The 57,671-nt window shown below is 52.7% G+C and carries 58 protein-coding genes and 2 rRNA genes (2 of these 60 only partly in view); 27 read left to right on the top strand and 33 right to left on the bottom strand.

From position 1 onward, the window contains the following. On the top strand, window positions 1-490 hold the 3' portion of the coding sequence (locus AC2IBB_RS11020; protein ID WP_486332904.1) for a 2-dehydropantoate 2-reductase. 449 nt of this gene lie to the left of the window's left edge; 490 of the gene's 939 nt are visible here — the last part of the coding sequence; the start codon falls outside the window, past its left edge; its stop codon occupies window positions 488-490. 29 nt (window positions 491-519) lie between these two features. Continuing rightward, window positions 520-1,077: a cob(I)yrinic acid a,c-diamide adenosyltransferase gene (locus AC2IBB_RS11015; protein ID WP_486332903.1), complete on the top strand. Its 558-nt coding sequence runs from the start codon at window positions 520-522 to the stop codon at window positions 1,075-1,077. 201 nt (window positions 1,078-1,278) lie between these two features. Here the strand turns inward: AC2IBB_RS11015 and AC2IBB_RS11010 are convergent, their stop codons facing one another. Continuing rightward, on the bottom strand, window positions 1,279-1,449 hold the full coding sequence (locus AC2IBB_RS11010) for a hypothetical protein (RefSeq protein WP_486332902.1): 171 nt from the start codon (window positions 1,447-1,449) through the stop codon (window positions 1,279-1,281). 525 nt (window positions 1,450-1,974) lie between these two features. On the opposite strand from AC2IBB_RS11010, the gene AC2IBB_RS11005 reads away from it, so the two are divergent. Next, window positions 1,975-2,355: a VOC family protein gene (locus AC2IBB_RS11005; RefSeq protein ID WP_486332901.1), complete on the top strand. Its 381-nt coding sequence runs from the start codon at window positions 1,975-1,977 to the stop codon at window positions 2,353-2,355. A 651-nt stretch (window positions 2,356-3,006) separates the two neighbouring features. Here the strand turns inward: AC2IBB_RS11005 and AC2IBB_RS11000 are convergent. Then, window positions 3,007-3,348, bottom strand: a complete 342-nt coding sequence (locus AC2IBB_RS11000; protein WP_486332900.1) for a hypothetical protein — start codon at window positions 3,346-3,348, stop codon at window positions 3,007-3,009. Then, a complete protein-coding gene (locus AC2IBB_RS10995; RefSeq protein ID WP_486332899.1) occupies window positions 3,329-3,949 on the bottom strand; it encodes a hypothetical protein in 621 nt (206 codons plus the stop codon). The genes AC2IBB_RS11000 and AC2IBB_RS10995 overlap by 20 nt, the downstream gene beginning before the upstream one ends. A 339-nt stretch (window positions 3,950-4,288) precedes the next feature. Between AC2IBB_RS10995 and AC2IBB_RS10990 the strand changes: the two genes are divergently transcribed. Then, window positions 4,289-5,614, top strand: coding sequence for an HD-GYP domain-containing protein (locus tag AC2IBB_RS10990; RefSeq protein WP_486332898.1), 1,326 nt, complete (start codon window positions 4,289-4,291; stop codon window positions 5,612-5,614). On the opposite strand, the gene AC2IBB_RS10985 is transcribed toward AC2IBB_RS10990, so the two are convergent. From AC2IBB_RS10985 to AC2IBB_RS10975, 3 genes are all read right to left on the bottom strand, one after another. Beyond that, the gene (locus AC2IBB_RS10985) at window positions 5,611-6,192 is read right to left on the bottom strand and encodes an Hpt domain-containing protein (protein WP_486332897.1); all 582 of its coding nucleotides are present in this window, start codon (window positions 6,190-6,192) and stop codon (window positions 5,611-5,613) included. The genes AC2IBB_RS10990 and AC2IBB_RS10985 overlap by 4 nt on opposite strands. A 10-nt stretch (window positions 6,193-6,202) precedes the next feature. Beyond that, window positions 6,203-7,120 carry a diguanylate cyclase gene (locus AC2IBB_RS10980; protein ID WP_486332896.1) on the bottom strand — a complete coding sequence of 306 codons (918 nt, stop codon included), beginning with the start codon at window positions 7,118-7,120 and terminating at the stop codon, window positions 6,203-6,205. A 75-nt stretch (window positions 7,121-7,195) separates the two neighbouring features. After that, a complete protein-coding gene (locus tag AC2IBB_RS10975) occupies window positions 7,196-7,546 on the bottom strand; it encodes a hypothetical protein (RefSeq protein ID WP_486332895.1) in 351 nt (116 codons plus the stop codon). A gap of 780 nt (window positions 7,547-8,326) precedes the next feature. Between AC2IBB_RS10975 and syd the strand changes: the two genes are divergently transcribed. Continuing rightward, window positions 8,327-8,905 (top strand): SecY-interacting protein, encoded by a 579-nt coding sequence (syd, locus tag AC2IBB_RS10970; RefSeq protein ID WP_486332894.1) that lies wholly within the window; start codon window positions 8,327-8,329, stop codon window positions 8,903-8,905. A 20-nt stretch (window positions 8,906-8,925) separates the two neighbouring features. On the opposite strand, the gene ampE is transcribed toward syd, so the two are convergent. The 3 genes from ampE to AC2IBB_RS10955 form a co-directional block, all read right to left on the bottom strand. Further along, window positions 8,926-9,807, bottom strand: coding sequence for a regulatory signaling modulator protein AmpE (gene ampE, locus AC2IBB_RS10965; protein ID WP_486332893.1), 882 nt, complete (start codon window positions 9,805-9,807; stop codon window positions 8,926-8,928). Between the two features lie 4 nt (window positions 9,808-9,811). Next, window positions 9,812-10,327 carry a 1,6-anhydro-N-acetylmuramyl-L-alanine amidase AmpD gene (gene ampD / locus AC2IBB_RS10960; protein WP_486332892.1) on the bottom strand — a complete coding sequence of 172 codons (516 nt, stop codon included), beginning with the start codon at window positions 10,325-10,327 and terminating at the stop codon, window positions 9,812-9,814. A 235-nt stretch (window positions 10,328-10,562) separates the two neighbouring features. After that, window positions 10,563-12,905 carry a DUF1631 domain-containing protein gene (locus tag AC2IBB_RS10955; protein WP_486332891.1) on the bottom strand — a complete coding sequence of 781 codons (2,343 nt, stop codon included), beginning with the start codon at window positions 12,903-12,905 and terminating at the stop codon, window positions 10,563-10,565. 382 nt (window positions 12,906-13,287) lie between these two features. On the opposite strand from AC2IBB_RS10955, the gene AC2IBB_RS10950 reads away from it, so the two are divergent. The 7 genes from AC2IBB_RS10950 to AC2IBB_RS10920 all read left to right on the top strand — a co-directional run bounded on the left by AC2IBB_RS10950 (window position 13,288) and on the right by AC2IBB_RS10920 (window position 19,744). Further along, window positions 13,288-13,785, top strand: a complete 498-nt coding sequence (locus tag AC2IBB_RS10950) for a retropepsin-like aspartic protease family protein (RefSeq protein WP_486332890.1) — start codon at window positions 13,288-13,290, stop codon at window positions 13,783-13,785. A gap of 10 nt (window positions 13,786-13,795) precedes the next feature. Next, entirely contained in the window at window positions 13,796-14,632 is an 837-nt protein-coding gene (gene nadC, locus AC2IBB_RS10945) for a carboxylating nicotinate-nucleotide diphosphorylase (RefSeq protein WP_486332889.1), read from the top strand. 190 nt (window positions 14,633-14,822) lie between these two features. Beyond that, window positions 14,823-17,561 (top strand): bifunctional diguanylate cyclase/phosphodiesterase, encoded by a 2,739-nt coding sequence (locus AC2IBB_RS10940; protein WP_486332888.1) that lies wholly within the window; start codon window positions 14,823-14,825, stop codon window positions 17,559-17,561. A 25-nt stretch (window positions 17,562-17,586) separates the two neighbouring features. Further along, window positions 17,587-17,826 carry a DUF1289 domain-containing protein gene (locus tag AC2IBB_RS10935; protein WP_486332887.1) on the top strand — a complete coding sequence of 80 codons (240 nt, stop codon included), beginning with the start codon at window positions 17,587-17,589 and terminating at the stop codon, window positions 17,824-17,826. A gap of 13 nt (window positions 17,827-17,839) precedes the next feature. Continuing rightward, complete coding sequence (gene thpR, locus AC2IBB_RS10930; RefSeq protein ID WP_486332886.1) at window positions 17,840-18,418, top strand: RNA 2',3'-cyclic phosphodiesterase; 579 nt, start codon at window positions 17,840-17,842, stop codon at window positions 18,416-18,418. Window positions 18,419-18,477: 59 nt separating this feature from the next. After that, a complete protein-coding gene (locus AC2IBB_RS10925) occupies window positions 18,478-19,032 on the top strand; it encodes a 1-acyl-sn-glycerol-3-phosphate acyltransferase (RefSeq protein ID WP_486332885.1) in 555 nt (184 codons plus the stop codon). 100 nt (window positions 19,033-19,132) lie between these two features. Beyond that, window positions 19,133-19,744, top strand: a complete 612-nt coding sequence (locus AC2IBB_RS10920) for a uracil-DNA glycosylase family protein (RefSeq protein ID WP_486333949.1) — start codon at window positions 19,133-19,135, stop codon at window positions 19,742-19,744. Here AC2IBB_RS10920 and AC2IBB_RS10915 read toward each other — a convergent pair. From AC2IBB_RS10915 to AC2IBB_RS10895, 5 genes are all read right to left on the bottom strand, one after another. Then, window positions 19,731-20,102, bottom strand: a complete 372-nt coding sequence (locus AC2IBB_RS10915) for a YqcC family protein (protein WP_486332884.1) — start codon at window positions 20,100-20,102, stop codon at window positions 19,731-19,733. The two genes, AC2IBB_RS10920 and AC2IBB_RS10915, sit on opposite strands and share 14 nt — an antisense overlap. Before the next feature lie 60 nt (window positions 20,103-20,162). Further along, entirely contained in the window at window positions 20,163-20,951 is a 789-nt protein-coding gene (locus tag AC2IBB_RS10910) for a ParA family protein (protein WP_486332883.1), read from the bottom strand. Between the two features lie 99 nt (window positions 20,952-21,050). Next, on the bottom strand, window positions 21,051-21,725 hold the full coding sequence (gene hda / locus AC2IBB_RS10905; protein ID WP_486332882.1) for a DnaA regulatory inactivator Hda: 675 nt from the start codon (window positions 21,723-21,725) through the stop codon (window positions 21,051-21,053). Between the two features lie 60 nt (window positions 21,726-21,785). Continuing rightward, a complete protein-coding gene (locus AC2IBB_RS10900) occupies window positions 21,786-22,373 on the bottom strand; it encodes a CDP-alcohol phosphatidyltransferase family protein (RefSeq protein WP_486332881.1) in 588 nt (195 codons plus the stop codon). A gap of 134 nt (window positions 22,374-22,507) precedes the next feature. After that, window positions 22,508-23,623 carry a DUF2066 domain-containing protein gene (locus tag AC2IBB_RS10895; RefSeq protein WP_486332879.1) on the bottom strand — a complete coding sequence of 372 codons (1,116 nt, stop codon included), beginning with the start codon at window positions 23,621-23,623 and terminating at the stop codon, window positions 22,508-22,510. A 296-nt stretch (window positions 23,624-23,919) separates the two neighbouring features. Here AC2IBB_RS10895 and purM point away from each other — a divergent pair, with 296 nt between their 5' ends. The 3 genes from purM (at window position 23,920) to AC2IBB_RS10880 (ending at window position 26,489) form a co-directional block, all read left to right on the top strand. After that, entirely contained in the window at window positions 23,920-24,978 is a 1,059-nt protein-coding gene (gene purM, locus AC2IBB_RS10890; RefSeq protein ID WP_486332877.1) for a phosphoribosylformylglycinamidine cyclo-ligase, read from the top strand. A gap of 2 nt (window positions 24,979-24,980) precedes the next feature. Further along, window positions 24,981-25,667, top strand: coding sequence for a phosphoribosylglycinamide formyltransferase (gene purN / locus AC2IBB_RS10885; RefSeq protein WP_486332876.1), 687 nt, complete (start codon window positions 24,981-24,983; stop codon window positions 25,665-25,667). A gap of 174 nt (window positions 25,668-25,841) precedes the next feature. Beyond that, window positions 25,842-26,489, top strand: a complete 648-nt coding sequence (locus AC2IBB_RS10880) for a DUF3108 domain-containing protein (RefSeq protein ID WP_486332875.1) — start codon at window positions 25,842-25,844, stop codon at window positions 26,487-26,489. Window positions 26,490-26,550: 61 nt separating this feature from the next. Here the strand turns inward: AC2IBB_RS10880 and AC2IBB_RS10875 are convergent, their stop codons facing one another. From AC2IBB_RS10875 to apbC, 5 genes are all read right to left on the bottom strand, one after another. After that, the gene (locus AC2IBB_RS10875; protein WP_486332874.1) at window positions 26,551-27,807 is read right to left on the bottom strand and encodes a valine--pyruvate transaminase; all 1,257 of its coding nucleotides are present in this window, start codon (window positions 27,805-27,807) and stop codon (window positions 26,551-26,553) included. 179 nt (window positions 27,808-27,986) lie between these two features. Continuing rightward, window positions 27,987-28,583: a YjaG family protein gene (locus AC2IBB_RS10870; RefSeq protein WP_486332873.1), complete on the bottom strand. Its 597-nt coding sequence runs from the start codon at window positions 28,581-28,583 to the stop codon at window positions 27,987-27,989. A 77-nt stretch (window positions 28,584-28,660) separates the two neighbouring features. Continuing rightward, window positions 28,661-29,317, bottom strand: coding sequence for a class II aldolase/adducin family protein (locus AC2IBB_RS10865; RefSeq protein ID WP_486332872.1), 657 nt, complete (start codon window positions 29,315-29,317; stop codon window positions 28,661-28,663). A 92-nt stretch (window positions 29,318-29,409) separates the two neighbouring features. After that, window positions 29,410-29,976, bottom strand: a complete 567-nt coding sequence (dcd, locus tag AC2IBB_RS10860; RefSeq protein WP_011395806.1) for a dCTP deaminase — start codon at window positions 29,974-29,976, stop codon at window positions 29,410-29,412. 116 nt (window positions 29,977-30,092) lie between these two features. After that, window positions 30,093-31,190: an iron-sulfur cluster carrier protein ApbC gene (gene apbC / locus AC2IBB_RS10855; RefSeq protein ID WP_486332871.1), complete on the bottom strand. Its 1,098-nt coding sequence runs from the start codon at window positions 31,188-31,190 to the stop codon at window positions 30,093-30,095. A gap of 256 nt (window positions 31,191-31,446) precedes the next feature. Between apbC and metG the strand changes: the two genes are divergently transcribed. The 9 genes from metG (at window position 31,447) to AC2IBB_RS10810 (ending at window position 40,755) form a co-directional block, all read left to right on the top strand. After that, window positions 31,447-33,492, top strand: a complete 2,046-nt coding sequence (metG, locus tag AC2IBB_RS10850; RefSeq protein WP_486332870.1) for a methionine--tRNA ligase — start codon at window positions 31,447-31,449, stop codon at window positions 33,490-33,492. Window positions 33,493-33,724: 232 nt separating this feature from the next. Next, window positions 33,725-34,306: an electron transport complex subunit RsxA gene (gene rsxA, locus AC2IBB_RS10845; RefSeq protein ID WP_486332869.1), complete on the top strand. Its 582-nt coding sequence runs from the start codon at window positions 33,725-33,727 to the stop codon at window positions 34,304-34,306. A 13-nt stretch (window positions 34,307-34,319) separates the two neighbouring features. Then, window positions 34,320-34,913 (top strand): electron transport complex subunit RsxB, encoded by a 594-nt coding sequence (rsxB, locus tag AC2IBB_RS10840; RefSeq protein WP_486332868.1) that lies wholly within the window; start codon window positions 34,320-34,322, stop codon window positions 34,911-34,913. 17 nt (window positions 34,914-34,930) lie between these two features. Continuing rightward, window positions 34,931-37,393: an electron transport complex subunit RsxC gene (gene rsxC / locus AC2IBB_RS10835; protein WP_486332867.1), complete on the top strand. Its 2,463-nt coding sequence runs from the start codon at window positions 34,931-34,933 to the stop codon at window positions 37,391-37,393. Window positions 37,394-37,396: 3 nt separating this feature from the next. Continuing rightward, on the top strand, window positions 37,397-38,437 hold the full coding sequence (gene rsxD, locus AC2IBB_RS10830) for an electron transport complex subunit RsxD (RefSeq protein WP_486332866.1): 1,041 nt from the start codon (window positions 37,397-37,399) through the stop codon (window positions 38,435-38,437). 9 nt (window positions 38,438-38,446) lie between these two features. Continuing rightward, on the top strand, window positions 38,447-39,103 hold the full coding sequence (rsxG, locus tag AC2IBB_RS10825; RefSeq protein ID WP_486332865.1) for an electron transport complex subunit RsxG: 657 nt from the start codon (window positions 38,447-38,449) through the stop codon (window positions 39,101-39,103). Window positions 39,104-39,157: 54 nt separating this feature from the next. Further along, a complete protein-coding gene (locus tag AC2IBB_RS10820) occupies window positions 39,158-39,868 on the top strand; it encodes an electron transport complex subunit E (protein ID WP_486332864.1) in 711 nt (236 codons plus the stop codon). Window positions 39,869-39,955: 87 nt separating this feature from the next. After that, the gene (gene nth / locus AC2IBB_RS10815; RefSeq protein WP_486332863.1) at window positions 39,956-40,591 is read left to right on the top strand and encodes an endonuclease III; all 636 of its coding nucleotides are present in this window, start codon (window positions 39,956-39,958) and stop codon (window positions 40,589-40,591) included. After that, window positions 40,591-40,755 carry a hypothetical protein gene (locus AC2IBB_RS10810; RefSeq protein ID WP_486332862.1) on the top strand — a complete coding sequence of 55 codons (165 nt, stop codon included), beginning with the start codon at window positions 40,591-40,593 and terminating at the stop codon, window positions 40,753-40,755. Before nth ends, AC2IBB_RS10810 begins: the two co-directional genes overlap by 1 nt. Before the next feature lie 3 nt (window positions 40,756-40,758). Here AC2IBB_RS10810 and AC2IBB_RS10805 read toward each other — a convergent pair whose 3' ends face one another. Further along, complete coding sequence (locus tag AC2IBB_RS10805; protein ID WP_486332861.1) at window positions 40,759-41,424, bottom strand: pyridoxamine 5'-phosphate oxidase family protein; 666 nt, start codon at window positions 41,422-41,424, stop codon at window positions 40,759-40,761. 116 nt (window positions 41,425-41,540) lie between these two features. Between AC2IBB_RS10805 and pdxR the strand changes: the two genes are divergently transcribed. The 3 genes from pdxR (at window position 41,541) to AC2IBB_RS10790 (ending at window position 44,875) form a co-directional block, all read left to right on the top strand. Further along, entirely contained in the window at window positions 41,541-42,989 is a 1,449-nt protein-coding gene (gene pdxR, locus AC2IBB_RS10800) for a MocR-like pyridoxine biosynthesis transcription factor PdxR (RefSeq protein ID WP_486332860.1), read from the top strand. Between the two features lie 112 nt (window positions 42,990-43,101). Beyond that, on the top strand, window positions 43,102-43,800 hold the full coding sequence (locus AC2IBB_RS10795) for a hypothetical protein (protein ID WP_486332859.1): 699 nt from the start codon (window positions 43,102-43,104) through the stop codon (window positions 43,798-43,800). Between the two features lie 148 nt (window positions 43,801-43,948). Beyond that, complete coding sequence (locus tag AC2IBB_RS10790; protein ID WP_486332858.1) at window positions 43,949-44,875, top strand: alpha/beta fold hydrolase; 927 nt, start codon at window positions 43,949-43,951, stop codon at window positions 44,873-44,875. Between the two features lie 127 nt (window positions 44,876-45,002). Here the strand turns inward: AC2IBB_RS10790 and AC2IBB_RS10785 are convergent, their stop codons facing one another. From AC2IBB_RS10785 to AC2IBB_RS10725, 13 genes are all read right to left on the bottom strand, one after another. After that, on the bottom strand, window positions 45,003-46,412 hold the full coding sequence (locus AC2IBB_RS10785; protein WP_486332857.1) for a tetratricopeptide repeat protein: 1,410 nt from the start codon (window positions 46,410-46,412) through the stop codon (window positions 45,003-45,005). Between the two features lie 260 nt (window positions 46,413-46,672). Further along, window positions 46,673-47,239 (bottom strand): chalcone isomerase family protein, encoded by a 567-nt coding sequence (locus tag AC2IBB_RS10780; protein ID WP_486332856.1) that lies wholly within the window; start codon window positions 47,237-47,239, stop codon window positions 46,673-46,675. A 367-nt stretch (window positions 47,240-47,606) separates the two neighbouring features. Beyond that, a complete protein-coding gene (gene rpoS, locus AC2IBB_RS10775) occupies window positions 47,607-48,605 on the bottom strand; it encodes an RNA polymerase sigma factor RpoS (RefSeq protein WP_011395785.1) in 999 nt (332 codons plus the stop codon). A 70-nt stretch (window positions 48,606-48,675) separates the two neighbouring features. After that, window positions 48,676-49,380, bottom strand: a complete 705-nt coding sequence (locus AC2IBB_RS10770; RefSeq protein ID WP_486332855.1) for a peptidoglycan DD-metalloendopeptidase family protein — start codon at window positions 49,378-49,380, stop codon at window positions 48,676-48,678. 383 nt (window positions 49,381-49,763) lie between these two features. After that, on the bottom strand, window positions 49,764-50,678 hold the full coding sequence (locus AC2IBB_RS10765; RefSeq protein WP_486332854.1) for a polyprenyl-phosphate transporter: 915 nt from the start codon (window positions 50,676-50,678) through the stop codon (window positions 49,764-49,766). Window position 50,679: 1 nt separating this feature from the next. Further along, a complete protein-coding gene (locus AC2IBB_RS10760) occupies window positions 50,680-51,342 on the bottom strand; it encodes a protein-L-isoaspartate(D-aspartate) O-methyltransferase (protein WP_486332853.1) in 663 nt (220 codons plus the stop codon). Further along, window positions 51,339-52,088: a 5'/3'-nucleotidase SurE gene (gene surE, locus AC2IBB_RS10755; protein WP_486332852.1), complete on the bottom strand. Its 750-nt coding sequence runs from the start codon at window positions 52,086-52,088 to the stop codon at window positions 51,339-51,341. Before surE ends, AC2IBB_RS10760 begins: the two co-directional genes overlap by 4 nt. Window positions 52,089-52,196: 108 nt before the next feature. After that, window positions 52,197-53,165 (bottom strand): tRNA pseudouridine(13) synthase TruD, encoded by a 969-nt coding sequence (gene truD, locus AC2IBB_RS10750; RefSeq protein WP_486332851.1) that lies wholly within the window; start codon window positions 53,163-53,165, stop codon window positions 52,197-52,199. A gap of 1 nt (window position 53,166) precedes the next feature. Beyond that, window positions 53,167-53,658: a 2-C-methyl-D-erythritol 2,4-cyclodiphosphate synthase gene (ispF, locus tag AC2IBB_RS10745; RefSeq protein ID WP_486332850.1), complete on the bottom strand. Its 492-nt coding sequence runs from the start codon at window positions 53,656-53,658 to the stop codon at window positions 53,167-53,169. Beyond that, window positions 53,655-54,365: a 2-C-methyl-D-erythritol 4-phosphate cytidylyltransferase gene (gene ispD / locus AC2IBB_RS10740; RefSeq protein WP_486332849.1), complete on the bottom strand. Its 711-nt coding sequence runs from the start codon at window positions 54,363-54,365 to the stop codon at window positions 53,655-53,657. Before ispD ends, ispF begins: the two co-directional genes overlap by 4 nt. Before the next feature lie 84 nt (window positions 54,366-54,449). Next, window positions 54,450-54,632 carry a septum formation initiator family protein gene (locus AC2IBB_RS10735; protein WP_486332848.1) on the bottom strand — a complete coding sequence of 61 codons (183 nt, stop codon included), beginning with the start codon at window positions 54,630-54,632 and terminating at the stop codon, window positions 54,450-54,452. Between the two features lie 479 nt (window positions 54,633-55,111). Beyond that, window positions 55,112-55,224, bottom strand: a 5S ribosomal RNA gene (gene rrf / locus AC2IBB_RS10730). 117 nt (window positions 55,225-55,341) lie between these two features. Continuing rightward, a 23S ribosomal RNA gene (locus tag AC2IBB_RS10725) occupies window positions 55,342-57,671 on the bottom strand; it runs 561 nt beyond the window's last position.

Here is a 57,671-nt window from a genome sequence, read left to right as displayed (position 1 = left end):
TGGCCCCCTCACCGCCAGCGCCTTGACACAAGATGCTAAGCATCTGGTCGACCTGTTGCATAAAGCCGGGTTTCAGAGCGAGACGACGGCGGATATTGGCGAGCAGCTGTGGCGTAAACTCAGCGTGAATTGCGGCGTAAACGCCTTTACTGCCCTCTTGAACTGCCGCAACGGAGACATTCTCAAACACAGCTACTTCCAGGAGCGCATTGATGCGCTTTGCGAAGAGCTGTCGACAGCGCTATTCGCGGCGGGATACGGCGAACCCGCCGCCAGCATTAAAGCGCGAATTATCGCAGTCGCTCAGGGTACCGCGAACAATATCTCATCCATGCTACAGGACGTTCGCGCCGGAAGACCGACGGAAATCAACGCCATCAACGGATTCATATGCGAATTTGCGGACGCACACGGACAGCCTCACCCCGTCAATAGCGAGCTGACCGCAGGCGTCCTTGCTCTGAGCAATCATTCAGGCCGGAGCGCGTAGACCACAGAAACATCATCCAAGGGGGATATATGGGCCACAGGCTTTCCAAGATTTACACCCGCACCGGGGACAAAGGGACAACTGGACTGGGTAACGGAGAACGCATCGCCAAGAATGCGTTACGGGTAGAGGCGATGGGCGCCGTCGACGAAACCAACAGCGTCCTGGGCGTGGTCATCTGCGAACTGGCGCAGGAGGACCCGCTTCACACCCAACTGCAAAGTATTCAGAATGATTTGTTTGACTTGGGTGGAGAGCTGTCCATTCCCGGCCATCTCATTATCATTGATAAGCACATTTCACGGCTGGAGGAGTGGCTGGACAAGCTGAACGAAGAACTGCCGCCCCTGAAGAATTTCATCCTGCCGGGAGGCGACCGCGCCGCCAGCCACTGCCACATGGCGCGCAGTATTTGCCGTCGCGCGGAGCGCACAGTAGTCAGTCTGGCGCAACTAGAGCAGCTGAACCCCTGCCTGCAAGGCTACCTGAACCGTCTCTCCGACTATCTCTTTGTCGCTGCGCGAACGCTGGCGCGACGCAAGGGCGGCGAAGAGATCCTGTGGGTCCAGACCAAATGGGATGCGTAGCGCGCTGCGCGCTATATTTTAAACCCACTCAGAAGATCGTGGAGGGCGCCGGTAAGCGCAGACAACTCACGACTGGACGCCAAGGTCTCCTTGGCTGACTGGAGAGCGTCACCGAGTGGATCACGTTCGACAGGTTCTTGCGCTGGACCAGTTGATCGTAAACAAGGATTTGTCCCGGTCTGACGTGTTCCTGTTCTCGGATCAGGCAATCATGCCCGGCGGTAAAGGGTCCATAGTTCGCCCCTCGACCGTTGGCGTAAAAGTCATGGACGCCAAGCCTTTATCGGGTTGGATTTTTTGCGATATGCCAGACAAGGCGCGGGCGTTCAGCACGCCAGACAAGCCAGCGACGGAACCGCTGGTCAGATACACCACGTCCTCGTTGGCGCGTTCGAACGACAGCTCGATACATAGACAGGCGACACGCTCTCGCCGCTCCAGGCGGAGACAAAAAAGCTTTAGACTACTTGTTCTCGCCTGTCTTTTCCTGCTCAGTGCTGGTTTCTGGGCCTCCGCATGGGTAATGCATAAGAAAAGAAAACACGGCCCTAATGTTAATGATGTTTCTTGGCGCCATATAAACGGAGACTAACTCCATAAAGGTCAGCCTTAAACTATCCTCAACTTCAAGGTATACCTGAAATAGTCTGTCGTGCCGTAGCGTTCCTCTTTCCAAGTAATCGGGCTCAGCATTGCAGACTGTAACGGGCTCGCTTGGTCGCCATGCAGGTTAACCATGAAGCTTTCCCCGCTACTGACAGCGCGTCAGTTTCAGGTCGATCCAGTAATTGCCGACAGCGACATGGCCGGGCGCGATAAAGCGTCTCGCGGTATACTCGATAGGCATTAATACCCTCGAATAGGTGAATCACAACAAGTCATAACAAGGAGCGTAAGATGGCCCCCAATAACACACGCCCTTCCGTCAGTGTTGGGCATGTCACAATGGAAACAAACCAAATGGAAGCCACCGCACAATTTATGCTTACTATCGGTATGCGACCAATATTCAGGGGGGATGACGTGTCCGTTTTCGAGTTACGCGGCGGCACTCACCTTATTTTGATGAATAAGGCGACCATCACCCCAGGCGACGCCTCGTTTGATCTCATGGTTGACAACCTTCACGCCACACATGAATACTTTACATCGCTTGGCTTTAGCCCCTCTCCTATTGAGGATCGCCCGCACATCGACCATCAGGTTTTCCATGTGAAAGAGCCAGCAGGCCATACCATTACCTTCTACTCAAGCCACGCATCCAATCAGCCTGTATAGACGCCTGACTTCCATACGTTTCTCACCTCTGTCAGCGTGGCTTGATGCTACGCCGACGGCTCGCCCAGCACTTCCATGTGCTGGGCTTGATTAGCAGGTTTTCACCCATCGCCCGAATGACGGCGCTACCGCCCTTCATCGTCTGCAATAGTGCAACACCCTCAGAGCCCAACAGCTTCATACCAAGACGACCACGGTCAGACTAAAGCGATACTTTCGCTAACGCATCCGCCAGCACTTCAAAATTGCTGATCCGGACGTAATTGCTGTAGTCACTGTACGGATACCCCCAACCGCACACTAAGGTCGCCCAGATGTCAGCTCTGGCTGCGGTTTTATTCGTAGCGTTTATCTGAAATCGTTTAATTTCGCGGGTATAAAAAAGACTCAGGGGTGCGGTGTCAGGCGCTCAGATATCAGAAATTTGACCCGCCCCTTCCTTTTTCGTTGCTTGGCCACTTTTCAACCATCTGGCGGTCCGATAGGCCAGCTGCACTGTTGGCCTACTATCAAGAACGATCTGTATAAACGTAACAGGAGCACCAATGGTTAAAGGGAAGTACGGACCGACAGAATGACTATTGTCTTGGTCATTCGGGATTTCTATGGGCGAACAGTTTCAGCTTTATAGCCTACTGACTCCATTCTCGATCATTGCCTTCTCTCACCGTCAAGATTGACACACTCCCTATCTATCCTTTGCTGCGCGTCTACCAGGCATTTGGTTGCCAGAGCATACAGTATCCTAAATTGGTCTGAGGCAACCTCAGAATTTGATGTTTCAAGAATAGCTTTACATTGCTTCAATATGTAAATCAGACAGCTGTAATTCATCAGGCGCTCCAGCCGCCCATTCCCTTCTTTATACCGAAGGATGTTCGACGTTTTGTTAACCTGCCTAATTTTGTCACTAATAACCGAGAGGACCTCTTCTTTAGTGTAGCGGCCATCAGCAAGAGCCCTCCACTCAGAGTCAATGAATAGGGTTTTCATGCCATCGACTCCCCATGTAGTTGGCTGCAATCTGAGCAGGCGTCATACTGGAGTGGTAACAATGATACTTCTCGTCCCACCGTAAACATAACCCAACAGGCGCGGCATTAAGTTCAAGGGCTTGATACTCATTAATTAAGAATAAAACTCTCACCAGAGCGCCCCCTATTAGCCTGCCTTTCTTCGTTTCAAATAAAACCAGCTCATATGTGCCAGCTTTAAAATTGACGCCCGCTGAGTCTGGAGACAAAAAGTGCTGCTCGACGGTAATGCCCTCCCTAGGCACAACCAGCTCGCCATTCACTCTTTGGCAGTCTGCATTCAAGTAGAGCCACTGGGGAAACTCAGTCACCTGGTCACTACTTATTAACCAGGCTACCTGCTCTCTGATAGAAACGCCTTTTTTTGATTTACATCGTAGCGTCGTCAGCAAACGAACCTCGCACTGACGTCTACCTGTAGCATTAAGGCTTTGATCCAGAAGTATATAGCGGGGCTTAGTCATTGTGTAACGGACTTGTCCACGACTCATGATAAAGAGCAGTAAACCAAAAAGGGCGACCGCAGTCACAACTATCAACACCTCCAATTTAGCCACCATAACCTCCCTGGTATTGCGTCGCTGATAAGGAATTTATCAAGGTCTAGTTTAGTCTCTTTTCTCCGTTTTTTGGCAATGGCGCTCAGCTCAAATTGCCTGTAGATTTCCTTCCCAGTCCCCCACTGAATCGCCCCGGGTTTGATCATAGACTAATTCTCTCAAGAAGATTAGCCTCCGACAAACCCGGGACGATTCAACCCTGTAGCCACTCAATCCCAAACTTAGGAGGTAAGCCTATTGCCTCCTTTTTTCAACCATAATGGACACTTGGTCTATAATTACTAACAGTTCGACTACTCAGTTGCTTGGACGGTTGCCTCCTGCAAGGATATGAAAGAAATGGAGAAAGCGGTTACCGATACATATCCCGTTGATACATATGCCGACTCCTTATCACATGCTGGGGGGAATTCTGGCTGTGTAGCCACAGAGGACATTTATAATGAGTTTGGGGTACTGCTCATTCCCAAAGGAACGCCTATACACTCAGCCACCGCTTCTCGACTGTATGGCCACAAGCTTAAATCCCCTCTAGACCAGTCAGTCAGATTAGAGAAGCGCCTTACAAGCAGAAGTCTCGTAGTGGCATTTGGAGAGCAAATAGAAAGACATCCATTGTTGAAGCCTATCTGCCAATACCTGGAACTAAGTGAATTAATACAGCACTTATGCCTAAAGCATGAACTACCAAATGCTCCCATGCAAAAACTCTCTGTCATGGCCCAAGTGTTTCCAGAGGTATTTAGCCGCACTCTCGGCGGCTGTGTATTGGTTACTGCAATAGGCAGAACACTAAGATGGGACTCGAAAGACATCCAAAACCTATTTTACGCTTCCCTATTTAGAGATATAGGAATTCTTCATCTATCCTCAAAAGATGAGCTTTCCCCTCCGCAGTACAGTGATAGGAATATGTGGCATAGCCACCTAAGTGCAACAATACTGACTGAGCTAAAAGTTTTCGATCAACAAGTAATAGAGTTAGTCCGAAATCACCATGAGAGACCAGATGGAACAGGCTACCCTATGGGTTTCTTTGGCGACCAGGCGCCTATTCAGGCTTGGTGTATATGCCTAAGCGATCAAATTATTGGCCTTCCCGCAGCCAGCTTAGAGTTTTCTAGATTAGTCCCTTTTCTTATGGTCAACTCTGTTGGTCAAGGTGGAACCATAGCCAATACATTACTTAGAGTTTGTCTCAGGTGTAACCTCTCCCGCGGGAAACAAAGCCTACAATGTGATCGTGATATATTATGCGAAAAATTAGTAAGCAGAACAGTAGAGATAAACCAAATATACGCCCTGCTAATAAGCCTTTCTGAACACCTTTCCGCAGATGGGGAACCTATAGAACAAACACTAATAGCAATTACCCAAAGCAATATCAGCTTCTTGAGATCAACTGGTTTAGAAGACACATCAATACTTGAAATGCTAGCAGGAATGAAAGACGACTTCAAAGCATCCGATGAGGAGCTATCTGAGTTCGACCTTATTCAAGTAGAGTTCCTTTGGAGAGTAAAACGATTTTTAATATTAATATCAAACTGGAAAAATAGTGGCGCAAAAATATCAAGCCGCCTGACCGAAATAACAAATGAAATTAGATCCATTTGGAAAAACAGTAGCAAAGATAGTATAGTAAGCAGCCTTGAGAAGAGCTAGCTTATAATTTCAGCTGCCTTGCGAAAATCAAGCTCATTAATTGCTTTATCTAAACTATCAAGCTCAGCACTTGAAAGCCTTTCTTCAAAGAAAGAGCGCCCATTATTATATAGGTCATAAGCTTCCATATTATTTTCGGAAAGAAAAGCTAAAAGCTTCACTTTAAAGTCGGCGGGAACTACAAACTTCTCTTGACTTTCAATATACCCTTTTTGTTTTTCCAGCCAGTCTTTTGCCTCTAGCACTAGATTATCCATTTCGGAGTCCAGCTCGTCAAAAAGAGAGCCAAGCTCAGCAACTCCCTTCGCCCCCAATTCACGCTCAATGGCTAAAGCGATCTCGCCTAGCTTCTCACCTCCCACTGCACCACAGCTTCCACGTAAAGTATGAAGCTCTCTTGCAACATGGTCAGTATTTCCAGCGACAGCCATATCTTTAACTACCTGTACTCTATTTGGCCACTTACTGATAAAGTCTTCAACTAAAGCTAATACATTTGAAGTGCGCCCAGGTGCAGCCGCTATGATTTTCATCAGGCTGTTCGGGTTAAATGACTTATAATTAGATGTATCAGCCATGCTTTCCACTCTATATCTGATGCACTACGACTTGGTTTCTGCCTTGCTTCTTTGCCTTGTAAAGCGCCTCATCTGCAGCCTTTATTATATCCCCCCTACTTAAGCATAAGTTTGATACCTTAGCAGACACTCCGACACTAACAGTAACATAACTAGCAGTTTCAGACTTATCATGAGGTATGTTCAGCCCGGCTATCCTTTTTCGAGCATTCTCAGCGTATACACGCCCATCTTCCACATTAGTATTAGGAAGAATAACAGCTAACTCTTCTCCTCCGTATCTTGCTACAACCTCTCCAGCTCGCTGAAAAGAACGCATAACCTCTTCGACAACAGATACCAGACATTCATCACCCTTTAAATGCCCGTAAGTATCGTTATAACGTTTAAAATAATCCACATCAATCAAGATAAGCGACAAAGGATGACCGCTTCTTTGATGACGTCGAATTTCATTTTCTAAAGTCTCATCAAAATGGCGTCGATTATATGCGCCTGTAAGCCCATCAACGACGGCTAGCGCACGCAACATCTCTGCATGCAGCCTTGCTGTAAGATGAGCGTTTATTCGCGCCTTAGCGAGTCTTGTGTTAATAGGTTTTGTTATATAATCGACAGCCCCGGCTTCAATGGCTTCTATTTCATGGCTTACACTTAAGTGGGCAGTCACAAAAACAACAGGTATGAGTTCAGTTTGTGGGTCAGCCTTTAGGGCGCGACATACGTCATAGCCACTCATTTTAGGCATATTTACGTCCAAGATGACTATATGGGGCTGACGATCTTTAGCAGCCTTTAAGCCCTCCTCCCCATTCAAGGCGAAGATAATTTTAACATCTCCTTTAAGCGTCTCATAAAGAAGCTTAATAACTTCCGGCGAGTCATCAATCACAAGAATAGTCACTTCTGAGCTATAGTGGACATTCATGGCCGACAATACCTCACGCTAACACAAAATACATTCAAGTAATTCACATAGCAAAACTGTGCAGAGAGTCGTCATTTATAATAATCCACCTATTATCTTTCCCCCCTCAAACTGATCACATTTCCTCAATACACCTTCCATCTCACTTATGCTTGGAAGCGAACTTAGCTTTTCAAAGCCAATTAGAAACCGACTATTAATAAAAGCAACCTTATCAATCGCACAAAAGTTAGGTCCTACCTTTGAAAGGGGGTTTAGAAGGACTGTAGGGTTATAAAAGAGCTGGTCAATTACTTCCCTATCAAGGCTTTTAACACGCTCAAGAACCGACTTATTTGATGAGTCAGTCATTACATTATCAAGAAAGACCTCACACAATTCCCTGTCCCAGGCCAGTCCATCATGGCAGATTATCAGGTTATACATCGCGCTTATCCTTTTTAAGCGATTCTATGACTCTAGCCTATGATCACAAAGTGTACAACGTGATTATCATTCACTAATGAAAATGATTCTAAAAAGTCACCAGTTTGCGGATAGCTCTGAATCTTAATAACTTTTTAGCGCGCTTCTACCCGACGATCTGCCTAAACGTTATGAGGCCGGACCTACACCCGATAAGGCCTGACTATACTTGACTATGGACTGATAGCGGTCCGCCATTAGAATGCGTTAACGATTATGCAGAGGCGCCAGCCTCTGCTTTTTCTTTCTGCCAAAGTCGAACCTTCCCAAGGTTCTTAGAGAGGATATGACGGGATGGATACCGCTATTTGAAGGACGGGGTAATGCTGTTGACGTACCTACTCATGGAGTTTGTCAGCGTCATTTATTTGAAGAGGGTGAACGATGGCCCGGTAGCGTGGAGCTTATGGAGACACTGGATAAGCCTGACGCTGCTGAGAAAGTATCGTGCGCCGCTCAACTTGCTCCGTATTTTTATATTTGTCTCCCTTCAGCCAAGTTTAGCTTAAATAGAGAGTGGAACTTGCAGGACCACCACAAGTCCTGCATTCTTCTGCATGTTTTTTGTAGTTTATTAACATGGCAATGATATTGGCGAGTTAATAACCAGGCGCAGGGATGCGCCTGCGCGGCGGCCAGCCGTGAGAGACAGGGGCTGACAGGCGCAGTCCCTGTCGTTGCGGATAAATAGAAGGAAGCTATTTGTCCGCCTGATTAATAACGCATCAGTAGAAAGGTTTTATGGGCCAACATGAAGTCACTGCGCGCCTTGGCGAGCTGACCAATACGTTTATCGAACGCCACCACTGTTCGTCGCAACAGCAACCTTCCATCCCACTCAACGAAGACACTCGCTACATGTTGGACTCCCCCTGCGTGGAGCAAGTCGATGAAGAAGCCGGCGTGTTTTATTGGACGCCTAAACCGCACATGGACTTCACCCTGTTCGACGGATTGGAGCAAGGTCTGGAAGTCGCCATCCACCCGTCCATCACGGCGTTTTACGGCAGTTATTGGAGCGATGGCCTCTGGTGCTCAAGCCCATTTGGCGATATCAGTCTGATTCAACTCTGGAATGAGGATGATCTGGAAACTCTGCGGGAAAATCTGTTGGGGCACGCCTTCCAGAAAAGCAAGCGCCGCCAGGGGCTGACCCTGTTTATCGGGCTCACCGCTGACGACCGGATCGTCACTGTGGACAACCACTCTGGGGAAGTATACCTGGAAGAAGCGGGTAAACCGCCGCAACGCACTCTCGCCGCCAGCCTTGGCGAACTACTCAAAGAGCTGGAGCCAACGCTCACGCCTTATACGGCGTAAGCCTGCGCTCCGCAGAACATTTACCCCATATGTCCCGCCACCGTGAGCAGCGCGATGAGGATGAACCAGATGATCATGGCGCGATTCAACAAGTCCCGAATCGCGCACATTTGCTTCACTTCCAGCGCGACATCCTGGACTGCGCCATCCCGGGGAGCCGCCAAGGGGTATATCTCCACCGCCCCGCCAGCCGCCTTGCGCAGAACTGAGAAAGCGTCGGCGTGCGGATCAATCATGTCATTGGCGGAATGTTTGATAGCGCCGCCGAAGTTGCCCGCCAGGGCGAAACTCAACGCCAATAACCGAGAAGGAATCCATTCCAGCGCCTTGTACACCGTCGTCATCTGCTGCGGCACATAGACGGAAGGATCACGCCCTGCGACATGCGCCAGCCTCACCAGCAAAGCTCCGACTGGCCCTATCGCCATATACCAGAAAATCACCATGAAGTAGCGTACGAAGGTTTGGTACAGATACTGTGAGCAAGCGGCGTAATGGAGCTGCGCAGGGCTCATATCCTGGGCATGCTCAAGGTGAATCTCCGCTTCCTCCAGGGTTCGAAAAGCCGACTGGAAACGGCCGTCACGCCACTGCTGCAGATAAATATCCACCGACTGCTTGAGGAATCCGCAGCCGAGACAGAGAAACAGCATGACAATATGCACCAGCAAGGTCAGAAAACCGAAGAACACATCATCCGTCAGCCGCAACACGATGAATAACGCCAACGCCGGCGCCGCCAGCGCGATCAGCAGATAGAAAAACGCACTGTTGCGAATCACTGGCAGACGCAACTCAAAAAAGGTCAGAAAGCTTTTCGCCCATTGGTCATGCCGCCTGCTCAGAGTCAGGTTCAGCCTCTTCTGCATGATGTACGTCAGCAGCAAAACCAGAAATTTCATGCGATTATCCTTCTTCGTTCAACATCAGTTTTCTAAGTTTAGGCCAATCAAACGCAGGTCCGGGATCCGTTTTGCGACCCGGCGCAATATCATTGTGTCCCACCACTCTATCCATCGTTATCAACGGAAAAGCCTTGCGCAAAGCCTTGGTTACCCTGCCCAGCTGCTGATATTGAACCGCCTCGTAGGGGATATCATCCGCGCCTTCCAACTCAACTCCAATAGAGTAATCGTTGCAGTTTTCGCGACCAAGCCAGGACGACTGGCCAGCATGCCACGCCCGTTCGTGCAATGATACGAACTGAACAACTTCCCCATCACGCCGGATGAAGAGGTGGGAGGAAACCTGCAAGTGGCCAATCTCCCTGAAATAAGGATGGGCCTCACAGTCCAGGCGATTCAAAAAGAAATCACAGACAAACTCACCACGGAACTGAGCGGGAGGCAAACTGATATTGTGCACCACCAACAGACTGATCTCCGCGCCCGTCGGTCTTTGATTGAAGTTAGGCGAAGGCATTCGCTTCACCGGACTCAACCATCCCTGAGAGTCTATTGTAAATTCAGAATTTTCCACAGGTTTTGGCCCAGCTAAAGAAGCGCAGCGAAATCAGAACTTTAGATAGAGTTTAGGCGTGGATCAAGCCTGTCGAAAGAATTAGGCTGAGTAGAGAGAGTATGGGAGGGAACACAATGAAAACAAATTATCACCTTTCATGCCAGCGCCAGCCCTTCCATTGGGACTGGCGCGCATATCAGGCTTTCTTGGGAGTTTCCTTACGCAGAGTGCCGATAACGGACTCCAGAGCGCGGTCAAACAGCAGACCGTCATCCAACAGCGACATACCGCCGCTCTTGAGGGCGATAGCCAATCCCATACGGCTTTTCTCCGCCACTTTGACGCCCATGCGATTGACGAAAATATACTTGCCAGTCGTCTGAATAATCGCCACCAGCTTGCAACGATACTTCTTGTCTTCGCCTTCGTTGATTTCCACCCAGGTACCGATCTTCAGACGGTCAACCAGCTTCAGGCTGTCTTCATCCGCCTCCACTTCCACCGCTGACTCTTCATGGTCTTCTTCAATCAGAACGATGCGAGCAGGCGCTTGCGCCACCACCTCAACCGGTTCAGCTTCAACAACGACGCCAGCCTCCTCCGGCGCGGAGACAACCTGTTCTACATCAGGTTGAGGCGCTTCTACTTTGCGTGCAACGACGGGAGGCTCCTGCGTTTTCAGGACACGCTTTGCGGCCTGAATGTAAGCGTCCTCATTCTTAACCATCGACGCGGACGCTACATCCAGCACCTCTGCATTCAGGACATCTTCCTCATCCAGCGTCATCTCTTTCGTCAGACGTTGCTGGACAGTATCTGTCAGCACCTTTTGCAACTGACGCAAAGTCTTGTCCAGTTCAAACGGCTTGTAGGCGGTTTGCTGCAGACCCGTGCGCAGCTCTTCCATTAACCTGTCCACCGCGGCGACTTCCGGGGCGTCCGCGCTCACATCGTCAGGATCGCACCCTTGAATAAGCCGGGCCGCCACAGATTGCGCCTGCAGCCAGTCAGGATGCTCTCTGCCGCTTTTCAATTGCAGCAGCACCATGTAGTTGCTCCATCCTTCTTTTAGCACCTCCATGACCAGAGAAGAAATGTTCTTGCCAGCCAGCATGTCATTCAGGACATCCTGCACTACTTTCTTGGCGGCGTCGGATTTGGCGCGCCCTACTTCCGCATCGCGCGTGCGCTGTTCAAGCAGGTGGCGACGCTTTTTATCGCTCTCGCGGAAACGAATAAAGTCTTCCAACACTTCGTCAAAAATGGTGATGTCGTTGTCAAACTCCGTCACCAGACGCTGCACCACTTCCTCCAGCTTGGCGAGGAACGCATCAGGCTCGCCCGGCGCTTTCTCTGTCCAGCCGATAGAGGCGGTCGCCATTTCATTTAGCAATCTACGGGCAGAATGGCCACCCTGGTTAAAGAAGGTGCGGTCTAACAACGCCACTTTCAGAATCGGAATCTGCAGTCGCGCAATCACTGCACGAATCGCCGCCGGCAACTGGCGGTCATCCAGAATGAACTCAAACAGCATAGTGACCAGATTCATGACATCCTGGTCCAAGCGACCCACAGAAGCGCGAGGCTGCCCTTCTTTATTCAGAACGGCGCGCTCCATTAACCCCATAAAGTTAATCAGGCCGTTGTCGGACAGAGCCGCCGTTGGCGTCTTATTGGTTGTCTGAAGACGAGACAATAAGTTTAGTAACGCTGTTTGCTGCACAGTGGGAAGATTTACTGACGGTCCCGCCGCACTCGCCAACTGAGCGTCAGAAAATTGACGCATATATTGCAGTGGATCGATTTGCGGGTCCCATCCCCCTTCACTGTATTCATCCACAGCGCCGGTATTCTGATCAATCACTGAACCGCCGCGCGCATGAGGCAGATTAACGCCGGTGCGTCGCACGCTGCGGCTGGCGCTAAGATCTGGCATTACCCCCTGCTCCGCAAGGAACTTATTGGCGGCTTCCAATACAGCCTTGTTCTGCGTCAGCACGTATTTTTCAAACAGCTTGAAGAACACCAGCTTGGCGCGAATGCCCATTTCCAGTTCGGCGCAGGCGGTCACAAAGTTATTCACCATGCGATGGGGACCAAGCGGGTTGTTCTCTTCTTCTACACTGATCTCAAACAGCACCGAGTCCAGACGAATAGTCAAATGTTCAAGGTCGCGGCCGATTTCACTTTTAAAGCGGTTCACCATGTTATCGATGGCGACCTGCTCTTCCAGCTTATCTTCCTGCACCAGGGTCAGGTTTTGGGGATCAAAGCTGGCCTTCGCCACCCCACTGTTTTGTGTGTCGGGAAACTGGAAATCGCGGTTGTAATACTGCAGGAAGAGCGCAGCGATACGCTCTTTTTTCAGGCGAATTTCGCGCATGGCGTCAAAGAATAACGCCTGCTCGGAGTTAGTGGCGGATTTGTCCGCCAAGTCAAAAAACGAGTCGTCAACTTGTTCAAATAACCGGTCCAGGAGCTTACGGTTGTGCTCGCCACAACGGTCGCGTAATTTGATTAACAGTGCCGGTAACTTCACACCCTTGACAGCCTCTTGCTGACTCCTTGAAACGTCAAGACGGACAACTTTTGAACTCGTTGACATACTTTCTCCCAACTAGCACTTCCTGACAACAGCTAACCACATGCATTGCTTGACAAAATACGTCACAAAGCGACGTAATATTGTCCACGGTGCAAGTATATACCGTCACTATATCGTCTTTTGTCACAAATTGTTGCCGGGTGACGTTGATCACACATTAACCTATACCGCTTTGAAACCCTTGAATTAATTGCCTCTTGTGAGACTCTGTTTATAGGTTATTATGACCTGTCTTGAAGAATTATCCGGTATCCAAATCAAGCCCGCAGTTATGAGCCAAAATAATCCCCCTCAGGTCCGCGGAATCGGAAAAGGAATGTTCATCGCCGCCTGGATCGTCGGTATTCTCCTGTTAACCCAGTTTTTCGACTTTTGGGAAAAGAAGAAGCTGAATCCCAACCAATCCCCCGTAATCATCCAATCAGCCTCCGGGGCGCAGGAATTGGTCTTACAATCCAATTACCAGGGACACTATTTGACCTCAGGTCTTATCAACGGAGTGGAAGTGGACTTTCTGCTTGATACAGGAGCCACGACCGTGGCGGTGTCAGGCGAACTGGCGGAACGCCTGCAATTACCAAAGCTGAGTCGAGGCTACGTACAGACCGCCAACGGCGCCGTCGAAGCCACTCGCACTTATCTTAAAACGCTGACCATCGGCCCGTTTGAGCTGCATAACGTTGAGGCCAGCATTCTCTCTTCAATGACGGAAGATGATGAAATTCTACTTGGCATGAGCGCCTTGCAACGATTGTCCTTCACCCAACGCAACGGCACGCTGATTCTTTCGCCGAATTCACACACCACACTTTGAGCTTTTATATATGTTGGAACAACTCATTCAACCCGCCATTCAACAAGACGTAGAAAAAGCCCTCGCGGAAGACGTCGGCTCCGGCGATATCACCGCCATGTTGATTCCTGCGGAGCAAAATGCGAATGCCAGAGTTATTACCCGGGAAGACGCCATCGTCTGTGGCGTGGAGTGGGTTAACGCCGTTTTCGCCCAAGTCGATCCTGAATGCAAGGTTGAGTGGAAATTCGAAGATGGCGATAGAGCCCACGCGGACGATGTGCTGTTCACTGTCAGTGGCCGCGCTCGCTCACTGTTGACCGCCGAGCGCACAGCGCTGAACTTCCTGCAAACGTTATCCGGGGTAGCTACGCAAGCGCGCCAATATGCAGACATGGTGAGCCACACTAACGCTAAAGTGCTGGATACTCGTAAAACATTACCAGGCCTGCGCGTGGCTCAGAAATATGCAGTTTCCTGCGGCGGCTGCCGCAACCATCGCATCGGCCTGTGGGACGCCTTCCTGATAAAGGAAAATCACATCATGGCCTGCGGCTCCATTCATAACGCCATCGAAGAAGCTCACCGCATCGCCCCGGGGAAACCCGTAGAGGTGGAAGTGGAGACCATGGAGCAACTGCAGGAAGCTCTGAAAGCTGGAGCCGATATCGTCATGCTGGATAATTTCAGCATTGAACAAATGGCGCATGCTGTCGCCGTTAATCAGGGGCGCGCAAAACTGGAGGCGTCCGGAGGCGTCACCGCTGAGACTCTTGTAGCGATCGCCGAGACTGGCGTGGACTTTATCTCCATCGGCGGCGTCACTAAGCACTGCCGCGCGATCGATCTGTCCATGCGTCTGGTCTGACAAGGCTGCGCCGGCTTGCTTTCGCCGACAAACCCGTTTACGTACAGTTACATGCAGATACATATCGTTGCAGTCATGATGTCGTCGGAAGCAGTCTGATTACACTATAGTTTCTTAATACGGTCGCAAATTCGCATTCAATACTGACTCAGGGACACAGGGAACAGCTGCATCCGGTTCCTAACAAAACATGCCAGATGACAACGGCCTGATAAGCAACGACCCCCCTTCATCGTCGGGACGCGGCGATTGGCGAGCTTTGCTTCTCGCTGGCGCAATCGCTGTCGTCTGCGCCCTTTCAGCAACGCTGTTCACTTCCATCGAAGCGCTTCCCTGGATCTGGCCCAGCGCCGCTGTATGCGCCATTGTCTATTTCCGTTACGGCTTGCGGTCATTGCCGGTCATCATCATCGCCACAGTCACCGGCGTATTAACGTTATCGCGCCAGGAAACCGCTTACTCTCTACCTGGAGCCTTACTCCTTGCTTTCATCGGCAGCGCTCTGCTCTGCATTCACCCTGTCTTGTTAAAGCGCCTTTACCAACTGCTGCAATCGAACGCCACCCCGCTCCACTCGGAAACCCGGTTATGGAACTTGCTGGCCAGCCTTTTTCTGAGCTCACTGGCCGCAAGCCTGCCTATTGCTCTGATACTGGATAGCGCCGCGCCGGGCGAAATCCTGCTGCAAACGACCCTTTACATTCTGTATAGCATCGGCATGCCGGTTTTACTGTCCGCCCCTGTCTATACACAGTGGCGTCGCAGGAAAGAGTTTTACGCGCTGGCCATTACGCGAGTCTGGGAAATCCTGGCCTGGACAGTTCTACTGATTATCGCGGGAGGCCTGTTGATCAAAAACGGCGGTATGGCCCTGTTTTTACTGCTGCCGCTGTACGCATGGTCAAGCCTTCGCTTTGGCCGTTTCGGCGGCGTGCTCGCTGTCTGTCTCTCCGGGTGGGCGGCGCTGTTGGCTTATGGCTATGGCGATACCGGATACAGCTCTCTCGCCCGTCTAAACCTGTTTCACAGCGAAGTGGCGGTGATGACTATTTTCAGCCTTTACCTGTCCGCACTCGCCGCAGACCGAGCTCGCGTGGAGGAAGCCATTGAGCAGTTGGTGCACCGGCGCACTCGCGAGCTTGAGGCCGTCAATCAGGAGCTGCAGGACGAAGTGCATATTCGCAAACAGGCCGAGCGTTCATTCCGTACATCTACTCGACGCTACCGGGCCATCATTGAGACGGCGGGAAGCCCCATCATTGTAATGGACAAGAACTTCCGCATCGTGCAGTGGAATGGCGCCGCCAGTCGTCTGTTCGGGTACCACCGGGAAGACATTTACGGTAAAAATTACATTACCTGCTTCGTCCCAAAGGCGTTTCAGGATGAAACCGCCTGGAAAATCACCAAGGTGCTGGAAACCGGCGTCCCAGTGGAAAACCTGGAAAGTGAAATGACCGCCGCGGATGGCGGTTCTCATGTCATGTTGTGGAACATCAATCGCGTAGTCGATGTAGATGAAGAACTGACCCAGGCGATCATTATTGGACAGGACATCTCCACTATCCGCGAAACCCAGAACCAATTGCATTTCCTGGCGCACTACGACGTGCTAACAGGAGCTGCGAACCGCCGACTGTTTGAAGATCGCTGCCGTCAGGCCCTGAAACAAGCTTCCCGCCGCCAACATGACGTAGGCCTGATCAGCTTGGATATCGACCACTTCAAGCGCATCAACGACACACTGGGCCACGACGCCGGCGACGCCCTTCTGCAGGAAATCTGCCGCCGTCTGGCTTCTTGTGTGCGGGAGGAAGACACCATCGCCCGCCTCGGCGGCGACGAATTCGCCATCCTTCTGAACCGGGTCAACGGAGCGGAAGACTGCGAACTGGTGGGCCGCAACTTGTTAGAAGCCATCACCAAACCAGTGGAGCTGCCAGGGCAGCAACTGGTCATCACCACCAGTATCGGCGTCACCGTATCGCCACGCGATGGAGTGGAATATTCCGTATTGCTTAAAAACGCCGACATGGCTATGTATCGCGCCAAGAAAGCCGGTCGCAACAACCTTCAGATGTACCAGAAGGAAATGAACGACGAGTTGACGCATCAGATCAACACCGAACAAGAGTTACGCGCCGCCATTTCCGGACACCAGTTCGATATCTATTATCAGCCGCAAATTGACTTGGAGAATCAGCACATCGTAGGACTGGAAGCCTTGCTGCGCTGGCGTCATCCCAAACGGGGCGTGCTGGCCCCGCATGAATTCATCACCGTGGCGGAGCAGACCGGTTTATTACCCGCCCTGGGCGAATGGATCTTCTATAACGCCTGCCTGCAATGCCGGGCGATACAAGCGATGAGCCGCTCTCACGTGCAGGTCGCGATCAACATCTCCGCACGCCAGTTGCATCACCCACAATTAGTGGACACTTTAAAACGCGTCATTGCCGAAATCCGCGTAAACCCCGCTTTTCTCAACCTGGAAATTGGCGAGCAAGTGCTAGTAAGCAATCCAACCGAAGCCGCGGATATTTTGGGAAGGCTCAAGGAAATTGGCGTCAACATCACCATCGACAGCTTTGGCTCGGGTTTGTCCTCACTGTCAAATTTAGCGCGCCTTCCCGTGGACTCGGTGAAAATCGATCGCGCGCTCACACGTAACGTACCGGGAGACGATTACGACGCAGCCATCCTTGAAACTCTGCTCAGCATCGCCAGCCGCATGCATATGCGGGTCATCGTAGAAGGCATAGAACGAACCGAGCAGGAAACCTTCTTCCGTAAACACAACGTTCGCTATGTGCAGGGACACCTATATTCTCTGCCGATGCCTTCAGACCAACTGCCTGAGTTCTTTAATGCGCTGAAACAAGGCGTGCTTAATCCGGAAGGGGGCCAGATCGGCCTTCCGCTAAACTGAGCATAACTCCCAAAGCGAGTCGCCTATGTCCAAACGCTGGCCTCCTTCCCCGCCTCCACAAAACTGGTGGAGCGGGGCAAGCTCTCCCTCACCGGCGACAAACGCCGATGGAGAACCCGCCAACCCCTGCGTGCGCAACTGTTGCCTGGATGAACACGACGTCTGTTGCGGCTGCAAGCGGACATTGCAGGAAATTCTGGACTGGAGCAGTTATTCCTCATCGCAGAAGTGGGACCTGCTAAAGCAGCTACAGCAACGCAAGTAACCGCTTACTCATCATGAGATGCTTCTTCACACTGGTCCCTCCCGCTAAAGTCAAAAACAGCCTGCTCCTGGAAATTGAGCGCCTGAAAATGACTCATCCGGAGCTGTCGCATCTGTATCGATGGCAAACACGAGAGCAGCTACATATCACAATGCACTTTTTCTCCGACCTTCCTCTGGAGGCTGCGCAGCACCTTACCCTGAACATCCGTGAGAGCCTGACTGATTTTCCATCATTTCCTATACAACTCGACGCAATCATTCCCTTCCCCAGTTCAGGTCGCGCCGGATATCTTGCTGCGCGAGTAGCGGACAACGACTGTTTACACGCGCTGCATGAACGCCTTAAGTTACTCATCCGTCGCGCAGGATATCCCGTGGACAAACGAGGTTTCCGCCCCCACTTGACCTTGGGCAGAGGCCGCTCCCGACGCCAACGCCTGGATTTACATGTCGACTTGTCGACTACACTTTATTTTGACGTCACTGCGGTCGAGCTGTACCAAAGCACCCCCGGTGAGCACGGCTCCATTTATCGCAGCCTGGCGACAATGGACTTTGTTACCCGCTCCGACGGTTGTGGGGTACAATAGCGCCCTGAAACCTTACCAGTGGTCTCGATCCACGCCATTTTTACCCGGAAACTACGGCAATGTTGTACCTGCTTTCAAAACTTCTTTTCAAATTCAGCGGCTGGACTTACGACGAGAAACCAGAGCTGTGGGAAGATAAGCAAGTGGTGATCGGCTTTCCCCATACCACCAACATGGATGGGGTGCGCATTCTGGCGCTGTTTTGCATTTACCGCCGCAAGCTGCACACTCTGGTCAAAAAAGACCTGTTTGTCTGGCCATTCTCCTGGTTCCTGTCCAAGTTCGGCTGCATCCCCGTAGACAGAAGTTCAAAAACCAATCTTGTCGATCAGATGCGCCAGGAGTTCGCCAAACGCGCCACCTTTACGCTGGCCATTGCGCCGGAAGCCACCCGCAATAAAATGAACGACGAACGTAAGCCCATACGTACGGGATTCTGGCATATCGCCAAGGCGGCCGGGGCGCCCATCATCCTGATGATGTCAGACAGCAAGCGTAAGCGCGGCCGTATTCTGGCTAAAATTTTTCCATCGGAATCCCTGCGGGACGACCTTTTAAAAATCAAGCAGATATACGCAGATCAGGGCGTAGATGTTCTAATAGGGACAAGCTGAACCGCCCAGCGAGCAAGTACGCGCCCCACTATCCAGGAAAAGTCTTCGTTGTATGGATGAATGGGGTTCGCCGTCAACAGAGCCATATTTACCCGAGACGATGACACAAAGACGGATAGACACAACGGATAACGAAGACGAATTAAGCCGACTGTTGCAGAATGTTCGCGCATGCCGCCTGTGTGAGCAGCATTTAGATCCTAATCCAGTGGTGAAAGTAGGTCCCTCCGCCCGCCTGATGATAATAGGCCAGGCGCCAGGGACCCGCGTGCACGCCACAGGCATTCCCTGGAACGACCCCAGTGGCGACAGACTGCGAACATGGCTGGGCCTGGACAAAGAGACTTTTTACGATACAAGCCAAATCGCCATTATGCCAATGGGGTTTTGCTATCCCGGCAAAGGCCGCAACGGAGATCTACCGCCGCGAAAGGAGTGTTACGAGCACTGGCACCACAAAATTCTGGCGCGCCTGCCTCGTCTGGAGATGTTTCTACTGGTGGGGTTATATGCGCAACAAGCTTACCTGCCAAACGCCTACAAGAGCCTGTCGGAAAACGTTAAGCACTGGCGCGACTGGTATCCCCGATTGATCCCGCTGCCGCACCCCTCGCCCCGCAACACCTTGTGGCTTAAGCAGCGCCCCTGGTTTGAAGAAGAGGTGATTCCCCAGGTGCGGAATCACGTGCACGACTTGCTTAGTTCCGACTGAATCCCTGGCCGCCCGCTAATGCGTCCCGCGCATTATTGATTGCTTCATCCACCTGACGCAGTGAAGCCAACAGCCCGGTCACCTGACCAAGCCTCCCCTGATAGGCCATTTCCGCCGCCGGCTCAATCCCACTGCGCATCGGCGGCATGGGCGCCCGGTATTCCACAATCACCTTCATTCGCTCAATGAATATGAATTGCAGCCACTCATGGAATTCCAGCGTATCCGCGCAAAATGGCGTCACACTGGCGAGCGCTTCCTCGTGAGGCTGATCTTCTCGCCATAACCCCATACGTCGAAGCTCCGACTCAAGACCCAACAGGACATCCGCCAATTCTGCGTATATTCGATCTGTCACAACTACATACTCTTACAACGATTAATCACTTAATAAATCAATACCGCCACGCAAGGCTGATCAGGCCTCCGACAGAACGGAAGCGCCCTGCAGCATCGTGTGCAACTCCTGAAACTGCTGCGTCAACGGGTGCTTGGGCGCGAAATGTACCAGAGGCTCATGCGCCTGATGAGACTCTTTCATCTTCACCGAAGCGTTCAGACGCACTGGCAATACCGGCAACCCTTCTTCCTTCATGGACGCAATAATCTGCGTCGGCAGATTCGCGCGCGGTTGAAACTGGTTGGCGACAATTCCCTCTACTTTCAAGTCCTTGTTGTGATCTTCCTGTAAATCCTGAATTTCTCCAAGAATGGAGTACAGGGCCTGCCGGGAAAAGTCATCACAATCAAACGGAATCAAACACCGTTGGGCGGCGATTAACGCCGATCGGGTGTAAAAATTCAAGGCGGGTGCAGTATCAATGTAAATCCGGTCGAAAACATCGCCCAACTTCACCAGCGCATCCCGCAGCTTATAGATCTTATGCCGCGCTTCCAGCTTACGCTCCAAAAACTCAAGTTCAGGACTGGCGGGCATAACGAAAAGATTCGGATAACGGGTGGCGTGAATAAAGTCATCCACCTTTTTATTGAATAAATTGAAAGCCATGGTCTGCTCAAAGAAATCCGCCACTGTATCTTTCAATTCCATGACGTTGCGGCTCAGCAGATAAAGACTTGAATTGCCTTGCGGGTCCAGATCCACAACCAACGTCTTGGAGCCCTGTGCGGCGCTGATGGCGGCCAGATTACAGACAATGCTGGATTTACCCACTCCGCCTTTTTGATTAAAGACCACTCTGCGCATAATCCCCCCGCTTATTTTTATATCCTGAAAATTCTTACTGATAAGGGGGGATTTTGCCAGCCAAACAGGCAAAAAGTTAGACCTAAAGGATTAGAAGGATCACCAATTCATCACAGATTTGACGAAAGGCACGGTTATGGGACGCTTTTCCACCAGTGACGCTTTATCCAGGCGTTCAAGTATCAGAGAAAGCGAGCTTAAATCCCGCGGGGCGCGGCGCATGATGTACTGTTTAACTTCATCTGAAAGACGAAAGCCAATATTCGCCGCCTTGATGTCCAGGACATTGATACGCTGCACTTCATCAAGCTCATGAAGCCGCACACACTCCCCCCACGCCAGGCGGGTCTTCAGATCCGGCAGCGTAAAAGGCGTCTGTGAAGGAGCTTCAGCCGAAGTGATCAACCACTTGCAACCACGGTCGCGACAGCGATTGAACAAGTGAAACAACGCCTCTTCCCACTCGGGCTGTCCAGCGATAGCGTCAATGTCATCGAAGCACAGCACATCGAAAGACTCCAGTCCAGCCAGCACATCCACACCAAAATCAGCGTGCTCACGCAAGGATAGATAAAAGCATTTCTCACTGCGGAAATCATTGCAGGCCGCCATGAGAAGATGGGTTTTACCTTGAGCGGAAGCGCCGCAAATAGAAAATACAGTATCTTCAGACGCGCTCAGAAAGCGCTGAATGGACTGCACCACAACGCCGGAGGGAGGCTCGAAAAAGTTTTCCAGCGTAGCGCTTTCGCCATTCGACAGCCTTAGCGCCATTTGTGTGTTTTCTGATTTCCGCATCTTCTACGCAAAGTCTATTAAGCAGTTACAACGCCTTCACTTGGCCAGTCCGTTGCGAGCGCGATAAAATCTGCCTCCCCACAGAATCACGTAGTGCGCGCCGCTGATGCAACTGGTCAGCGCGACCACCCAGACTCCGCCTTCAAGCGCCCATGGAGGCATGGCTATTCCCGCCAGGTTGAGAATCACCGCCAGTAAAAAAGTAATCTGACTCAGTGTACTGAGCTTGCCCCACAGCGAGGGCTGCATTCTATAGGCGCCAAGCAGTTTGTGGTAGGTCAAAGCGCCAGCCACTATAATCACATCCCGCGCAAAGACCAGCAAGGTCAACCAAAGTGGTAGAACCTGATTGTAAGTCAATACGATAAATACGGTGACCAATAATGCTTTATCCGCCAACGGGTCGGTGATGGCGCCGAAACGGCTTGACCACTTGCATGCGCGCGCCAGAAATCCATCCAAAGCATCCGAGACGCCAGCGACAAAAAATAGCCACATGGCTTCCCGATACAGCTCACGGGCCAGACAATATGCGATTGGCCCAACCAGGAAAATGCGTAACACAGTTATGACATTAGGAATATGTCGCCACTCTAATCGCAAACCCTGTTTTCCTCCGGCCATGAAATAAAGTCTTCTGAAGTTATCCGGAAACCTGTTGCGTCGTCATTCCGTGTGACGGCCCGGCATACGGGCATTGTTCTCATTACAGATTGTCAACAGGGGCTGAGGCTGAAGCCCCTGTCGTTACTATGCTCCTAGCGATCGCCCGCCCATGAGTAATAGAGCCTGCGCCCGACCTCCTCTTGAGTGGAAGAGCGCAACTCCGGGCGCAGCCTGGGTTGTAAGGCGAGATGCTCCGCCAGCTGCTCAGGATAACCGTTCAACTTCAACTGAAAACGCACAATGTTCTCGCCAACGTAGACAGGCTCCACTTTTTTTACTGGGGCCAACTGCCGCAGATACTTGAGGATATCCGCATAGGAACGAAAATTCGTGACATTCGACACTTCCACAGAGACTTCGTCGCCCTGGGCGTCCGCGCCCAGGTTCACCGCATATTTATGGGCCAGAGACAACGCCACGGACTCCATCATTTTATTCGCCATAGCGCTGACGGTATCCGCTTCAACGCTCTCTTCCGCAATTTTTTGTCCGCTGACGCGCAACTGCCAAAGTCCAGTCCAACGACCGCTTCGCGGATAAGCTCGCACCATCAGGATAGAATCATGACTGTAACGCGTGGAGGAAGCTTCCACTGGCTCAGCAAAAAAGCCCCACAAATCCGACGTGTTCAAACTGGACGCATCCTGCAGGTCCATCAGAGGAAGCATTAGAGGCACCCCCCAGCGTTGCGCGGAGTATTTCACCGCAGCAACCAAATTGTGGGGCGCGCCTTCGCCCAGGATTTCACGACCGCGGTCGCCTTCCACCGCCATCCAGACCAGCACCTGCGGCCGGTTACGCCCCCATACGGGCACTTTGTACTGACTAAGAAGGCTCTCAAACCCCTGAGCGGAATAATGCGCTTTCAGTACAAGCAGACGACGCGGGCCAGACCCTGAGTCCACCACCGCGTAACCGTAACTGTATTCCTCCAACAGCCGCGGAGCCTGCTCGTCCAAAACCTTCGCATCCAGTACGTTGCGCCACCCGCTGTTACCTGCGACGCGATCCATGACCATGCCTGCGCCTTTCTCGACGGCTTCGGCGCGTTCTTTCGGGTCCTGTCCGGAGACCGGCACTTCCACGTCGTAAATATCGCTGATCGCTACGGCGTGAGCATACCCGCACAACAAGAATAAAGATAAAAACGACAGTATCCGGCGTTTCAGGACGATCGCCCGGAACAACAATCTAGCGGCCTGTTTCAAGCCATCCTCCCGTATTATTCAAACTACGGACGACCCGATGCAATCACCCCGGAACGCCCTATTCGCCCCTTCCGCCAAAGTATCGCCAGACGGTTGATTTACGGAGCCTAAGCACGACAGGCAAGGATACACCATTTAACTTTTCTCCACTATTAAAGCCGATTAACTTCAACACACCCGCAGCCAGCCGCAACCAAGTCACTACAACTATTGTTTACTGCATTGGCGCTGGGGTGACTGGGCTGTTAAAATACGCCTCCTTTCCGTGGACCTACGCTATAGGGCAGACACCTATTATGACCGCTTCCAATGACAAGCCTTCTTTAAGTTATCGTGACGCTGGAGTTGATATCGACGCCGGCAATGCGCTGGTGCAGCGTATCAAGGGCGCCGCGCAGGCGACTCGCCGTCCGGAAGTGATGGCCGGACTCGGCGGCTTTGGCGCCCTGTTCGAACTGCCGAAAGGCTATCAGGAACCCGTTCTGGTTTCCGGCACCGACGGCGTGGGCACCAAACTGCGCTTGGCCATGCAAATGAACAAACACGACACCATCGGTATCGACCTGGTGGCCATGTGCGTTAACGACCTGATCGTACAAGGCGCGGAGCCTTTGTTTTTCCTGGATTACTACGCCACCGGAAAACTGTCCGTTGATGTGGCCGCCACTGTCGTCACCGGTATCGGCGAAGGGTGCAGTCAGGCGGGTTGTTCTTTAGTGGGCGGAGAAACCGCCGAAATGCCCGGCATGTACGAAGGCGACGACTACGACTTGGCCGGCTTCTGCGTTGGCATCGTGGAGAAGTCCAAAATTATCGACGGCAGCCTGGTTAAACCCGGCGACGTGCTGCTTGGACTGGCCTCTTCCGGCGTTCACTCCAATGGCTACTCCCTGGTGCGTAAAATCGTCGAAGTCAGCGGCGCTGATTTGAATCAGCCGTTCGGCGACGTTACTCTGGGCGAAGCATTGCTGGCGCCTACCCGCATTTACGTTAAGCCATTGCTGGAACTGATTCGCCAGACGCCTGTCCACGCGCTGTCCCATATCACTGGCGGCGGCCTGCTGGAGAACCTGCCGCGCGTACTGCCTGCGCATGCAAAGGCTGTCGTCGACGTCAGCGCTTTCGAAGTCCCCGCCCTGTTCAGCTGGTTGCAGGAAAACGGCAATGTCGCCTGGACCGAGATGTTCCGCACCTTCAATTGCGGCATCGGCATGGTGGTCTGCGTACCGGCGGACAGCGCCGAGAAAGCGCAGGGATTACTGAGCGCAGCGGGAGAAACCGTGTTCCGTCTGGGAACGATAGAAGCGCACACGGAAGAAGAGCCCGTTGTCGAACTAAAAGGTCTGGTTGACTGAGCGTGACTATAGCAACTGAATCCGCACCGCGGCGAATTGTCGTTTTAATTTCCGGTTCCGGCAGCAATTTGCAAGCGCTGCTGGACGCCATGTCCGCAGACACTGTGCATGGAGAGGTTGTCAGCGTCATCAGCAACAAAGGGGACGCCTACGGACTTGAGCGTGCAGCCAAGGCTGGCGTTCCCACCACTGTCGTCGACCACCGACAGTTTGAAAGCCGCACCGAATTTGATCAGGCGCTGATGGCGGAAATAGACCGTCACGCTCCTGACCTAGTGGTGCTGGCGGGCTTCATGCGCATTCTTACCGTCGAGTTTGTGCGCCATTACCATGGGCGCATGCTCAACATACACCCTTCATTGCTGCCCAAATACCAGGGGCTCAGCACACACCAAAGAGCGCTGGAAGCCGGCGATTCCGCGCACGGCGCCACCGTGCATTTCGTAACGGAAGAATTGGACGGCGGCCCCAATATTATTCAGGCGGTCGTTCCCGTTCTTCCCGGCGACGACCCTAAGCGCTTGGCGGATCGCGTACAACTGCAAGAGCACCTTATCTATCCGCAAGCAGTTCGCTGGTTCTGCGAAAGCAGACTGGTCATGCGCGACGAGCGCGCCTACCTGGATGACGCCGAACTTCCTCCAGCCGGATTACAAATCAGCAATGCGATAACGCCTGGGGACGCTTGATCCCGGGCGCCTGAGCGCTTAATGTTGATCTGTCAGCAAAACAACGGAGAACCATATATGCGGGGACACCTCAGGGCGCTCGCAGATACACTAAGGCTTCCTGTTGCATGTTCGTTATTTTTTGTAGCGGCCTCTGCAGTAACGGCGCCAAGTCAGGCCCACGCTAGTCAGGATTTGATTCCCACCAGAGCGGAATATAAAGCGTCATACAAGAAGGGCATCCCCATCCGGGGCGCCGCCGTCAGAGAATTAAAACAACTGAAGGACGGCTCCTGGACATACAATTTCGATGTCAGCTCGTTCATTGTGGATATTAACGAGCGGGTTCATTTCCAGTGGGTTAATAACTACATTCGTCCCACCAACTACAGCTATGAACGAAGCGGCTGGGTCAAGGACAAGAAAGCCACCGTGGACTTCGACTGGGACAAGATGTCCGTTCGTAATGACGTTGAGAACAAGCCATGGAGTATGACTATTCCAGAGCAGACTTTGGACAAACTCAGTTATCAACTGCAACTACGACTGGATCTGGCGAAAGGAATGACTGATCTGGTTTATAAGGTTGCGGACGGCGGGCACCTCAAAGAGTTCGTCTTCAGCGTGGTAGGCGAAGAAAAACTGGACACCCGACTGGGCAAAATTGACTGCATCGTCGTAGAAAAGGTGCGTAAGCCGGACAGCGACCGTCAAACAAGGTTGTGGTTTGCGAAGGATTGGAACTACTTACTGGTGCAAATGGTGCAGATTGAGCCGGATGGAGAAAAGTACGAAATTTATCTGGAAAAGGCGAAAGTCGGCGACAGGGTTATAAAACCCTAACCTCCCTTCAATCACACCTCCATACGGGGCGAGCGCTCTCGCTCCGTATGGTTCTCATCGATCAGGACTTTTCAGCGTAAAGACGACGAATCTCTTCCGCCATAATCTTCAAGCCCTTCTCCACCAGCTCCTCGTCCTGAGAATAAGTAATACGCAGACACTCATGAGTATGCCCCCACTCTTCCTGCAATCCCGGGAAGAAGTAGTGGCCGGACACCACCAACACGCCTTTTTGTTTCAGGCGCTGGTAAAGCTCATGACTGGAAAGCGGGAAATCACGCAACCATAGCCACAGGAACATAGCCCCTTCAGCTTTGTGCAACGCAAATGGCAATCCATCCAACTCGCGATGCAGCGTCGCCACCGCCTTCTCCGCCTTGGCCTGATAGCATGGCTTAACCACTTCACGACTAATTCGCAGAATTTCGCCGCTACGGACAAAGTCTTTGGCCAACATGGCGCCAAAGCTGCCCGGCGCCAGATTAACGATTGCATTAACCGACGCTACGGCTTTGATGATTTCCGGCTGGGCGATCACTATACCCGTTCTTACCGCTGGCAAGCCCAGCTTGGACAGGCTCAAACACAGAATCAAATGCTCATCCCAGACAGGCTTAGCGTCGATGTACACCAAGTCAGGGAATGGCAGGCCGTAGGCGCCATCGACAATCAGCGGCACGTCATGCTCTTTCGCCATCGCGATCAAGCGCGCCATTTCATTGTCGGTCAGTACGTTGCCCGTAGGGTTGGTCGGGCGGGATACGCACATGGCGCCAACATTCTCATCGATATTGAGATGATCAAAATCAACGTGATACTTAAAAGTATGCTCATCCAGCATTTCAATGGTCGGCTTGGATGAGATAAAGAAATCTTCGCTGAGACCAGCGTCCGCGTAGCCAATGTACTCTGGCGTCATCGGCAGCATAATGCGCTTATGTCCGCCATTGGGGTAACGTCCAGCAAACATGTTGAAGAGGATAAAAAAGGCGGACTGGCTGCCGTTGGTAAGGGCGATGTTTTCCGGCTTGATCGGCCAACCGTACTCCCGACTCAGCAACTCGGCCAGAGCGGAGATAAATTGCTTCTCCCCCTGAGGCGGGTCATAGATGCCTGTTAACTTACGGAATTCGTCTGCGTCAGCGCTAATGCGCGCAAGTTGCTCTTGAAATGCGGCCTGAACTTCGGGGATGTTGCCTGGGTTGCCGCCCCCCATCATGATCATGTCGCCTCCGGCAAGGGCGTTACCCAGATCCTCCATTAACGAATTGATGCCAGCTTCCCTGGTAAACTTGGTTCCGAATTCCGATAACAACATGACACTCCCCTTACGCTCGACTCATTATTTTAATGGCGTCCGGCGATGCTGAAGCGTCACCGGATCAATTAAGTTTAAGGCTTTTTCCTGTGGAGAACCTCCACGCGGAGCGTCAGAGACTACAATTTTTAGCTTAATGCAGACAATTGTATTTTTACGGATGCGCCTGCCGCCCGCGTTTATCCATCCAGAGAGATGCCAATATTACTCACGCCACCCTGGCGACTCAGCTTACGTATCTCCGCCAGCCCTTCGGCAGTAGGCGCTCGCAATTCCTGTAGCTTGGCGTACAGCTCATCATGGAACGCCAACTCGTCTTTCACCAACGGATGTTTATCCCACAGCGACACCAAGTCGTCATCGGAAAGCCCCTCACCTTCGGAAAATTCAACAAAATCCGTCACTGTGCGGAAGGAGATTTCAGAAGCTTCTCGCGCCTTTTTGCTTTTGTCATCATCCCACAATTGCAGCCCCAGCAAGAGCAGTTGCGCCCAGTCAGACGCGGGGCGCGCGCCATAGGAGTCAATATCTCCAAGTTGATCGAGGAACTCTTCCAGCTTTTCCACGTAGGGCAAAGTTTGCAGCTTGGCGTTTTCCTGCACCGTTTTCCACAATGCGCCCAGAGCCCCTTTCACTTCGCGGGACAGCGTCAATTCCTGGGACTCAACGAACAACTTCAGGTTCGGGGTCGCCCGCTCCGCCAGAGATAAGACAAACACCACTTGCCGCCAGCCGCGCAGACTTTCGAGTTTTTTAAAATGCTTTAAGGACGCCACCAGGAGTCTCCTTAACGGGAATAGTTAGTCAGAGTTAAATGAATGGGCCGACTGCTTCGGCTCAAGTATAAGGGAAATCAAAGACGGCGGTCGCCGCCGGGTGAGGTTGGAACGCCAAATATAGCCCGGTGATGGGCGTTCAAAATAATGCCGGTCGCCGCTCTCAACGACGACCCGAACGCCACCACACCATCCTGATGCCCCAACATCACGAAGACGCCGGGGGCTTTGAGCTTACCGTCACGCCACAATGACTTAATGGCGTTGACCAGATCCATGCTGCCGTACTCCGCACTCTCCGGCGTAGTCGCCAGACCAAGAGCCGCTGCGTTATGCCAGATCTCCGGCGAGTGCACATGCACCACCGCCTGAACGTCTGGGTCAAGGTCGTATAGCAACGCGTGGGTTAAAGACTCAGATGAGGGTTTAATTTCACCGACAGAGGCCAGCCGGTTCGCGCTCACTTCGCTCCCGGTCACCAGCGCATACTGACTCACATCAAGATGGGATTCACCGCCTGTCTGGCTGCCGGTGACGACAAAAGCGCCGTCAGGGCTGGCTCGCATACTGATGTTGCCATACCCCAGCCCCTCATATCGGTATGGGTCCTGTCCGATCAGTTCGTGCTCAAACAGTACGCCACGCCAAGCTTCAAGTTCGCTAAGATCCACATGCTCAGGCAGTGCTTGCTGCGTGTGCCGCAAATCAAACTTGATGACACCCTCTTGCGCCATATTGCGAACCGGTTATTCAGATATTCACCAACACCGCAGATGGCGACGAAACGAACCTTGATCGCCGCGCCACCTGCATCATAGGTATCAGATCAGGCTTTCGGCAGAGTAACGCCGACCTGCCCCTGATATTTGCCGCCGCGGTCCTTGTAGCTGACGTCGCATACTTCATCAGACTCAAAAAACAGCATCTGCGCCACACCTTCGTTGGCGTAGATCTTCGCGGGCAGATTGGTCGTGTTGGAGAACTCCAAAGTCACGTGCCCTTCCCACTCCGGCTCAAGCGGAGTGACGTTGACGATAATGCCGCAACGGGCGTAGGTTGATTTGCCCAGACAGACAGTCAGCACATTGCGGGGAATACGGAAGTATTCGACAGTGCGCGCCAGGGCGAAAGAATTGGGAGGAATAATGCACACGTCCCCGACGAAATCCACAAAACTCTTCGAATCAAAGGCCTTGGGATCAACGGTGACAGAATGGACATTGGTGAAAATTTTAAATTCGTTACTGCAGCGGACATCGTAGCCATAACTGGAAACGCCGTAGGAGATGATCTTGCCATTCTCCGACTCACGCACCTGGCTCCCTTCGTACGGCTCGATCATGCCATGCTCCAGGGACATTCTACGAATCCACTTATCCGACTTAATCGCCATAACTCTTACTCATTCTGCACAGGTTGATCGATAAGCGCGCAATCATACATGGATAGCCTGTTTTAGACAAAGGCCCCATGCCGGAACAGCGCGCTATATCAACTATTAACGGGACATCAGTCCGATTTGATGATGATTTCCGGAAACATTTGCGCCTGATTTTTGGCTCGCTGCGACAATATCGCCCCCAGCTTGCGCGCAATATCCCGATAAATCAGGCCGACTTCCGAATCCGGCTCCGCAGCCACTGTCGGCGATCCAGAGTCCGTTTGCTCACGGATGGTCATGTGCAACGGCAACTGCCCCAGCAGCTCCGTATCGTACTCTTCCGAGACGCGCTCGCCGCCGCCTGCGCCAAACAGGGGCTCGTGGTGACCACAGTTGCTGCAGATATGAATGCTCATGTTTTCTACAACGCCCAGCACCGGAATGTCCACTTTACGGAACATCTCTATGCCCTTCTTGCAGTCCAGCAGCGCGATATCCTGCGGCGTGGTGACAATCACGGCGCCGGTCACCGGCACTTTTTGCGCCAGCGTGAGCTGAATGTCGCCAGTGCCGGGAGGCATATCCACGACCAGATAATCCAGATCTTCCCACAGGCTTTGCGTCAGCAATTGCAGAAGCGCGCCGCTGACCATGGGACCGCGCCACACCATCGGCGTTTTCTCCGTCACCAGAAACGCCATGGACATCACCTGCATACCATGAGCGCGAATCGGGATGAAGAATTGTCCGTCCTGCACATCCGGACGGGAGCCGTCGGCCACGCCCAGCATCATGCCCTGGCTGGGGCCGTATATATCGGCGTCCAGCACGCCCACCTTGGCGCCTTCTTTCTGCAGCGCCAACGCCAGATTCACAGCGGTGGTGGATTTCCCCACGCCGCCCTTGCCAGAGGCGACCGCAATGATGTTTTTCACGCTTTTGATATTCTGCAGATTACGCTGCGCCTGATGCGGCAGGATTTTCCAGTTGACGTTCACCTCTGCGCGCTCTACGCCATCCACATCCTCAATCGCCAAACCGACGATCTGCTGCAAACCGCCGGCGACGCCTGCGGCCGGATAGCCCAGCTCCACCTCCAGCTTGACGGTACCCCCTTGAATATCCAGCGACTTTATCGCTTCGATAGCAAAAAGATCTTCCTTCAGATAGGGGTCCTTATAGCCCTTTATGGCGGCTTCCACTGCAGATCTGTCAATGCTGCTCATTCTGTTCTCCGGAAAAGGTGGGATATATAGAGGAAAGATGGGGCAATACTATACTGAATCAGTATGGTTTTATTCAATTTAATCGCGCCCGGCAGGATGAAAATCAGGCTTCCAAACGGTATCATATGCGCCCCTCGCGGGAATCCTGATGACGACATCCGTCCCGCGTTTTGTCACCATCGCCGACGCACCAGCGTCGACGGCTATTGTCCATGGCTTGGCGACAAGCCTTATATGAGTAATAACGGAAAGAATTATGTCCGGAGAGCCTAGAAAAATTCTCGTCACAAGCGCTTTACCGTACGCGAACGGCCCTATTCACCTTGGGCACCTGTTGGAATATATCCAGACTGATATCTGGGTAAGATTCCAGAAGCTTCGCGGCCATCAATGCACCTATGTCTGCGCCGACGACGCGCACGGCACAGCGATCATGCTTAAAGCCGAGCAGATGGGCATTACTCCGGAGCAACTGATCGATCAGGTCAACGCCGACCACCGTCGCGATTTCGCTGCGTTTCTGATCGAATTCGACAATTATTACTCCACGCACTCGGAAGAAAACCGGGAGCTGTCATCCTATATTTACAAGGCCTGTCTGGACGCGGGTAAGATCGCCACGCGCACTATCACCCAGGCTTACGACCCGGAAAAGAACCTGTTCCTGGCCGACCGTTTCATTAAAGGGACTTGTCCCAAATGTAAAGCGGAAGACCAGTACGGCGATAACTGTGAGGTCTGCAGCAGCACTTACACGCCCGCCGAGCTGATCAATCCCCGTTCCGCCATTTCTGGCGCGACGCCCATTGAAAAAGAGTCCACGCACTTCTTCTTCAAACTGCCTGACTTCCAGGAATTTCTGCAGAAGTGGACCCGTAGCGGAACCCTGCAACCGCAGATCGCCAACAAGCTGGCGGAATGGCTGGACGCTGGCCTGCAGGAGTGGGACATCTCTCGCGACGCCCCCTATTTCGGCTTCGAGATTCCAGATCAACCCGGCAAGTTCTTTTACGTCTGGCTGGACGCGCCGATTGGCTACATGGCGAGCTTCAAGAATCTGTGCGCGCGTCGCGCGGATCTGGACTTCGACGAATACTGGAAGAAAGACTCCACCGCCGAGCTGTATCACTTCATCGGCAAGGACATCATCAACTTCCACGCGCTGTTCTGGCCGTCCATGCTGAGCTGCGCCGACTTCAGAACGCCCAGCGCCGTTTATGCGCATGGTTTTGTGACGGTGGACGGGGCCAAAATGTCCAAGTCCCGCGGCACCTTCATCATGGCGCGGACTTATCTGGAGCATCTGAATCCGGAATACCTGCGTTATTACTTCGCCGCCAAGTTGACCTCCAACGTGGACGATCTGGACCTGAACCTGCAGGACTTCACGCTGAAAGTGAATGCAGACCTGGTTGGCAAGCTGGTCAATATCGCCAGCCGTTGCGCCAAGTTTATTACCAAATCGGGAGGCAAACTGTCGTCTCAGATCAGCGAGCCTGAATTGGTTGAACAGTTCCTGTCCAAATCCGACTTTATCGCCCAGGCGTACGAAGATCGCGAATTTGGCAAAGCGGTGAGAGAAATCATGGCGCTGGCCGACCTGGCCAACAAATACATCGATGAAAGAGCGCCCTGGAAACTGGCGAAGGAAGCAGGCAAAGAGCAGGAAGTGTTGGACGTCTGCTCTGTCGGCGTGAACCTGTTCCGCATCCTGATCACCTATCTGGCTCCAGTGCTGCCGGGCGTCGCCGCGGCTTCCGCAGAATTCCTGAACGCGCCCATCGTCTGGAACAAACCGTTGCAGCCGCTGACCGACCATGCCGTCAATGAGTTCAAGCCAATGATTTCCCGGGTTGATCCAAAGGCCGTGGACGCCATGGTGGAAGCCTCTAAAGACAACATGGCGCAGGCGCCAAAAGACAACGGCAAAGCGAAAAAGGACAAGAAAGAGGCGAAATCCGAAGAGGAGATTGCGCCAACGATCAAGTTCGACGACTTCGCCAAGATCGACCTGCGCATTGCTAAAATCGTTTCCGCAGAGCATGTAGAAGGCGCAGACAAACTGTTGCGCCTGCAACTGGATATCGGCAGTGAACAACGTCAGGTGTTCGCTGGCATCAAGTCCGCCTATGCACCGGAAGATCTGGTGGGCCGCTTGACGGTCATGGTCGCCAACCTGGAGCCGCGCAAGATGAAGTTCGGCATGTCCGAAGGCATGGTGCTGGCGGCGGGCCCTGGCGGCAAAGACATCTGGTTATTGCAGCCGGACAGCGGCGCGCAGCCGGGCATGCAGGTTAAATAACCGACACAACGGCGCTTTCAGGCGCCGTTTTGCTGCGTCAGCTCAAATTTGCGCTAAATTCGCGCAAGGGCGACAGGCGCAGCCTTGAACGCACTGCAACACAACCAGATAATAACCGCCAGAGTCAGGGAATTCCGGGAGCTGGCGAGCTGTTGCGCGGCGGGCTTCCATAAGCGACGCTTTGGATAGCATTAGGATACAAGCCGGTGAAGATCCTGAATAAGAGGCGCTGATGACTGAATACCTGTTGATACTGGTGAGCACCATACTGGTCAACAACTTCGTACTGGTCCAATTCCTGGGCCTGTGCCCCTTCATGGGCGTATCCAACAAGCTGGAAACCGCCATGGGCATGTCCCTGGCCACCACCTTCGTGTTGACGCTGTCCTCGTTGTGCAGTTATCTGGCGTACGAATACCTGCTGGCGCCGCTTGGCATGGAATTCTTGAAAACCATTACGTTTATTCTGGTGATCGCAGTCGTCGTCCAGTTCACGGAAATGGTGATCAAAAAAACCAGCCCCCTGCTGTATCGCGTCTTGGGTATTTTTCTACCGCTGATCACCACTAACTGCGCCGTGCTTGGCGTCGCGCTGTTAAACATCAAAAAGCAAAATGATTTCATGGAGTCGATCCTGTACGGGTTCGGCGCCGCTGTCGGTTTCTCACTGGTGCTGACGTTGTTTTCCGCCATGCGTGAACGTATCTCCGCCGCCGATGTGCCTGAACCATTCAAGGGCGGCGCCATCGGCATGATCACCGCCGGTCTGATGTCGCTGGCGTTTCTTGGCTTCACCGGCCTGGTCAATATTTAGGGGCCTACCGCAGATGAGTATTGTCGTCATAGCCGTATTGGCGCTCTCCGCGCTGGCGCTTACCTTCGGAGCCGTGCTGGGCTTCGCCTCCGTTAAATTCAAAGTGGAAGGCAATCCCATCGTCGACCAGATCGACGGCCTGTTGCCGCAAACCCAATGCGGACAGTGCGGTTACCCAGGCTGCCGCCCTTATGCGGAAGCCATCGCCAGCGGCGACGCCATCAATAAATGCCCTCCCGGCGGCGAAGCCACCATCACCGCCCTGGCCGACCTATTGGATGTGGAAGCCGTACCGCTGGATTCCGAACACGGTGAAAGCAAAGGCAAACAGGTGGCCTATATTCGCGAAGATGAGTGCATCGGCTGCACCAAGTGCATTCAGGCCTGCCCGGTGGACGCCATTCTCGGCGCCGCCAAACAGATGCACACAGTCATCGTCAGCGAATGCACGGGGTGCGACCTGTGCGTGGAACCCTGTCCTGTGGACTGTATAGATATGATTCCCGCCCCCAGCGGCATCCGCGATTGGGCCTGGGATATGCCCAAGCCACCGACAAATAGCGGCGCAATCATCGCGACAGATCAGAATAACGGTATGGCGGCGTGAGGAAGTAAGGCCTGAGCATGAGACAAATCTGGGATTTCCACGGCGGCGTACACCCTCCGGAAAATAAAAGCCAATCCACCAGCCGACCGATCCGCAAGGCGACGCTGCCGAAAACGCTGATACTCCCCCTGAGCCAGCATATTGGTCAGCCCGCCAAAGCCCTGGTGGAGCCGGGTCAAAAAGTGTTGAAGGGCGAAGTCGTCGCTGCGGCGGAAGGACCGGTCAGCGTAGCGGTTCATGCGACTTCTTCCGGCACGGTGACAGCCGTGGAAAGACGTCCCGTGCCGCATCCTTCCGGCCTCAGCGATATCTGCATTGTGATAGAGACCGACGGGGAAGACGCTTGGACGCGCCTGACGCCATGCGAAGACTATCGGTCACTTAGCCCAGAGCAGCTGCTGGAGCGCGTTCGTCAGGGAGGCATCGCCGGTATGGGCGGCGCAGGGTTTCCCACGGCGATCAAGCTGCACCCGCCTCGCAACGACAAGGTCAATGCGCTGATATTGAATGCAGCGGAATGCGAACCTTACATCACCGCCGATGACATGTTGATGCGGGAACGCGCCGGCGAAGTCATCCGCGGCATGGAAATCATGGCCCAGCTTTTGGAGCCTGAAGAGTGCCTGATTGGCATCGAGGACAACAAACCGGAAGCGATCTCAGCACTGAAGCAGGCCGCCTCCGGCACGCATATCGAAGTAGTTGTCATTCCGACCAAATATCCCTCCGGCGGCGAAAAGCAACTGATCAAAATCCTGACTGGCCTGGAAGTGCCTCACGGCAAGATCCCCGCTGATATCGGCGTGATGTGCCAAAACGTAGGCACCGCTGCGGCAGTGTACCGCGCGGTCCGTTTCGGCGAGCCGCTGATTTCTCGCATCACCACAGTGACAGGCGACGGCGTCGCTACGCCCGGTAATTTTGAAGTTTTGTTAGGCTCGCCCATGTCCGACCTGTTGCAACAGGCGGGATTCGACGCAAGTAAAACGGATCGTCTGATCATGGGTGGTCCTATGATGGGCTTCACCTTAACGGACCCAGACTTGCCGCTGGTGAAGACCAGCAATTGCATTATGGCGGTGTCGGCCAAGGAATTTCCCAGACCCGATCCCGCTCAGGCCTGCATTCGTTGCGGCCTTTGCGCCGAAGCCTGTCCCGCGGAACTGCTGCCGCAGCAGCTCTACTGGTTTGCCAAAGCCCAGGAATTCGATAAGGCTGAAAACTACAACCTGTTCGACTGCATCGAGTGCGGCGCCTGTTCTTACGTCTGCCCCAGCAGCATTCCGCTGGTGCAATATTACCGTTACGCCAAGAATCAAATCCGGGTGACAGCGCAGGAGCAGCAGAAATCCGACAAGGCGCGTGAGCGCTTCGAATTCCGACAAGCCCGCCTTGAACGCGAGAAAGAAGAGAAAGAAGCCAAGCGCAAGGCCCGTGCGGAAGCCGCAGCTAAAGCCCAGGCGGAAAAGGCGGCCCAGCAACAGGATGCGCCAGCGGAAGTAGACCCGAAGAAAGCAGCGATAGAAGCCGCTATCAAGCGCGCCCAAGCCAAGCGCGCACCGGCGCCCACCCAGGCCCAGGTCAATATCGCAGAATTGCAGACCAATGTGGACAAGGCCAGGGAGAAGCTGGAAAAAGTGCGCGAGACGCTGGCGGAATCCGATGGAGCCAATGCCGCCATGCAGGAAAAGCTACGCAACGCGATCGCCAAAAACGAAGAACGCCTGGCGGCGGCGGAAAAAGCCCTTCACGACGCCCAGAACTCTGCGCCAGCGACGCCTGCCGCCTCAAACGCAGCGCCTGCGACACAGGCGGACCCTGAGCAACAGGCGCGCGCTATCGCCCGCACCCGGGACAAAATAAAGACTCTGACGCAAGCGATAGAAGCCTGTCGCGAAACGGACCCACAGCGAGCGGCGCAATTGACCGAAACCGTGGAGAAAACCAAGGCGAAGCTGGCGGAGTTGGAAGCAGAGTCAGCCCCGACGGATAAAACAACCGATAAGCCGCCGGAGCCCAACCTGGAAGAACTGACGTCTCAGGTGGAAAAAGCCCGCGACAAGTTGAGCATGATGCAGGGCATGCTGGACGACGCCAGAGCGGAGCAGCCGGCGGACGAAGCCAAAATCGCCAAATTGCAGCGCGCAGTGGAAAAGAACCAGGACCGTTTGGCCGCAGCGCAAAAAACGCTGAAAGAAGCCCGGACACAAGCCGGCGGCTCTGCCGTTAAAGCAGCGTCGCCGGAGGAAATCGAGGCTCTGACCTCTGCGCTGGAGAAAGCGCAGGATAAACTCGCCATGATGCAAAACATGCTCAGCGAAGCCCAACAGGACTCCCCTAAGGACGAGGCGAAAGTGGCGAAGTTATCCAGAGCGGTGGAGAAAAACCAGGATCGGGTCGTCGCCGCCCGCGCCACACTTAACGAAGCTCGCGGCGACGCGGCGGAAAATCAGACCAGCACTGACGGAGCGGGCGCTTAATCCATGGCATTTCTTCACATCACCTCCCCTCACCTGAAAGGCCCTGCGCGCACGACCGCCATCATGCAGTGGGTGATCCTGGCCACCGCGCCCGGATTGCTGACCATGACCTGGTTCTTTGGCTGGGGAACCCTGATCAACGTCATTCTGGCGTCGTTAACCGCCGTGGCGGCGGAAGCCTTTGTGCTGACGCTGCGCAAACGGCCACTGGCCTTTTATCTGCAGGACTACAGCGCCGTTCTCACCGGAGTATTGCTGGGTCTTGCGCTGCCGCCTTACGCCCCCTGGTGGGTGACATTTGTTGGAACGGCGTTCGCCATCATTTTCGCCAAACAGATTTACGGCGGTCTGGGCAATAATCCATTCAACCCCGCCATGGTGGGTTACGCACTGCTGCTGGTCTCCTTCCCTGTCGCGATGACCACTAACTGGGCGACGCCGCGTCCCTTGGCGGAAATCCCAGGATTCATGGACGCTTTCGCCCACATCTTCTGGGGAGCGGAAATCGGCGTGGATGGCTACACCATGGCCACGCCTCTGGACACCTATAAACACGAAATCGTCGCCGGCACCGCTGAGACTGTCTTCGCCATGCCTGTCTTCGGCGCGCGCACGGCGCTGGGCTGGGAGTGGGTCAATCTAGCCTTCCTCGCCGGGGGACTACTGCTTATCTGGCGCAAGATTATTACCTGGCATATTCCAGTCAGCATGCTCGCCGCAATGGCGCTGTGCTCTTTGCTACTGGGCTGGGATGAAGATAAATATGCCCCGTTGCAGCTACATCTGCTCGCCGGCGCCACCATGCTCGGCGCCTTCTTCATCGCCACCGACCCGGTTTCCGCCGCCACCAGCAAACTCGGCAAACTCTATTATGGCGCTGGCGTCGGCATTCTGGTTTACCTGATTCGCACCTGGGGCAACTACCCGGACGCCGTGGCGTTCGCCGTGCTGTTGATGAACTTCGCCGCGCCGTTCCTGGACTACTACACCCAGCCCCGCACTTACGGACACCGCAAAGCCCGTCGCGGCGTGAAACAGGATTAGGAGTCGCCCATGAACGCATTACAGGCATCCATTATTCGGGGCGGCATTGGACTTGCGATATTCGCCGTGGTGACCGCCGGTTTGATCGCGGTAACTCAAGTCAGCACCGCTGATCGCATCGCCGATGCGGAAAAGCGCGCCCGCGCCAAAGCGCTGTATGAAGTCGTTCCACGTACGGAGCACGATAACGACATGCTGGCGGCCCCCATCCTGTTGCACCCGGACCCTCTGCTCGGAGCCAAAGACACAGCTGAAGCCTATCTGGCCACCCTTCACGGCTCGCCAGTGGCGGTGATTCTGCCCTTTGTCGCGCCGGATGGTTACACCGGCGAAATCCAGGGCATCGTCGGCGTACAACCTGATGGAACAGTTAAAGGCGTCCGCATCACCGCCCACAAGGAAACCCCCGGGCTAGGCGACAAAATTGAAGCGCGGAAGTCTCCCTGGGTGGAGCAGTTTCCCGGCCGCTCACTCAGCTCTCCCGCGGAAGACCGCTGGAAGGTGAAAAAGGACGGCGGCGACTTTGATCAAATGACCGGCGCCACCATCACGCCCAGGGCGGTAGTGAAGGCGGTGCGTAATGCGCTAACCTATTTTCAAAGCCATCGCGATCAACTCTTGCGTAACAATAGCGGCGTCAAAACCGCAACCGCGACACAGGAATAGCCAGACGGCGAGCGTATCGAACATGAATGACCGAATGAATCCAGGATCTGCATAATGGCGAAAAGCTATCAAGAAATAGTTCGGGACGGATTGTGGAAAAACAACCCGGCGCTGGTGCAACTGCTGGGCCTCTGCCCCCTGCTGGCGGTGACGGGCACCGTGGTCAACGCCATCGGCCTGGGATTAGCCACGACATTGGTGCTGACCGGCTCCAACGCCGCGGCTTCCATGATTCGCAACTACGTGCCTGAATCCGTACGCCTGCCTGCATTCGTCATGATCATCGCCTCTTTCGTGACCTGCGCCGAACTGTTGATGCAGGCCTTCGCCTATGAACTGTATGAAATTCTCGGCATCTTTATTCCCCTGATCGTCACCAACTGCGCCATTCTTGGACGCGCAGACGCTTTCGCTTCCAAGAATCCGATTCTCCCCTCCCTGCTCGACGGCTTCATGATGGGCTTGGGTTTCAGTCTGGTGCTGATGGTGCTGGGCGGCATGCGTGAAGTGATAGGACAAGGCTCGCTGTTTTCAGGCATGGACCTGCTGTTTGGCGAATCTGCGCGGAGTTGGAAGCTTGAGCTGTTCGCCGACTACTCAGACTTTCTGTTTGCCGTGTTGCCTCCCGGTGCCTTTGTCGGCATGGGTATGTTGATTGCGCTAAAAAATGTAATCGATAAACGCATCAAGGAAGCCGCGGCGGCGAAACTGGAGAAACCTGTCTCCGGCGGCAAACGCGTGCGAGTGACAGGAAAGATATCCTGACGCGCCACGGCCTTCTTTCTCGCTGCCCGCCACATTACAAATGAGGCGGCGCGCATTCGACTGTGAATACAAGCCATAAGAAAACTGATGAATAAGCAAAAACGAGCGGAGATATTCGCCCGCTTAAAAGCGGAAAATCCCAACCCGACCACGGAGTTGGAATACGACACCCCCTTTGAACTGCTGATTGCGGTGGTTCTGTCCGCTCAGGCCACCGATGTGAGCGTTAATAAAGCCACCCGCAAGCTTTACCCCGTGGCGAATACGCCGGAAGCCATTTACGCGCTGGGTGTGGAGGGCCTTAAGGAATACATCAAGACCATCGGCCTGTTCAACAGCAAAGCGGAAAACGTCATCAAGACCTGTAAAATCCTGATCGATCAGCACAACTCAGAAGTGCCGCAGACCCGGGAAGCCCTTGAAGCGCTGCCAGGCGTCGGCCGCAAGACCGCCAATGTCGTACTCAATACCGCTTTCCGCCAGCCAGCCATGGCGGTGGATACACATATATTCCGGGTCTCCAACCGCACCAACATCGCCCCCGGCAAAAACGTGCTGGAAGTAGAGCACAAGCTGATGAAGCACGTCCCCAAGGAATACCTGATGGACGCTCATCACTGGCTGATCCTACACGGCCGCTATATCTGCACAGCCCGTAAACCTCGATGCGGCGCCTGCGTCATCTCCGACCTGTGCGAATTCAAAGAAAAAGTATTGGATTGATGGCGACGAGGCTCGCGTCCTACACCAATAATCAAAAGCATCCTGGTGATGAAACCTCACTGCTGCACGCCTCCAGCAAGGGAACGACGCCTAACCAGCGTCGTATCCTCCACCTGGAATTCAGCGACTATCCGCTGCCAGCTGGCGCGCAGTGGGTGAGTTAATCTCTACTGCCCTGTCGTCAGGTGTCGCAGGTAATCCGGCAGCCTGATGTCACTACGGGTTTCCGGGTCCACCTCCGGCATTCCATATACCGTACGCATGGGCGCCACACCCGCCCAGACCGGCTGATCCATATCCTCTTCTTTGTCTCTGGGTGGGCCGCTGCGAACTTTGGCGCTTGCTTCCACGATGGGCATGGCCAGCACCGCCGTCGCAGCCAATTCGTTGCGCGTGTTGGGGATAATATTGTCCGAACAGCGACCAGGAATAATGTGCTCCAACAAAGCATTCAGCACTTCATTCTTCATATCCGAGTCTTCTATCGCCTCGAATTGTCCAAACAAAACAACGCTGCGGTAGTTCATGGAGTGATGGAACGCCCGCCGGGACAGCACCAGACCATCCAGTAACGTGACGCAGACGGACGCCTCACGCCCGTCTGCAAGGCTTTTAAACAGACGACCATTTACCGCGCCATGCACAATCAAATTATCGCCGTAGCGACAGTAGGCGGTTGGCAACACAAAGGGCGCGCCATCAAACATAAACGCTACATGGCACAGAACAGACGCATCCAGAATACTGTAGATATCGCGGCGATCGTAACCCGCCCGGTCCCGTTTGCGGGTAAAGGCGGTCTTAGGGGTTATGGGCAGTACATCGTCAGTCATCGAACTTACTCCTTCCAATCACGTCAGGCTATTTATGCAGGCAGATTAGCTTGAAATTGGATATTCATTAATGTCCACTTTAAGCATTTATAAAGAGTCCACTTTAGAGAAAGAAGATGACCGCCCAGACACAAAATGCGAAGTCTCGCTATCTATCGCTGTATGAAGAGTTGAAGCAGTCCATTCTGGCGGGCCTGCTGCCGGAAGGAGAACGCCTGCCGTCCTCCCGAAGCATGGCGGACGCGCGGGGCCTGTCCCGCACCACCGTCACCAGCGCTTACGACCAGTTGCTGAGCGAAGGTTATATCGTCAGTCGTCGTGGATCGGGCTGTTATGTCGCCTCACCGTTGCCTGGCGTGGATTTCCCCACCGCCTCGCCGCCACAGACGCATCACTCTGGTCCAGCACCAAGTCTGTCGTTCTGGGGTGAGGCCCTGATGCGCCAGCGCCCCGTCAAAGCCATCCCGCCGCCGACGGTAATTGATTTCCAGTATGGCAATGTGGATCTTGACGAAAAAAGCCAACATATCTGGACAAAGGCCGCCCGCCACTGGGCGTACCGGCAAGGCCGCCATTATGGCGACACGCTGGGGTTACCGGCCTTGCGGGAGGCGATCTCCGCTTATCTGCAACTCAATCGCGCATGCCGCAGCCATCCCGACAGAGTCGCCATTACCTCCGGCGGACAACAGGCGTTCGATCTGATTACGCGATTGGCGATCAATCCGGGCGACAAGGTTGCCGTGGAGAACCCGGGGTATCCCCGAGTCAAACAGTTGCTCACCGCTCTCGGCGCCAAGTTGATTCCCATCGCTGTCGACGAGGAAGGATTAAAAGTAGAGGATTTGCCGCAAGGCGTGGAAGCGCCCAAGCTGGTCTATGTCACGCCATCGCATCAATTTCCCAGTGGCTGCGTGATGTCCCTGCGCAGACGGCTGGCGCTGCTGGAATGGGCGCAGGCGAACGACGCATGGATTATCGAAGACGATTACGACAGTGAGTTTCGCTACTGCGGCAAGCCGATTGAATCTTTGCAGGGACTCGATCATCACGAGCGGGTTATCTACGCCGGCACTTTTTCCAAAGTCCTGTTCCCCGCCATAAAACTGGGCTATCTGCTACTCCCCCAAAGCTGGCTGAAGCCGCTCACTTACGCCAAGCAAGTGACGGATCGCCACTCCCCCTGGTTAGAGCAACATATCCTCGCCGAGTTTATGCAGACAGGTGAATTCGAGCGCCATCTGCGCAGAATGCGTAAACGTTACGCTATTCACCAACAGACTTTGGCGACGGCGTTACAGCGCCAGGAGGGCGACAGAGAGATTCTGGTGGAGGGCGATAACGCCGGCCTGCATCTGGTGTGTTGGATGCCCAGCCTGCCGCTGAGCGCCGCTTCCGCGTTCATAGAGCAAGTGCAAGCGCAAGGCGTACGCGTTTATCCTATACACCCGTTCTATCACGGAGAGCCTCCCGCAGCAGGTCTGCTACTGGGATTCGCGACCCTGACGCCAACGGAGATCACACAGGGAGTCGGGATAATCAAACGGACATTGCGAGAGTTCTAAATAGCCCCGTATACAATTCGAAACAGCGAGCCAATCCGATTACAGGCATGATGAAGTCGTTGTGGAAGCAACGGTTTCCTTAACAAAAACAATAACCAATAGGGATATTCGCATGACAGTTCAAGCTAATAACGGAAATAACCAAGATTACTCCGTCGGGTTGGTCGCCGTCTCCAGTTGGCAAGGTTGGCTGCGGCACACGCCTCGCCGGCTGAATGTTCAGCAGGAAGGCGCCGGCGCCAGCAACCTGTATCGCTTATGGTCCACCTTTTCCTGGCAATCACCGAAAGGCTGCGTCGGCTACTTCAAGAATGGCCATACCGCATTGGTGGCTCGTCGGGGAGGCGTCGTCACCCATGTGGTGGGATTTAATCCTGAGTCCTACCTGCTCGCCGGATTGTTACAAACAACCCGCGGCAACAACATCACCGTCAGGGGATTATGGTACGACGACTTCGCCATGATTCAGGACCCAACGGCGATCAGTTACGAAATCAACGTCACCCAGAATCAGGCCCAGGATTTCGATGGGTTGATCACATCGCTTATCGGCAGGTCCGATCTGGGACCGCATTCCCCTGCCAATACCCCTTACTTCTACAGCTTCCGGCCAGCGGACATGGAAGCGCGAGTCAGCGGCCTGACCGGCAACTGCGGCAATATGGCGCTGGTGATTCTCTGCCAGTTTCTGTATGACTGGCGCAAAGGGGAATATGTGGAGATGTTTCGCTCCTGGGTGAATCAAAACCGCAACACCCGCAATTTTGGCCAGGGCCCGTTAATGGGCGCCATCACCCAAAGCTTCGCCTAAGCGGAACGCGCTGTTCATCGCAAAGAGTTTCAAGTGACAGTTAGATGACAGTAAATTGAATCTTTTATGAACAGCGTGCTCTTATACACCATCAATATTACAATTTGATGGTAATTTAGTTTCAACCCCGCCCAAGTTGTACAAAAAAATGACTGTTGAATATGCTGCTATCGGCGATATCCAGCTCGCCTATGAAACCTTTGGCTCACAAAAAGATCCCTGCATTCTGCTGATAATGGGCCTTGGCGCTCAAATGCTGGTGTGGCCGGACGCTCTGTGCGAACGTCTGGCTGCAAACGGGTATTTCGTCGTGCGTTTCGACAATCGGGATATTGGCCTCTCCAGCAAAAGCGATGGCGCGGGACATGCCCGTCCAGTCACCAACTTTCTCCGCATGCAGTTCGGTTTGCGGGTGAAAAGCGCTTACACACTGAGCGACTTGGCCAACGACGCCATAGGTCTGCTGAATCACTTGCGGGTCGCCAGCGCTCATCTTGTCGGCGCATCCATGGGCGGTATGATCGCGCAAATCGCCGCCGCCAAATATCCTGAACGGGCGCTCAGTCTGACCTCTATCATGTCCGCTCCTGGCTTTAGCCGCCTCCCCGCCCTAAACCCGGCCAATCTGCTGGCGCTAATCAAGCCAACGCGCCCCAAGTTGCGGGCGGAGGTTATTGAAAGCAAAATCAGTCAGATACGGCGTATTGGCAGTCGCAGCTATCCGTCCTCCCGGTCAGAGTTATTACAGCGAGTAGGTAAAGTGCTCAACAGAAGCAGCGTCGACCACGAGGGACTGCAGAGGCAGGCCAGCGCCATTCTTGCCGAAGGCTCTTTGGTTGAGCTGCAAACGCGCATCATCACGCCAACGCTGGTCATCCATGGCGATGAAGACTCTCTCATCCCCCTCTCAGAAGGCGTCGCCTGCGCCCGCAACATCCGTAACGCGCAACTTGAAGTCATCGCTGGCATGGGCCACGACTTCCCTTCTCCGCTGATAGCCCGCGTCGCCAAAGTCCTGTTGCAGCACGTTGGACAAACCGCCGCTCGCCCTGGAAACGCCTGCGAGCAAGCCTGATATTCACCTGCTTGCGGCCATTGCACCAACGTCGCCTGATGTATTAAAACCCCTTAGTTGTATTCTCGGCGACAGTCGTAAAAAAGGCGGTAGTACCGCCTTTATCATTTCGCCTAACAGTGATCGCTTATGCGCCAGGGTGCAGGGTCAGTAATGCGTTGATATCCAGCTCCCCGCCTCTTCCCAGCTCCAGTTCAAGATACTGACGCATTTTGTCCGCCAGGAAACCGTCTACACCGGGCGAGCCTGCTACGCCATGGGCCACCCAAGCGTCGAAACGGTCATCATTACCCACTACTTGCGCCGCTTCCAGCAACAGCGACTGTTTATAGTCCGACACCAAAGCTTTAAGTCTGTTTTGGGCGGCGATACGCACCTCACTATTGAGACGGCTCTCCATATCCAGATCAGATTCCACCATCGCCGATTTACGAGACAGGCCTATTGTATAGTGATCGTCGTAATAGTCGTCTTCGGAAACCACGCTCACTGGCGTATCGCTGCGGCGACCATCCATTTCCACCACTAATGCCGAACTGGCGGTCTTGGTCAAAATGTAACGCTCGTAGTGATAATCGGAATAAACGTTTTCCAATACAGTCGGCGGAACAATAGAGAAGTCGGTTAATAATGAGTCCAATTTGTGGTCAGCACGATCCAGCCTGCGGCCTTTCTTATCGACTTCATCATCGGCTCTGCGGACGTTATCTCGTTGTCGGGAAACCTTATCTTTCAAACGCTCAACTTCTCGTTTTTGCGAGTCATATTGAGAATCGGTAGGGCTCAGCTTGCTGAGCGCCTTCTCCTCTCTCGCCAGATCACGCTCCAGTGATTCCAGTTCACGTCGTTCACGTTTGAAATCCCGGCGGGCGTCACGCAAGTTATCCTTGGCGCGGTCAAGTTGATACCTCTGGTCTGATACATCGCCTTGCAGACGAATAAAATCTGGGTTACTCACCATCACCTGACCGCTGACATACTGCTGCACTTCAGGGATAACAGACTCGCTCAGATTAAAATGAACCGGCGCCCGGAACATACTCACACGCGCCTCATTGCCTAGTTTGCTGCTTGCTCTATTGACCATCTGCAAACCAGCCACCCCATATCCCAAGTCGTCGCCGAAAATGTGCCGCTCGCTATCCAGCTGAATACGGAATTGGTGTTGTGTCGCCAGAGTCTGATACGCGGAGTTATATCGATCCCAGGCGGACTGCTCACGCGTCGCCTGCGCCACTTTGCCATATAGCACCATGGCTTTACCCAGATTATTGCGGTCATAGGCTGTGTTGGCGGCGCTTCTCACCTCGTTCAACCACGCAGTAAAGTCTCTACGCGCCTGCAGTAACCTGCTCTGTGTATCCTTGTCGTTGGGCTTTAACTTCAAGGCTTCTTCATACCTCTCCACCGCAAGTTCGTAGCGGCCTTGAGCGTAATACTCCTCTCCATCCTTGATCAGGTTACGGTGCGCGCACCCAGTTACAGTCAGAGCCACTAACGCCACACCCGCCAACCTTTTGAAGCGATTCGACAACATTATCTTCCTACACCATTTTCATATTTTTCGTAATTACGACGGAGCCTGATTGTTTACCTCTTGATCCCGTCGCCACTGCCTTCATGTGGATCTATTAAACCCTGCGGCAGCTTAACCATAACTGAATAGAAAAGGTAAAAACGCCAGCGACATGAGTCAGCGTCGAGAAGCAGCAGAGTGGAGCATTCAGATATGAAAAAGGCGGGAACTCCCGCCTTTAGCCATGAAAGCGTGTCGCTTTCACATTGATATCCGCATGACTATTTTGCGCCCAACATTGCCTGCTTAAGATCTTCTTGGGCGGGTTTGTCGGATAACCAAATACCAAACAGGGCTTCTTTAAAAGCTACGCCGCCATCGATAGTGGCCGCAAGTGCATCGTTTTTATACACTTCTACACCTTTGCCGGGAAGATACACTAGGTCAAACTCGTCATTCTCCTGGATCTCCTCATCGAACACGCCAATAAACTTATCGATATTTTCTTTAATTGGCGCCGTATTGCCATTGGTCGCACTCTCGAAGCCCTCAGTGGTGGCCTTCTGCATCTTTTCGCTGGTCACCATACCGGAAACCATGTGCAGCTTGATCGCCATGGGCTCATCCGCTTTCACTATTGCAGAAGCGTCCTTACTGGCCTGAGGCAGGTATAAGCCGCTCACATAGACATCGATGAACCATTTGGAGCGCACGCCGGCGCCATTGAGCTTTAATTCAGACCCCGCTGCGCTGAGCGTGTCGGGGATGTCGACTCCGGCCACTTTCGCGGCCTGCGTGGAAGGGGATAGAACCAGCAAGAGCACAAGTGAAGAGAGAAGTTGTTTCATATTTCATCCCTAGTTGCATTGATTGTTATTTAAATTATTTGCTGCTTTATTGTTTGTAAGCGCTCGACAGCACGGCGTAATTCCGAGCTGGTGAGCGGACTCCATTATAGGCAGCCCGTAAAAGCAGTAGATAGGGTAAAACGGGCAGTTATACCGGGTTATGCGAGCTGGTTCGCAACTATTAATCAAGCAGACAAACAGCTTCCTGCTATTTGTCTGCAACGACAGGGCTCGCACATGCCAAGCCCTGTCTCCCGAGGCCAGACGCCGCGCAGGCGCAAGACAATCCTGACAACAAGTCTAACCGGTCCATTAAAAAAGGGCGCTGGATGCGCCCTTTTTACTGATACTACAGTGTAACCAAAAGTTACTTAAACAGTGTGTCTCCGGTCAAACCTTCTTTCTCCAGCAGTTCGCGCATGCGCTTGAGCGCTTCTACTTGAATCTGGCGCACTCTTTCCCGAGTCAGGCCAATTTCCTGCCCTACTTCTTCCAATGTGCTCATGGGATAACCGCGCAATCCGAAACGACGGGCGATCACTTCCTGTTGTTTGTCAGACAATTGGTCAAGCCAACGGTCCAGACAGCCTTTTAGATCGCTATCCTGTAATAACTCAGCAGGATCATTGCTCGCCTCATCGGCGACGGTATCAAGAAGGGATTTTTCCGCGTTGCCGCCAATCGGCGAATCCACGGAAGTAATGCGCTCGTTCAGACCGAGCATACGTTTTACGTCCTTCACCGGCTTTTCCAACAAGTCGGCGATTTCTTCTGCGCTGGGCTCATGATCCAGTTTCTGGGTCAGTTCGCGAGAGGCGCGAAGATATACATTTAATTCCTTAACTACGTGAATCGGCAAACGGATCGTCCTTGTCTGATTCATGATGGCGCGCTCAATCGTCTGGCGAATCCACCATGTCGCGTAAGTTGAAAATCTGAAGCCGCGTTCGGGATCAAACTTTTCAACGGCGCGAATCAGACCCAGGTTGCCTTCCTCAATGAGATCAAGCAGGCTCAGGCCTCTGTTCACATATCTGCGGGCGATTTTCACAACCAGGCGCAAATTGCTCTCAATCATGCGCTTACGGCCTTTCTCATCGCCACGACGCGCCATGCGCGCAAAATGAACTTCTTCTTCCGGGGTTAATAATGGGGAGAAACCGATTTCGTTCAGATAAATCTGAGTGGCGTCAAGGTTTCTGTAGGATTGGCCTTCGCCTAGGGAGAAACGACCGGTACGTCCTTGATCAATCGAGACAACAACATCACTTTCATCGTCTTCAAACTCTTCAGCCTCAATTTCAGCCAAATCGATATCAACATCGTAAGCTAAATCTTCTGCGTAAGATTCACGTTCTGCTGCCATGATGATGCCCTGCTCTCGTTAACCCCTTACGGGGTATTGATGACGTTTTGTACTTGCTCAATCGCAAGCTTTATCGTTTTGGTAGGTACTTGAGAGGGTCAACCGGATTGCCGTTTTTTCTTATTTCGAAGTGCAACATCGGTCGGTTGGTCCCTGTCTCACCTATCTCGGCTATCTTCTGCCCGCGTTTTATGAGGTCTCCCTCTTTAACCAGTATCTTGCTGTTGTGCGCGTAAGCGCTGATGTATTCATCGCCGTGGCTCAGAATCACCAGCTTGCCGTAACCCAGCAAACCATTACCCGCATACACTACTTCGCCACTGGCCGCCGCTAAAACCGGGTCGCCGATTTTGCCGGCGATATCAACACCTTTATTGATGTCGCCTGCAATAGAAAAAGTATCAATAATCGGGCCATGATGGGGCCACCCCCATCCGGTAACAATTCGATCCGTTTTGCTGGTTACAGGAGCTTTTTTCGATTGTGTATTTTTGTAAACGGGGGCTTGGGCGGACTTGGGTTGAGTAGTTTTCTTGGCTTTAACTGGTGAAGTCTTCTTGGTTTTGGAGGTTGTCTTTTTAGTTTTCTTGGACGGCTGGGCGTTCGCAGTCTGGTAACCGTCCGGCACTACCAAGGATACCCGTTGTCCTGGCTTAATCAGGTATGGGGCGGGTATACGATTGATTCGAGCCAACTCTTTATAATCCCGACCATATCTCCAGGCGATGGAATAGAGAGTATCGCCCTTCTCTACAACATGGCTTCCCCAGTACACCGGCGGGTTAAATCCAGGGTCTCTGTATATAGAAGGAGACGTGCAGGCGCACAGGAATAGCATGATCGACAGAGCAACCGATCTCAAAGCATAAAAAATGCCATTGCCAGTATACAGTCTGTTACAAAACCTGTGTTTTTTGGATTTTAGACAGTGCACTTTTCAGCTTTTTTTAAAACAAAAAGGAATTAATACAGCCTAGATTATTCTCATTATTTACAAAAGTTTCTAAATTGAACTCCTAAGTAGTTAAATTACAACTATATTCTGTAGAGTTATAGATTCAATGCCGTCGGGTTCGCTCGTTATACCTGATACCATAGGTAACACCAACAAGGAAAATAAGTAACACTAACGTGATTTAATTTCCTAAAAGTAAAGTCTCATTTTTGATAACCAAGTCTCACTTTCTCCAGTGCAACAACCATTAACGCACCAGCGGCGAACAAAGCGGCAACCATCAACACTTGCGCCGGCTCCCCTGTAATAACCTCATAGCGAGAAGGGAAGACATTCGCCTGCACAAGGGGGACTTGAGCCCCATGAGAATCAATACGATATTCCAGCGTATACTTCCATGGCCAGACTTTATTGAGAGCGCCCAGCATAAAGCCGGTCAGTACAGCGAGGGTGTAGTCGTGGTAACGTCTTAATAACCAGCTTAGCAGGTGGGTGAACGACAGCAAGCCAATCAAACATCCTGAGGCGAAAATGGCCAAAGGCACTATTTCAAAGCCCTTCACAGCCGCTAGGACCGGACCGTAAATGCCCAAGAGCAAAAGTAGAAAGCTGCCGGAAACGCCAGGCAGGATCATCGCGCAAATAGCGATGGCGCCACTAATAAACAAATTCAGGTAAGTAGGCTCCAGACTGGTGGGACTCAATGCGGTCAACGCATAAGCCACCGCGGCTCCCAATCCAATCAACAATGCGGTAAGCGCATTTTTGTCTCTAATCGCCTTCCCCACAAACCAGACGGAGCCGAAAATCAGTCCAAAGAAAAAAGCCCATATCAGATTAGGGTGACTCTGTAACAGAGTGCTGATAATTCTGGACAGCGTAAAGACACTGGTGAGAATGCCAGCAAACAATGTCGCCAGAAAAGTACCATCAATATCCTTCCAGACTGCCGCAAACCCTTGCTTGCGCCAAATGCTAATCAGCCCCGGACGAATACGCCCAAGAGCGGAAATAAGTCTTTCATATATTCCAGAAATAAATGCGATCGTACCGCCGGAAACACCCGGAACAATATCCGCAGCCCCCATGGCCACGCCTTTCAGATATGTCTTCCACATGTTATCGAACAACGCCTCCTAATAAAGGCACAAATCGAACCTGCTCCAAACTGCTCTCCTCTATTTCAGCGCCTTGCTTTTTGTAGACTTTCAGCATTTGCTCACTTCCACTGCCAACCGGAATCACAAGCCGGCCGCCATCCGCGAGCTGTTCCAACAATTCCTGAGGCGTCTGTTCGGGCGCCGCAGTCACCATTATCGCGTCAAAAGGACCTTGTTCCGGCCATCCCCAGCGTCCGTCGGATAGTTTTGCGCTAACGTTATTCAACTTCAGCGCTTTGAACCTCAGTTTCGCTTTTTCCAACAATGGCGCAATACGCTCAACGGTATAAACCTGCGTCGACAACCTGGCCAACAACGCCGTTTGATAACCAGAACCAGCACCGACCTCCAATACCCGTTTGGGTTTCCAGCCGCCACATAACAGCTCTGTCATACGAGCGACAATATAGGGCTGAGAAATCGTCTGGGAGTGCCCTATCGGCAGTGCAGTATCTTCATAGGCCCGATGCGCCAGCGCCTCATCGACAAAGATATGCCGAGGGATTTCCGTCATCGCCTCCAATACCGCTTCGTTCTGAATTCCGTTATTCCGCAAGCGCTCAATCAAACGCAGACGCGTACGCCGCGATGTCATGCCAATGCCTTGCAAGTCGAAGTTCACTCCGTCTCTCCCAGCCAATCTTGTAATTGGTTAAAAGCATCGTAGCGAGTCATGTCCACATGAATAGGCGTAATGGAAACGTAGTTGTGCTCAACTGCGTAAAAGTCAGTGCCCGATCCAGCATCGTCACCTTCTCCGGCTGCTGCAATCCAGTAACGCTTACGGCCACGCGGGTCCACTATTTCATGCGGCTCTCCGCCTTTCAAACGATGCCCTAGGCGAGTCAATTGAATACCTCGAATATCCTCCAACGGCACATCTGGGACATTCACGTTTAGCACCGTGCGCGGAGCAATAGGCGATTTCAACTGCCTTAATAGTAAGTTGGCGACCACTTTCGCCGCTGTAGCGTAATTCTCTTGCCCTCTGTTCACTAATGACACAGCTATCGCCGGGTGCGCCAAAAAGCGACCTTCCATTGCCGCCGCAACGGTGCCAGAGTACAAAACATCGTCTCCGAGATTAGCGTGAGTGTTGATGCCGGATACTACTCGCTCGGCCGCATACCCAAACATTTCACTCAACCCCATATGCACACAGTCTGTAGGCGTGCCATCAACAGCGAAGAAGCCCTGAGAAGTTTTCTGCAAAATCAAAGGACGCGTCAGCGTCAAAGAATTACTCGCTCCGCTATGATCTCTGTCAGGCGCAATCACTCGGATCTCAGCAATATTTTTCAGCTCATCCGCCAAAGCAGACAATCCTGGCGCATGCACACCGTCGTCATTGGACAATAATAATTTCACTACCGCTATTTCCTTTTTTCGCCACTCCTCATGATCTGCATTCAGCAGCTGCTAACCGTCGTCGCAGAGGCAATGGAAGAGGCTGTTAGTAAACAGGTTTGGCTGAAGTCAGTGTAATCTAAATACTTGATCCAGCAATACAGAAGCGAAGCAGCCGGAGCCAAGAGAAAATGTCAACTCAATATCATCATCGAGCCACCGCCAACTCATATCTACAGGCTTGGCGACAAAAGGCCTCCGCGCAGTCCGCGCGCCGTCTTTGTGAATAGCTGTCAGCCACTCTGATAAAGGCGCTGTTCGCAGTTGCTCAACCTCCCCAGCCGCCCCTGACAAAAACTCAGGGCCGCCCAGCATTGGACCAGTAGGAGTGATGAATTCGCTTGGAACAGGACTGGCGGCGGCCCCTCCTTCATCCCCATCAATCATTGTCGACCAGTCACCTCGACGAATCCGTTCAGCCAGAATTTCATTAAACAGATAAGAACGCGCCGCAGACAAATACATCCCCAAATGGGCTTTCTTTTTCGGTTTCTGGCCTTCTACGAACCATGCGTGCGCACGTTGCAAGTTATAACCATCATGACCAAAACGCTGATCTCCGAAATAGTTAGGAAAGCCATTCGCCTGAATGGATGAAAGCCTCTCATCGATTTGCTCGTGAACGCCTTCCACTTGCCTTACCCAAATCTTAAAAGCATTTCCAGAATGATCGCCACGGCGTAATTTTTTTTGCGTACGAGTAACGCTGAGAACTTCTACGCCCTCAATTTGTAACTGACTCCAATCTGGCTCAGGACGTTTCCCCAAATAAACGGAGAACCATTGTCTCGTCACTGCATGACGATCCTTCAATCCCATCAGCCCAATATCAAAATCACGCACCCCACAAAAACGCGCGATATTGCGAGATACCCACTCGGTATTTTGCCCGCGTTTTTCAACGTGCAGTAAAATGTGCTCGCCAATCGCTTCCGGCTGTGCCCATAGCTCTTCTACATAAAAGTCTTCTGGTGATTGCCGCCAAACTCCTGGAGCCTTATCAAGCCACAATCCAGGGAAGTTAAGGTCAAAGTTCATATTAATTTACCTGCGCCTCAAGCAAAGCCACCGCATGACAGGCAATGCCTTCCTTACGGCCGGTGTAGCCCAGTTTTTCTGTGGTAGTAGCTTTTACGTTTATACGATCAATCGAAACATTGCAGTCAGCCGCTATATTGACCCGCATATCTTCTATATGAGGCGCCATCTTAGGGGACTGAGCCACAACAGTCCCATCAATATTTCCTACTTTGTATCCCTTTTGATGCAGCTTTTTTACCACAGAGCGTAGCAAATCCCGGCTATCCGCACCGGAGTATGAGGGGTCGGTATCAGGAAAATGTCCGCCAATATCTCCCAAAGCAGCAGCCCCCAACAATGCATCACATATAGCATGAAGTAGGACGTCTCCATCAGAGTGAGCTTTCAAGCCGCGCTCGTAAGGAATACTAACGCCTCCGATAACAATAAAGTCGCCACTTTCAGCGAATGCGTGGACATCAAACCCATGTCCAATTCGAAACGTACTCATTTTTCTTCCTGCATAACTCGACGTAAAAATATTTCCGCTAGAAGCAAATCTTGGGGGTGAGTAATCTTGATGTTATCACTATGCCCCTCAACCATTACCGGTTTTAAACCCTGAGCTTCGATGGCCGAAGCTTCATCGGTAATATTTATACCCTTCTCTACACCTTGCCTTAAAGCCGCCAATAGAACGCCAAACCGAAACATTTGTGGAGTATACGCCCGCCAGAGATTAGTCCGAGGCACCGTATCCAACACTTCACCTGTCGCATTAGTTCTTTTTACTGTGTCTGTTACAGGAACACCTAGAAGCCCCCCAGGCTGAGTATTCCATAACAGCTTTATTAGATTGGAAATATCTTTGATGCGAAAACAGGGGCGGGCAACATCGTGGACGAGCACCCAATCGTCAAGAGAGGCATGAGGCTCTATCTCCACTAAGGCATTAAGCACCGAAGCCGAGCGCTCCGCACCTCCAATAACGGGTATTGCCCGTTCAGTATATTTATCAGCAATTTCAGGCCACCATTTATCTTGCGGGTGAAGAGGCAAGTAAATCTGTGATATTTCAGGTGCTGACAATAATCGATCCAGCGTATGCTCAAGAACGCTTCGATCAATCAATTTCAAATACTGCTTAGGGCATTCGCCCCCCATGCGAGAACCAACGCCTGCGGCGGGCACTATCACCCAAAGCTTAAGCTCTTCCATACTGTTTACAAACACTAACCATGCTCGATTTCTGCCAAAACCGGGCTAGTATCTGTGAAGCGAACAAGGAAAATCAAGAAAGGTTCAGTTTTCGATGAGCAAATAAAACTTTTCGTCAGGATAGACCATCCCTAACTGACTTCGGGCTCTCTCCTCTATAGCGCTCTGCGCGAGTTTCAACTCCATCACTTCAGCTTCCAGTCTGCGGTTTCTTTCCGTCAATTGCTCATTCTCGTCTTTCTGGGCCTCGATCTGCCGATCCAACACCCAAGCCTGCGCGAATGAACCTTCACCCACCCAAAGACGAAATTGAAGGACGCTGATAATTAGCGTCAGAACTGTCCACAACCAATTTACACGCATAGCAGAACGACAATGAGGTTATATTTTCGTCGTCAATGACATTTTGCGTCCCTGCTGCTTCAAGCAAGTTCCGCCGTGATAATTTACTTTTTGGTAGGGCGGAATCGCTTATTTTATAGACTCCATTATTTATAGTCGATAAGTGTTGATAATTTCCAGCAGAAAACACTTATAACTACATAAATTTAATGACATTTTTTTCTCAAAATTTAGCTATATCAAAATAAGCCAGAGCAATTAGGGGTAGATGAAGAAGCATCCTAGAATAGTAAGAGAAACTTGGGCGTCACTTTGGAAGGGCCCGGAGCGAGCTTATGTTTCGGCCTGGGCTAAATGACAGGCATAAAAAAACCCGCCACAAGGACGGGTTCTTCGTATTAAGAGCCTGACGACGACCTACTCTTGCATGGGAATCCACACTACCATCGGCGCTGGACTGTTTCACTTCTGAGTTCGGAATGGGATCAGGTGGTTCCAGTCCGCTATGATCATCAGGCAAAACTGTTAAGCTTTGTCTTAGTTCTAGCTTGTCTAGTTGGCGCTTGGTCAGAAGACCTTTAACTTGGATAAGCAGTTATACTCAATCAATACCGGTAAATTACTTCGGTGTTATATGGTCAAGCCTCTCGGGCAATTAGTACTGGTTAGCTCAACGCCTCGCAGCGCTTACACACCCAGCCTATCAACCTCGTGGTCTACAAGGGCCCTTTAGGAGGATCAAGTCCTCAGGGAGATCTTATCTTGAAGGGGGCTTCCCGCTTAGATGCTTTCAGCGGTTATCCCGTCCGAACGTAGCTACCGGGCAATGCGATTGGCATCACAACCCGAACACCAGCGGTTCGTTCACTCCGGTCCTCTCGTACTAGGAGCAACTCTCCTCAAATCTCCAACGTCCACGGCAGATAGGGACCGAACTGTCTCACGACGTTCTAAACCCAGCTCGCGTACCACTTTAAATGGCGAACAGCCATACCCTTGGGACCGGCTTCAGCCCCAGGATGTGATGAGCCGACATCGAGGTGCCAAACACCGCCGTCGATGTGAACTCTTGGGCGGTATCAGCCTGTTATCCCCGGAGTACCTTTTATCCGTTGAGCGATGGCCCTTCCATACAGAACCACCGGATCACTAAGACCTACTTTCGTACCTGCTCGACGTGTTTGTCTCGCAGTTAAGCGCGCTTATGCCTTTACACTAACCGTACGATGTCCGACCGTACTTAGCGCACCTTCGTGCTCCTCCGTTACTCTTTTGGAGGAGACCGCCCCAGTCAAACTACCCACCACACAGTGTCCTCGACCGGGATTACCAGTCAGAGTTAGAACCTCAAACATGCCAGGGTGGTATTTCAAGGATGGCTCCACGAGAACTGGCGTCCTCGCTTCAAAGCCTCCCACCTATCCTACACAAGCAGGTTCAAAGTCCACTGTGAAGCTATAGTAAAGGTTCACGGGGTCTTTCCGTCTAGCCGCGGATACACTGCATCTTCACAGCGATTTCAATTTCACTGAGTCTCGGGTGGAGACAGCGCCCCCATCGTTACGCCATTCGTGCAGGTCGGAACTTACCCGACAAGGAATTTCGCTACCTTAGGACCGTTATAGTTACGGCCGCCGTTTACCGGGGCTTCGATCAAGAGCTTCGCTTACGCTAACCCCATCAATTAACCTTCCGGCACCGGGCAGGCGTCACACCCTATACGTCCACTTTCGTGTTTGCAGAGTGCTGTGTTTTTAATAAACAGTCGCAGGGGCCTGGTATCTTCGACCGCCTTCCGCTCCAGCCGCAGGGCTTTCACGTACATGACGGCGTGCCTTCTCCCGAAGTTACGGCACCATTTTGCCTAGTTCCTTCACCCGAGTTCTCTCAAGCGCCTTGGTATTCTCTACCTGACCACCTGTGTCGGTTTGGGGTACGGTTTCGTATTGCCTGAAGCTTAGAGGCTTTTCCTGGAAGCTGGGCATCAATCACTTCACTCTCTTAAAGAGAGCTCGTCATCACCCCTCAGCATTGTGTGTCCGGATTTGCCTAAACACACTGCCTACAGGCTTAAACCTGGACTACCAATCCCAGGCTGACCTAGCCTTCTCCGTCCCCCCATCGCAGCAATACAAAGTATCGGAATTTTAACCGATTTCCCATCGACTACACCTTTCGGTCTCGCCTTAGGGGCCGACTCACCCTGCGCCGATTAGCGTTGCGCAGGAACCCTTGGTCTTCCGGCGTGCGGGTTTTTCACCCGCATTATCGTTACTCATGTCAGCATTCGCACTTCTGATACCTCCAGCAGACCTCTCGATCCACCTTCATCAGCTTACAGAACGCTCCCCTACCACTCATCCATTGGATGAATCCGCAGCTTCGGCGCCATGTTTGAGCCCCGTTACATCTTCCGCGCAGGCCGACTCGACTAGTGAGCTATTACGCTTTCTTTAAAGGATGGCTGCTTCTAAGCCAACCTCCTAGCTGTCTGTGCCTTCCCACATCGTTTCCCACTTAACATGGACTTGGGGGCCTTAGCTGGCGGTCTGGGTTGTTTCCCTCTTCACGACGGACGTTAGCACCCGCCGTGTGTCTCCCGGATATCACTCTACGGTATTCGGAGTTTGCATGGGGTTGGTAAGTCGAGATGACCCCCTAGCCCAAACAGTGCTCTACCCCCGTAGGTGTTCGTCCGAGGCGCTACCTAAATAGCTTTCGGGGAGAACCAGCTATCTCCGAGTTTGATTGGCCTTTCACCCCCAGCCACAAGTCATCCGAATCTTTTTCAACAGATTTCGGTTCGGTCCTCCAGTTGATGTTACTCAACCTTCAACCTGCCCATGGCTAGATCACTCGGTTTCGGGTCTACGCCTAGCGACTAATTCGCCCTATTCAGACTCGGTTTCCCTACGCCTCCCCTATTCGGTTAAGCTCGCCACTAAACGTAAGTCGCTGACCCAT

The organism is Hahella sp. NS-SX17, from assembly GCF_057367735.1.
This window is presented reverse-complemented; position numbering and strand designations above follow the sequence as displayed.

Coding starts and splice junctions, on each gene's coding strand:
- AC2IBB_RS11015 (WP_486332903.1), top strand. CDS start 520: ATGGGCCACAGGCTTTCCAAGATTTACACCCGCACCGGGGACAAAGGG.
- AC2IBB_RS11005 (WP_486332901.1), top strand. CDS start 1,975: ATGGCCCCCAATAACACACGCCCTTCCGTCAGTGTTGGGCATGTCACA.
- AC2IBB_RS11000 (WP_486332900.1), bottom strand. CDS start 3,348: ATGAAAACCCTATTCATTGACTCTGAGTGGAGGGCTCTTGCTGATGGC.
- AC2IBB_RS10995 (WP_486332899.1), bottom strand. CDS start 3,949: ATGGTGGCTAAATTGGAGGTGTTGATAGTTGTGACTGCGGTCGCCCTT.
- AC2IBB_RS10990 (WP_486332898.1), top strand. CDS start 4,289: ATGGAGAAAGCGGTTACCGATACATATCCCGTTGATACATATGCCGAC.
- AC2IBB_RS10985 (WP_486332897.1), bottom strand. CDS start 6,192: ATGGCTGATACATCTAATTATAAGTCATTTAACCCGAACAGCCTGATG.
- AC2IBB_RS10980 (WP_486332896.1), bottom strand. CDS start 7,120: ATGAATGTCCACTATAGCTCAGAAGTGACTATTCTTGTGATTGATGAC.
- AC2IBB_RS10975 (WP_486332895.1), bottom strand. CDS start 7,546: ATGTATAACCTGATAATCTGCCATGATGGACTGGCCTGGGACAGGGAA.
- syd (WP_486332894.1), top strand. CDS start 8,327: ATGGGCCAACATGAAGTCACTGCGCGCCTTGGCGAGCTGACCAATACG.
- ampE (WP_486332893.1), bottom strand. CDS start 9,807: ATGAAATTTCTGGTTTTGCTGCTGACGTACATCATGCAGAAGAGGCTG.
- ampD (WP_486332892.1), bottom strand. CDS start 10,327: ATGCCTTCGCCTAACTTCAATCAAAGACCGACGGGCGCGGAGATCAGT.
- AC2IBB_RS10950 (WP_486332890.1), top strand. CDS start 13,288: ATGTTCATCGCCGCCTGGATCGTCGGTATTCTCCTGTTAACCCAGTTT.
- nadC (WP_486332889.1), top strand. CDS start 13,796: ATGTTGGAACAACTCATTCAACCCGCCATTCAACAAGACGTAGAAAAA.
- AC2IBB_RS10940 (WP_486332888.1), top strand. CDS start 14,823: ATGCCAGATGACAACGGCCTGATAAGCAACGACCCCCCTTCATCGTCG.
- AC2IBB_RS10935 (WP_486332887.1), top strand. CDS start 17,587: ATGTCCAAACGCTGGCCTCCTTCCCCGCCTCCACAAAACTGGTGGAGC.
- thpR (WP_486332886.1), top strand. CDS start 17,840: ATGAGATGCTTCTTCACACTGGTCCCTCCCGCTAAAGTCAAAAACAGC.
- AC2IBB_RS10925 (WP_486332885.1), top strand. CDS start 18,478: ATGTTGTACCTGCTTTCAAAACTTCTTTTCAAATTCAGCGGCTGGACT.
- AC2IBB_RS10920 (WP_486333949.1), top strand. CDS start 19,133: ATGACACAAAGACGGATAGACACAACGGATAACGAAGACGAATTAAGC.
- AC2IBB_RS10910 (WP_486332883.1), bottom strand. CDS start 20,951: ATGCGCAGAGTGGTCTTTAATCAAAAAGGCGGAGTGGGTAAATCCAGC.
- hda (WP_486332882.1), bottom strand. CDS start 21,725: ATGGCGCTAAGGCTGTCGAATGGCGAAAGCGCTACGCTGGAAAACTTT.
- AC2IBB_RS10900 (WP_486332881.1), bottom strand. CDS start 22,373: ATGGCCGGAGGAAAACAGGGTTTGCGATTAGAGTGGCGACATATTCCT.
- purM (WP_486332877.1), top strand. CDS start 23,920: ATGACCGCTTCCAATGACAAGCCTTCTTTAAGTTATCGTGACGCTGGA.
- AC2IBB_RS10875 (WP_486332874.1), bottom strand. CDS start 27,807: ATGTTGTTATCGGAATTCGGAACCAAGTTTACCAGGGAAGCTGGCATC.
- AC2IBB_RS10865 (WP_486332872.1), bottom strand. CDS start 29,317: ATGGCGCAAGAGGGTGTCATCAAGTTTGATTTGCGGCACACGCAGCAA.
- dcd (WP_011395806.1), bottom strand. CDS start 29,976: ATGGCGATTAAGTCGGATAAGTGGATTCGTAGAATGTCCCTGGAGCAT.
- apbC (WP_486332871.1), bottom strand. CDS start 31,190: ATGAGCAGCATTGACAGATCTGCAGTGGAAGCCGCCATAAAGGGCTAT.
- metG (WP_486332870.1), top strand. CDS start 31,447: ATGTCCGGAGAGCCTAGAAAAATTCTCGTCACAAGCGCTTTACCGTAC.
- rsxA (WP_486332869.1), top strand. CDS start 33,725: ATGACTGAATACCTGTTGATACTGGTGAGCACCATACTGGTCAACAAC.
- rsxB (WP_486332868.1), top strand. CDS start 34,320: ATGAGTATTGTCGTCATAGCCGTATTGGCGCTCTCCGCGCTGGCGCTT.
- rsxC (WP_486332867.1), top strand. CDS start 34,931: ATGAGACAAATCTGGGATTTCCACGGCGGCGTACACCCTCCGGAAAAT.
- rsxD (WP_486332866.1), top strand. CDS start 37,397: ATGGCATTTCTTCACATCACCTCCCCTCACCTGAAAGGCCCTGCGCGC.
- rsxG (WP_486332865.1), top strand. CDS start 38,447: ATGAACGCATTACAGGCATCCATTATTCGGGGCGGCATTGGACTTGCG.
- AC2IBB_RS10820 (WP_486332864.1), top strand. CDS start 39,158: ATGGCGAAAAGCTATCAAGAAATAGTTCGGGACGGATTGTGGAAAAAC.
- nth (WP_486332863.1), top strand. CDS start 39,956: ATGAATAAGCAAAAACGAGCGGAGATATTCGCCCGCTTAAAAGCGGAA.
- AC2IBB_RS10810 (WP_486332862.1), top strand. CDS start 40,591: ATGGCGACGAGGCTCGCGTCCTACACCAATAATCAAAAGCATCCTGGT.
- AC2IBB_RS10805 (WP_486332861.1), bottom strand. CDS start 41,424: ATGACTGACGATGTACTGCCCATAACCCCTAAGACCGCCTTTACCCGC.
- pdxR (WP_486332860.1), top strand. CDS start 41,541: ATGACCGCCCAGACACAAAATGCGAAGTCTCGCTATCTATCGCTGTAT.
- AC2IBB_RS10795 (WP_486332859.1), top strand. CDS start 43,102: ATGACAGTTCAAGCTAATAACGGAAATAACCAAGATTACTCCGTCGGG.
- AC2IBB_RS10790 (WP_486332858.1), top strand. CDS start 43,949: ATGACTGTTGAATATGCTGCTATCGGCGATATCCAGCTCGCCTATGAA.
- AC2IBB_RS10785 (WP_486332857.1), bottom strand. CDS start 46,412: ATGTTGTCGAATCGCTTCAAAAGGTTGGCGGGTGTGGCGTTAGTGGCT.
- AC2IBB_RS10780 (WP_486332856.1), bottom strand. CDS start 47,239: ATGAAACAACTTCTCTCTTCACTTGTGCTCTTGCTGGTTCTATCCCCT.
- rpoS (WP_011395785.1), bottom strand. CDS start 48,605: ATGGCAGCAGAACGTGAATCTTACGCAGAAGATTTAGCTTACGATGTT.
- AC2IBB_RS10765 (WP_486332854.1), bottom strand. CDS start 50,678: ATGTGGAAGACATATCTGAAAGGCGTGGCCATGGGGGCTGCGGATATT.
- truD (WP_486332851.1), bottom strand. CDS start 53,165: ATGAACTTTGACCTTAACTTCCCTGGATTGTGGCTTGATAAGGCTCCA.
- ispF (WP_486332850.1), bottom strand. CDS start 53,658: ATGAGTACGTTTCGAATTGGACATGGGTTTGATGTCCACGCATTCGCT.
- ispD (WP_486332849.1), bottom strand. CDS start 54,365: ATGGAAGAGCTTAAGCTTTGGGTGATAGTGCCCGCCGCAGGCGTTGGT.